General features: G+C 63.6%; 51 protein-coding genes, 1 tRNA gene and 1 riboswitch (1 of these 53 cut by a window edge). Of the genes, 34 read left to right on the forward strand and 18 right to left on the reverse strand.

Annotated elements, in window-relative coordinates:
- The 9 genes from ACSQ3E_RS28450 to ACSQ3E_RS28490 form a co-directional block, all read left to right on the forward strand.
- Positions 1 to 331 (forward strand): TIGR02186 family protein (locus ACSQ3E_RS28450; protein WP_436125237.1); only part of this gene is annotated, 331 nt, incomplete at its 5' end.
- A gap of 518 nt (positions 332 to 849) precedes the next feature.
- On the forward strand, positions 850 to 2646 hold the full coding sequence (locus ACSQ3E_RS28455; protein ID WP_436125238.1) for an acyl-CoA dehydrogenase: 1797 nt from the start codon (positions 850 to 852) through the stop codon (positions 2644 to 2646).
- 36 nt (positions 2647 to 2682) lie between these two features.
- Entirely contained in the window at positions 2683 to 3882 is a 1200-nt protein-coding gene (locus tag ACSQ3E_RS28460) for an acyl-CoA dehydrogenase family protein (protein ID WP_436125239.1), read from the forward strand.
- Positions 3883 to 3913: 31 nt separating this feature from the next.
- On the forward strand, positions 3914 to 5122 hold the full coding sequence (locus ACSQ3E_RS28465; RefSeq protein ID WP_436125240.1) for an acetyl-CoA C-acetyltransferase: 1209 nt from the start codon (positions 3914 to 3916) through the stop codon (positions 5120 to 5122).
- Positions 5123 to 5144: 22 nt separating this feature from the next.
- Positions 5145 to 7364, forward strand: a complete 2220-nt coding sequence (locus ACSQ3E_RS28470) for a 3-hydroxyacyl-CoA dehydrogenase NAD-binding domain-containing protein (protein WP_436125241.1) — start codon at positions 5145 to 5147, stop codon at positions 7362 to 7364.
- Positions 7365 to 7397: 33 nt separating this feature from the next.
- Positions 7398 to 7916: a thioesterase family protein gene (locus tag ACSQ3E_RS28475; protein WP_436125242.1), complete on the forward strand. Its 519-nt coding sequence runs from the start codon at positions 7398 to 7400 to the stop codon at positions 7914 to 7916.
- Between the two features lie 116 nt (positions 7917 to 8032).
- Complete coding sequence (locus tag ACSQ3E_RS28480) at positions 8033 to 8158, forward strand: hypothetical protein (RefSeq protein WP_436125243.1); 126 nt, start codon at positions 8033 to 8035, stop codon at positions 8156 to 8158.
- Between the two features lie 137 nt (positions 8159 to 8295).
- On the forward strand, positions 8296 to 8946 hold the full coding sequence (locus tag ACSQ3E_RS28485) for a S24 family peptidase (protein ID WP_436125244.1): 651 nt from the start codon (positions 8296 to 8298) through the stop codon (positions 8944 to 8946).
- A 1-nt stretch (position 8947) separates the two neighbouring features.
- On the forward strand, positions 8948 to 9751 hold the full coding sequence (locus tag ACSQ3E_RS28490; protein WP_436125245.1) for a thermonuclease family protein: 804 nt from the start codon (positions 8948 to 8950) through the stop codon (positions 9749 to 9751).
- A gap of 1 nt (position 9752) precedes the next feature.
- Here ACSQ3E_RS28490 and ACSQ3E_RS28495 read toward each other — a convergent pair whose 3' ends face one another.
- Both ACSQ3E_RS28495 and ACSQ3E_RS28500 read right to left on the reverse strand, forming a co-directional pair.
- Positions 9753 to 10220 (reverse strand): GNAT family N-acetyltransferase, encoded by a 468-nt coding sequence (locus tag ACSQ3E_RS28495; RefSeq protein ID WP_436125246.1) that lies wholly within the window; start codon positions 10218 to 10220, stop codon positions 9753 to 9755.
- A gap of 1 nt (position 10221) precedes the next feature.
- The gene (locus tag ACSQ3E_RS28500; protein ID WP_310329214.1) at positions 10222 to 11871 is read right to left on the reverse strand and encodes a lysine--tRNA ligase; all 1650 of its coding nucleotides are present in this window, start codon (positions 11869 to 11871) and stop codon (positions 10222 to 10224) included.
- 156 nt (positions 11872 to 12027) lie between these two features.
- Between ACSQ3E_RS28500 and ACSQ3E_RS28505 the strand changes: the two genes are divergently transcribed.
- Positions 12028 to 12441 carry a tellurite resistance TerB family protein gene (locus ACSQ3E_RS28505; protein ID WP_436125247.1) on the forward strand — a complete coding sequence of 138 codons (414 nt, stop codon included), beginning with the start codon at positions 12028 to 12030 and terminating at the stop codon, positions 12439 to 12441.
- A 14-nt stretch (positions 12442 to 12455) separates the two neighbouring features.
- On the opposite strand, the gene ACSQ3E_RS28510 is transcribed toward ACSQ3E_RS28505, so the two are convergent.
- Complete coding sequence (locus ACSQ3E_RS28510; protein WP_436125248.1) at positions 12456 to 13298, reverse strand: transporter substrate-binding domain-containing protein; 843 nt, start codon at positions 13296 to 13298, stop codon at positions 12456 to 12458.
- A 363-nt stretch (positions 13299 to 13661) separates the two neighbouring features.
- Between ACSQ3E_RS28510 and ACSQ3E_RS28515 the strand changes: the two genes are divergently transcribed.
- A complete protein-coding gene (locus ACSQ3E_RS28515) occupies positions 13662 to 15626 on the forward strand; it encodes a glycosyltransferase family 2 protein (RefSeq protein WP_436125249.1) in 1965 nt (654 codons plus the stop codon).
- 42 nt (positions 15627 to 15668) lie between these two features.
- Here the strand turns inward: ACSQ3E_RS28515 and ppk2 are convergent, their stop codons facing one another.
- On the reverse strand, positions 15669 to 16607 hold the full coding sequence (ppk2, locus tag ACSQ3E_RS28520; RefSeq protein ID WP_436125250.1) for a polyphosphate kinase 2: 939 nt from the start codon (positions 16605 to 16607) through the stop codon (positions 15669 to 15671).
- Between the two features lie 98 nt (positions 16608 to 16705).
- Here ppk2 and ACSQ3E_RS28525 point away from each other — a divergent pair, with 98 nt between their 5' ends.
- The 5 genes from ACSQ3E_RS28525 to ACSQ3E_RS28545 all read left to right on the forward strand — a co-directional run bounded on the left by ACSQ3E_RS28525 (position 16706) and on the right by ACSQ3E_RS28545 (position 21038).
- On the forward strand, positions 16706 to 17983 hold the full coding sequence (locus tag ACSQ3E_RS28525) for an ATP-binding protein (RefSeq protein ID WP_436125251.1): 1278 nt from the start codon (positions 16706 to 16708) through the stop codon (positions 17981 to 17983).
- 141 nt (positions 17984 to 18124) lie between these two features.
- On the forward strand, positions 18125 to 18394 hold the full coding sequence (locus tag ACSQ3E_RS28530) for an autorepressor SdpR family transcription factor (RefSeq protein WP_436125252.1): 270 nt from the start codon (positions 18125 to 18127) through the stop codon (positions 18392 to 18394).
- Positions 18391 to 19041, forward strand: a complete 651-nt coding sequence (locus tag ACSQ3E_RS28535) for an SdpI family protein (protein WP_436125253.1) — start codon at positions 18391 to 18393, stop codon at positions 19039 to 19041. The genes ACSQ3E_RS28530 and ACSQ3E_RS28535 overlap by 4 nt, the downstream gene beginning before the upstream one ends.
- 169 nt (positions 19042 to 19210) lie before the next feature.
- Positions 19211 to 19936, forward strand: a complete 726-nt coding sequence (gene phoU / locus ACSQ3E_RS28540) for a phosphate signaling complex protein PhoU (protein WP_436125254.1) — start codon at positions 19211 to 19213, stop codon at positions 19934 to 19936.
- Between the two features lie 88 nt (positions 19937 to 20024).
- Entirely contained in the window at positions 20025 to 21038 is a 1014-nt protein-coding gene (locus tag ACSQ3E_RS28545; RefSeq protein WP_310329235.1) for a magnesium and cobalt transport protein CorA, read from the forward strand.
- 97 nt (positions 21039 to 21135) lie between these two features.
- Here the strand turns inward: ACSQ3E_RS28545 and ACSQ3E_RS28550 are convergent, their stop codons facing one another.
- The gene (locus ACSQ3E_RS28550; protein WP_310329238.1) at positions 21136 to 21654 is read right to left on the reverse strand and encodes a GcrA family cell cycle regulator; all 519 of its coding nucleotides are present in this window, start codon (positions 21652 to 21654) and stop codon (positions 21136 to 21138) included.
- Positions 21655 to 22008: 354 nt separating this feature from the next.
- On the opposite strand from ACSQ3E_RS28550, the gene ACSQ3E_RS28555 reads away from it, so the two are divergent.
- The 3 genes from ACSQ3E_RS28555 (at position 22009) to ACSQ3E_RS28565 (ending at position 25244) form a co-directional block, all read left to right on the forward strand.
- Positions 22009 to 23202: an aspartate aminotransferase family protein gene (locus ACSQ3E_RS28555; protein ID WP_436125255.1), complete on the forward strand. Its 1194-nt coding sequence runs from the start codon at positions 22009 to 22011 to the stop codon at positions 23200 to 23202.
- 15 nt (positions 23203 to 23217) lie between these two features.
- Positions 23218 to 24135, forward strand: a complete 918-nt coding sequence (gene argF, locus ACSQ3E_RS28560) for an ornithine carbamoyltransferase (protein ID WP_310329243.1) — start codon at positions 23218 to 23220, stop codon at positions 24133 to 24135.
- Positions 24136 to 24251: 116 nt separating this feature from the next.
- Positions 24252 to 25244, forward strand: a complete 993-nt coding sequence (locus ACSQ3E_RS28565; protein ID WP_436125256.1) for an Hsp33 family molecular chaperone — start codon at positions 24252 to 24254, stop codon at positions 25242 to 25244.
- Positions 25245 to 25328: 84 nt separating this feature from the next.
- Here the strand turns inward: ACSQ3E_RS28565 and apaG are convergent, their stop codons facing one another.
- On the reverse strand, positions 25329 to 25721 hold the full coding sequence (gene apaG / locus ACSQ3E_RS28570) for a Co2+/Mg2+ efflux protein ApaG (RefSeq protein WP_184771871.1): 393 nt from the start codon (positions 25719 to 25721) through the stop codon (positions 25329 to 25331).
- A 190-nt stretch (positions 25722 to 25911) separates the two neighbouring features.
- On the opposite strand from apaG, the gene ACSQ3E_RS28575 reads away from it, so the two are divergent.
- Entirely contained in the window at positions 25912 to 26844 is a 933-nt protein-coding gene (locus tag ACSQ3E_RS28575) for a DUF6454 family protein (protein WP_436125257.1), read from the forward strand.
- Between the two features lie 57 nt (positions 26845 to 26901).
- Here the strand turns inward: ACSQ3E_RS28575 and ACSQ3E_RS28580 are convergent, their stop codons facing one another.
- Positions 26902 to 28095, reverse strand: coding sequence for an O-succinylhomoserine sulfhydrylase (locus tag ACSQ3E_RS28580; protein ID WP_436125258.1), 1194 nt, complete (start codon positions 28093 to 28095; stop codon positions 26902 to 26904).
- Between the two features lie 43 nt (positions 28096 to 28138).
- Positions 28139 to 28216: riboswitch (SAM riboswitch) on the reverse strand.
- 141 nt (positions 28217 to 28357) lie between these two features.
- Here ACSQ3E_RS28580 and ACSQ3E_RS28585 point away from each other — a divergent pair.
- Positions 28358 to 29446, forward strand: a complete 1089-nt coding sequence (locus ACSQ3E_RS28585) for a 2'-deoxycytidine 5'-triphosphate deaminase (protein WP_436125259.1) — start codon at positions 28358 to 28360, stop codon at positions 29444 to 29446.
- Between the two features lie 108 nt (positions 29447 to 29554).
- Entirely contained in the window at positions 29555 to 30331 is a 777-nt protein-coding gene (locus ACSQ3E_RS28590; protein WP_436125260.1) for an ABC transporter substrate-binding protein, read from the forward strand.
- A 140-nt stretch (positions 30332 to 30471) separates the two neighbouring features.
- Here ACSQ3E_RS28590 and ACSQ3E_RS28595 read toward each other — a convergent pair.
- A tRNA-Gly gene (locus ACSQ3E_RS28595) sits at positions 30472 to 30545 on the reverse strand.
- Between the two features lie 232 nt (positions 30546 to 30777).
- Between ACSQ3E_RS28595 and ACSQ3E_RS28600 the strand changes: the two genes are divergently transcribed.
- Entirely contained in the window at positions 30778 to 31602 is an 825-nt protein-coding gene (locus ACSQ3E_RS28600) for an FkbM family methyltransferase (protein ID WP_436125261.1), read from the forward strand.
- A 34-nt stretch (positions 31603 to 31636) separates the two neighbouring features.
- Here ACSQ3E_RS28600 and ACSQ3E_RS28605 read toward each other — a convergent pair whose 3' ends face one another.
- Positions 31637 to 33460, reverse strand: a complete 1824-nt coding sequence (locus tag ACSQ3E_RS28605) for a glycosyltransferase (protein WP_436125262.1) — start codon at positions 33458 to 33460, stop codon at positions 31637 to 31639.
- 104 nt (positions 33461 to 33564) lie between these two features.
- Here ACSQ3E_RS28605 and ACSQ3E_RS28610 point away from each other — a divergent pair, with 104 nt between their 5' ends.
- Positions 33565 to 34566: a UDP-glucuronic acid decarboxylase family protein gene (locus ACSQ3E_RS28610; RefSeq protein WP_436125263.1), complete on the forward strand. Its 1002-nt coding sequence runs from the start codon at positions 33565 to 33567 to the stop codon at positions 34564 to 34566.
- A gap of 18 nt (positions 34567 to 34584) precedes the next feature.
- On the opposite strand, the gene ACSQ3E_RS28615 is transcribed toward ACSQ3E_RS28610, so the two are convergent.
- Positions 34585 to 36573: a diguanylate cyclase domain-containing protein gene (locus ACSQ3E_RS28615; RefSeq protein ID WP_436125264.1), complete on the reverse strand. Its 1989-nt coding sequence runs from the start codon at positions 36571 to 36573 to the stop codon at positions 34585 to 34587.
- Positions 36574 to 36811: 238 nt separating this feature from the next.
- Here ACSQ3E_RS28615 and ACSQ3E_RS28620 point away from each other — a divergent pair, with 238 nt between their 5' ends.
- Positions 36812 to 37075, forward strand: coding sequence for a DUF6460 domain-containing protein (locus ACSQ3E_RS28620; protein ID WP_214388160.1), 264 nt, complete (start codon positions 36812 to 36814; stop codon positions 37073 to 37075).
- 24 nt (positions 37076 to 37099) lie between these two features.
- Here ACSQ3E_RS28620 and ACSQ3E_RS28625 read toward each other — a convergent pair whose 3' ends face one another.
- Entirely contained in the window at positions 37100 to 37996 is an 897-nt protein-coding gene (locus tag ACSQ3E_RS28625; RefSeq protein WP_436125265.1) for a histone deacetylase family protein, read from the reverse strand.
- A gap of 49 nt (positions 37997 to 38045) precedes the next feature.
- Here ACSQ3E_RS28625 and ACSQ3E_RS28630 point away from each other — a divergent pair, with 49 nt between their 5' ends.
- On the forward strand, positions 38046 to 39473 hold the full coding sequence (locus ACSQ3E_RS28630) for an MATE family efflux transporter (protein ID WP_436125266.1): 1428 nt from the start codon (positions 38046 to 38048) through the stop codon (positions 39471 to 39473).
- Here ACSQ3E_RS28630 and ACSQ3E_RS28635 read toward each other — a convergent pair.
- Positions 39449 to 40525, reverse strand: a complete 1077-nt coding sequence (locus ACSQ3E_RS28635; RefSeq protein ID WP_436125267.1) for a quinone-dependent dihydroorotate dehydrogenase — start codon at positions 40523 to 40525, stop codon at positions 39449 to 39451. The two genes, ACSQ3E_RS28630 and ACSQ3E_RS28635, sit on opposite strands and share 25 nt — an antisense overlap.
- Complete coding sequence (locus ACSQ3E_RS28640) at positions 40522 to 40869, reverse strand: DUF952 domain-containing protein (RefSeq protein WP_436125268.1); 348 nt, start codon at positions 40867 to 40869, stop codon at positions 40522 to 40524. The genes ACSQ3E_RS28635 and ACSQ3E_RS28640 overlap by 4 nt, the downstream gene beginning before the upstream one ends.
- Before the next feature lie 112 nt (positions 40870 to 40981).
- Between ACSQ3E_RS28640 and ACSQ3E_RS28645 the strand changes: the two genes are divergently transcribed.
- Both ACSQ3E_RS28645 and ACSQ3E_RS28650 read left to right on the forward strand, forming a co-directional pair.
- Positions 40982 to 41419 (forward strand): hypothetical protein, encoded by a 438-nt coding sequence (locus ACSQ3E_RS28645; protein WP_436125269.1) that lies wholly within the window; start codon positions 40982 to 40984, stop codon positions 41417 to 41419.
- A 153-nt stretch (positions 41420 to 41572) separates the two neighbouring features.
- A complete protein-coding gene (locus tag ACSQ3E_RS28650) occupies positions 41573 to 42229 on the forward strand; it encodes a response regulator transcription factor (RefSeq protein WP_310329279.1) in 657 nt (218 codons plus the stop codon).
- A gap of 15 nt (positions 42230 to 42244) precedes the next feature.
- Here ACSQ3E_RS28650 and ACSQ3E_RS28655 read toward each other — a convergent pair whose 3' ends face one another.
- The gene (locus ACSQ3E_RS28655) at positions 42245 to 45739 is read right to left on the reverse strand and encodes a PAS domain-containing hybrid sensor histidine kinase/response regulator (RefSeq protein ID WP_436125270.1); all 3495 of its coding nucleotides are present in this window, start codon (positions 45737 to 45739) and stop codon (positions 42245 to 42247) included.
- Between the two features lie 213 nt (positions 45740 to 45952).
- Here ACSQ3E_RS28655 and mscL point away from each other — a divergent pair, with 213 nt between their 5' ends.
- Entirely contained in the window at positions 45953 to 46372 is a 420-nt protein-coding gene (gene mscL, locus ACSQ3E_RS28660; protein WP_436125271.1) for a large conductance mechanosensitive channel protein MscL, read from the forward strand.
- A gap of 108 nt (positions 46373 to 46480) precedes the next feature.
- Positions 46481 to 47647: a pyridoxal phosphate-dependent aminotransferase gene (locus ACSQ3E_RS28665; protein ID WP_436125272.1), complete on the forward strand. Its 1167-nt coding sequence runs from the start codon at positions 46481 to 46483 to the stop codon at positions 47645 to 47647.
- 85 nt (positions 47648 to 47732) lie between these two features.
- Here the strand turns inward: ACSQ3E_RS28665 and hemA are convergent, their stop codons facing one another.
- Positions 47733 to 49010: a 5-aminolevulinate synthase gene (gene hemA / locus ACSQ3E_RS28670; RefSeq protein WP_436125273.1), complete on the reverse strand. Its 1278-nt coding sequence runs from the start codon at positions 49008 to 49010 to the stop codon at positions 47733 to 47735.
- A gap of 249 nt (positions 49011 to 49259) precedes the next feature.
- Between hemA and galE the strand changes: the two genes are divergently transcribed.
- The 3 genes from galE (at position 49260) to ACSQ3E_RS28685 (ending at position 53543) form a co-directional block, all read left to right on the forward strand.
- On the forward strand, positions 49260 to 50255 hold the full coding sequence (gene galE / locus ACSQ3E_RS28675) for a UDP-glucose 4-epimerase GalE (RefSeq protein ID WP_436125274.1): 996 nt from the start codon (positions 49260 to 49262) through the stop codon (positions 50253 to 50255).
- A gap of 207 nt (positions 50256 to 50462) precedes the next feature.
- The gene (locus tag ACSQ3E_RS28680) at positions 50463 to 51713 is read left to right on the forward strand and encodes a D-amino acid dehydrogenase (RefSeq protein WP_436125275.1); all 1251 of its coding nucleotides are present in this window, start codon (positions 50463 to 50465) and stop codon (positions 51711 to 51713) included.
- Positions 51714 to 51716: 3 nt separating this feature from the next.
- Positions 51717 to 53543: an alanine racemase gene (locus ACSQ3E_RS28685; RefSeq protein ID WP_436125276.1), complete on the forward strand. Its 1827-nt coding sequence runs from the start codon at positions 51717 to 51719 to the stop codon at positions 53541 to 53543.
- Here the strand turns inward: ACSQ3E_RS28685 and ACSQ3E_RS28690 are convergent, their stop codons facing one another.
- Genes ACSQ3E_RS28690 through ACSQ3E_RS28700 form a run of 3 tightly spaced genes read right to left on the reverse strand, consistent with a single transcriptional unit; the run spans position 53544 to position 55621 of the window.
- Positions 53544 to 54197 (reverse strand): amino acid ABC transporter permease, encoded by a 654-nt coding sequence (locus ACSQ3E_RS28690; RefSeq protein ID WP_436125277.1) that lies wholly within the window; start codon positions 54195 to 54197, stop codon positions 53544 to 53546.
- On the reverse strand, positions 54194 to 54838 hold the full coding sequence (locus ACSQ3E_RS28695) for an ABC transporter permease subunit (RefSeq protein ID WP_436125278.1): 645 nt from the start codon (positions 54836 to 54838) through the stop codon (positions 54194 to 54196). The genes ACSQ3E_RS28690 and ACSQ3E_RS28695 overlap by 4 nt, the downstream gene beginning before the upstream one ends.
- A gap of 27 nt (positions 54839 to 54865) precedes the next feature.
- Positions 54866 to 55621 carry a substrate-binding periplasmic protein gene (locus tag ACSQ3E_RS28700; RefSeq protein WP_436125279.1) on the reverse strand — a complete coding sequence of 252 codons (756 nt, stop codon included), beginning with the start codon at positions 55619 to 55621 and terminating at the stop codon, positions 54866 to 54868.
- A 202-nt stretch (positions 55622 to 55823) separates the two neighbouring features.
- Between ACSQ3E_RS28700 and ACSQ3E_RS28705 the strand changes: the two genes are divergently transcribed.
- Positions 55824 to 56161: the beginning of an ABC transporter substrate-binding protein gene (locus ACSQ3E_RS28705; protein ID WP_436125280.1), read on the forward strand. 577 nt of this gene lie beyond the right edge of the window; only the first 338 of its 915 coding nucleotides appear in the window; it begins with the start codon at positions 55824 to 55826; its stop codon lies off the right edge, out of view.

Here is a 56161-nt window from a genome sequence, read left to right on the forward strand (position 1 = left end):
ATTCACCGAGGCGCTGCGCGAGCGCAAGCTGGCGACCGGGCTCTACTCCGACAATATCGGCGGCGTGCAGTTTTTGTCGCAGAGCCTGTTCCGCGCCACGCTGCACCTTGCTCCCAACGTGCCGGTCGGCACCCACAAGGCGCGTGCCTTCCTGTTTCGCAACGGCATCTTCATCAAGGAAACCTCGGCCCAGCTCGCCATCGTCAAGTCGGGCTTCGAGCAGACAATCTACCGCTTCGCCACCGACCACGGCTTCGGCTACGGCCTCTTCGCCATCGGCCTCGCCATGCTCACAGGATGGCTCGGAAGGATCGTGTTCAGGAAGGATTGATCGGAAGGCTGCCCGGCACACCGATCAGCCTAGCCATTGCCTGCTGCCTCCAGTGCGGCAGGCGTATCCTGCACCGTTTCTGGTGTCCTCACTGTCAAGGCATGGATCCCCGGGTCTCCGCAGTTCGCTTCGCTTCTGCTCCGCCCGAGGATGACGACGGCATGGGGCTTCGCCACGAGTGCTCGGTTCTTCGCTGCCGTCTGCCCAGAGCGCAGACGTTGGCGACAACCTTTGCCTCTTCGTCATTCTCGGGCGGAGCAGGGAGCGCAGCGACTGCGGAGACCCGGGGATCCATGCCGTGACATCGAAGACGTCAGATCCCCCCCCAAAGCCACGCTCCTCGCAGCACCAACGACCTCCCAAGAACATCAAAACACACCGAAATTTGCTCCGAACTGCGGATTCACAAAAATTGACGTTTACGCAAACGTCAATTTTTGCTAATCGCGGTTCGACAAGCGGTTCCCCGTCGCATACCGTCTGGCCGGAACCGGCTCACATTTGCTGGAGGAAGAGCAATGCCGACATTTCGCGCGCCGGTCCAAGACACCCTTTTTGTGCTGAATGACGTGCTCGGCTACGAGCGCTACAGCAACCTTGCCGGTTTCTCCGACGCCAGCCCCGACGTGCTGGAAGCGATCCTCGCCGAGGGCGCCAAGCTCGCCGAAAACGTCATGCATCCGCTCAACCGCGTTGGCGACATGGAAGGCTGCGTCCGCAACGACGACGGCTCGGTCACCACGCCCAAGGGTTTCAAGGAAGCCTTCGACCAGTATCGCGAGGGCGGCTGGATGGGCCTGGCCGTGCCGGTCGAGCATGGCGGCCAGGGGCTGCCCTACACTGTTCACTCGGCGGTCGGCGAATACATGTCGGCGGCCAACATGGCGCTGATGATGTATCCCGGCCTGACCCAGGGTGCGATGGCCGCGATCCTCGTGCATGGTTCGGACGAGCAGAAGGCGACCTGGCTGCCGAAGATGGTCGAGGGTACCTGGACCGGCACCATGAACCTGACGGAGCCGCATTGCGGCACCGATCTTGGCCTGCTGCGTTCCAAGGCCGTGCCGAACGGCGACGGCTCCTACAAGATTTCCGGCCAGAAGATCTTCATCTCGGCCGGCGAACACGACATGTCGGAGAACATCATCCATCTGGTGCTGGCCCGCATCGAGGGCGCGCCCGAGGGCGTGAAGGGCATCTCGCTGTTTATCGTGCCGAAGTTCAAGCTCGACGCATCTGGCAATCCCGACATCCGCAATGCGGTGTCGTGCGGCTCGATCGAGGAGAAGATGGGCATCCACGGCAACTCGACCTGCGTCATGAACTATGACGAGGCCGAGGGCTTCCTGATCGGCGAGGCCAATGGCGGCCTGAAGGCGATGTTCACGATGATGAACGAGGCCCGCCTCGGCGTCGGCCTGCAGGGCCTGGCGGTTTCCGAGATCGCCTACCAGAACGCCGTCGCCTACGCCAAGGACCGCATCCAGGGCCGCTCGCTGACCGGGCCGAAGGCGCCTGACAAGAAGGCCGATCCGATCATCGTCCACCCCGACATCCGCCGTAAGCTGATGACCATGAAGGCCTTCAACGAGGCCGGCCGGGCACTGGTGCTGTGGACCGCCATCAATTCCGACGTCGCCCACCGTTCCGAGGACGGCGCCGAGCGCCAGGCTGCCGACGACCACATGGGCCTGATGACCCCGATCGTGAAGGGCGTGCTCACCGACAAGGGCTTCGAGCATGCCGTGATGGCGCAGCAGGTGTTTGGCGGCCACGGCTACATCGAAGAGCACGGCATGAGCCAGTTCGTGCGCGATGCCCGCATCGCCATGATCTATGAAGGCGCCAATGGCGTGCAGGCGCTCGACCTTGTCGGCCGCAAGCTCGGCCTCAATGGCGGCCGCGCCGTGCAGGCCTTCTTCAAGGAAGTCGGCGAGTTCTGCGAGGCCAATCGTGGCGACGAGCAGATGGCGCCCTACACCAAGGCGCTGAAGAAGGGTTTGAACGACCTGCAGGCGGCGACCATGTGGCTGGTGCAGAACGGCATGGCCAATCCGGACAATGCGGGTGCGGCCTCGACCGATTACATGCATCTCTTCGGCCTCGTGGCGCTTGGCTACATGTGGGGCCGGATGGTCAAGACCGCACAGGACAAGCTGGCGACCGGTGCCAACGGTTCGGCCGATTTCTATGAGACCAAGCTGGTGACCGGCCGCTACTTCATGGAGCGCGTCATGCCCGAGACCTCGGCGCATCTCGCGCGCCTGTCGACCGGCTCGGCGACGATGATGGCGCTCGCCGCGGAGGCGTTTTGATCGAAGACCTGGCGGCCGTTCGCGGCCGCCTCGCAAATGCGGCGTCGAAACGCGGAGGAGATCGTGGCGACAATTCCTGCAGATGTTCTGGGACTGCCCAAGCCCGCCTGGGCCGGGGAAGACGTGGCGATGCTCTACGACATGGCGCACCGCTTCATGTCGGAAGAGATCCTGCCGCATTACGACGGCTACGAGAAGAACGAGATCGTCGACCGCGCGGCCTGGCAAAAGGCCGGTGCGGCCGGCCTGCTCTGCGCCTCGATGCCCGAGGAATATGGCGGCTCGGGCGGCACATTCGCCCATGAGAGCGCGATCATCGAGGCGATCGGCCATGTCGGCGTCGACGGCTTCGGCATCGCCCTGCACAATGCCATCGTCGCACCCTATATCCTTCACTATGGCTCGGAAGAGCAGAAGAAGAAGTGGCTGCCCAAGATGGCGACCGGCGAGCTGATCGGCGCCATCGCCATGACCGAGCCGGGTGCCGGCTCCGACCTGCAGGGCGTCAAGACGCGCGCCGAGAAGGACGGCAACCAGTACCGGATCAACGGCTCGAAGACCTTCATCACCAACGGCCAGCTGGCGAACCTGGTCATCGTCGTGACCAAGACCGATCCGTCCAAGGGCGCCAAGGGCACCTCGCTGATCGTCGTCGAGACCGACGAGGTCGACGGTTTCGAGCGCGGCCGCAACCTCGACAAGATCGGGCTCAAGGCCAACGACACCTCCGAGCTGTTCTTCAACGACGTTCGCGTGCCGACCTCCAACCTGCTGGGGCAGGAAGAAGGCCAGGGTTTCGTCCAGCTGATGCAGCAACTGCCGCAGGAGCGGCTGGAGATCGGCACCGGCGCCATCGCCATGATCGAGCGCGCGCTGGCCGTGACCATCGACTACGTCAAGGACCGCAAGGCCTTCGGCAAGGCGATCCTCGACTTCCAGAACACCCAGTTCAAGCTGGCCGAACTCAAGACCGAGGCGACGATCGGCAGGGTTTTCTACAATGACTGCGTCACCCGTCACATTTCCGGCGGGCTCGATCCGGTAACTGCTTCGATGGCCAAGTATTGGCTGTCGGACCTGCAGTGCAAGATCGTCGACGAGTGCCTGCAATTGTTCGGCGGCTATGGTTATATGAACGAATACCCGATCGCCCGCATGTATCGCGACGCCCGCGTGCAGCGCATCTACGGCGGTACGAACGAGATCATGAAGTTGCTGATCGCGCGCTCGCTCTGAGCAGCCGATCCGGAAACCAAGGAGCAAGAAAATGGCTGACGCTTTTGTCTATGACGCCGTGCGCACGCCGCGCGGCAAGGGCAAGAAGGATGGATCGCTGCATGAGGTTCCGGCGGTTCGCCTCGGCGCCAAGGTGCTGGAAGCGCTGCGCGACCGCAACGGCTTCGACACCGGTGAGGTGGACGATATCATCTTCGGCTGCGTCGATCCCGTCGGCGAGGCCGGCTCGGTGATCCCACGCTCGGCCGCCTTCGAGGCCGGCTACGACAACAAGGCACCGGGCATGCAGATCTCGCGCTTCTGCGCGTCGGGCCTCGACGCCATCAATTTCGGCGCGGCCAAGATCGCCCAGGGCGCCGACGAGATCGTCATCGCGGGCGGCGTGGAATCGATGTCGCGCGTCGGCATGGGCATGTCGGGCGGCGCCTGGTTCATGGATCCCTCGGTCGGCATGCCGGCCTGGTTCATGCCGCAGGGCGTCTCCGCCGACCTGATCGCCACCAAATATGGCTTCTCGCGCGACGACGTCGACGGTTATGCCGTCGAGAGCCAGAAGCGCGCCGCCAAGGCCTGGGAGAAGGGCTACTTCAAGAAGTCGGTGGTGCCGGTCAAGGACCAGAACGGCCTCACCATCCTCGCCCATGACGAGCACATGCGCCCGACCACCGACATGCAGTCGCTCGGCCAGCTGCAGCCGTCCTTCGTCATTCCCGGCGAAATGGGCGGCTTCGACGCGGTCGCTGTGCAGCGCTATCCCGAACTCGAAGAGGTCAACCACGTCCACCATGCCGGCAATTCGTCCGGCATCGTAGACGGTGCGGCCGCCGTCCTGCTTGGCTCGAAGAAGGCCGGCAAGACCATGGGCCTCAAGCCGCGCGCCCGCATTCGCGCCTTCTCCAACATCGGCTCGGAGCCGGCGATGATGCTGACCGGTCCGGTCGACGTCACCGAGAAGCTGCTCAAGCGCGCCAAGATGAAGATCTCCGACATCGACCTGTTCGAGCTCAACGAGGCCTTCGCCTCGGTGGTGCTGCGCTACATGCAGGCCTTCGAGATCCCGCACGACAGGATCAACGTCAATGGCGGCGCCATCGCCATGGGTCACCCGCTGGGTGCCACCGGCGCGATGATCTTCGGCACCGTGCTCGACGAGTTGGAGCGCCGCAATCTCAACACTGCTCTGGTGACGCTGTGCATCGGCGCCGGCATGGGCACCGCAACGATCATCGAACGCGTTTGATTTCGGCCGGAAGGAGACAGACATGACCTACACGAACTTCACGGTCGAAACCGACGCCGATGGCATCGCGCTCGTCACCTGGAACATGCCCGACCGCTCGATGAACGTCTTCACCGAAGAGGTGATGGGCGAGCTCGACAAGATCATCGACCAGGTCGTCGCCGACGCCGGCATCAAGGGCGCCGTCATCACCTCGGGCAAGGAGACTTTCTCCGGCGGTGCCGACCTTACCATGCTGCAGAAGATGCTCGGCATCTATGCCAAGGAGAAATCCAAGGACCCGGAAAAGGCGGCCAAGCTTTTGTTCGACAACGCCGGGCGCATGGGCGCGCTGTGGCGCAAGCTCGAAACCTCAGGCAAGCCGTGGGTCTCGGCGATCAACGGCACCTGCATGGGCGGCGCATTTGAACTGTCGCTGGCTTGCCACGGCCGCGTCGCGGCTGACTCGGACAAGGTCAAGATGGCCCTGCCGGAAGTGAAGGTCGGCATCTTCCCGGGCGCCGGCGGCACCCAGCGCGTGCCGAGGCTTGCCGACCCGCAGTCGGCGCTGCAGATGCTGACCTCGGGCCAGACGCTGTCGCCGCAGAAGGCGAAGGGCATGAACCTGATCCACGAGATCGCCGAGCCGAAGAAGCTGATCGAGACCGCCAAGGCCATGATCAAGAACGGCCTGAAGCCGGTCCAGCCCTGGGACGAAAAGGGCTTCAAGCTGCCGGGCGGTCCGGTCTATTCGGGCGCGGGCGCCAATCTCTGGCCGCCGGCAATCGCCATCCTGCGCCGCGAGACCTATGGCAACTACCCGGCCGCGACCGCGATCCTGAAATGCGTCTATGAAGGCCTGCTGGTGCCGTTCGACACCGGCCTGCGCATCGAGCAGCGCTACTTCACCGAGATCATGCAGACCAAGGAAGCGGCGGCGATGATCCGCTCGCTGTTCGTGTCGCTACAGGAGCTGAACAAGGGCGCGCGCCGTCCCGAAGGCATCGCAGACACCAAGTTCAAGAAGATCGGCATCATCGGCGCCGGCTTCATGGGTGCGGGCATTGCCTATGTCACGGCCAAGGCCGGCATCCCGGTGGTGCTGGTCGATCGCGACCAGGAATCGGCCGACAAGGGCAAGGCGCACTCCGACAGCCTGATCTCCGATCAGGTCAAGAAGGGCCGCGCCAAGCCGGAAGAACGCGAGAAGCTGCTGTCGCTGATCACGCCGAGCGCCGACTATGCCGATCTCGCCGGCTGCGACCTCGTGGTCGAGGCGGTGTTCGAGGACTCGGAAGTCAAGAAGGTCACGACCGAGAGGGCGGAAGCCGTGCTCAAGTCGTCGGCAGTGTTTGCCTCCAACACCTCGACAATCCCGATCACCTCGCTTGGCAAGAATTCGGTGCGGCCGAAGAACTTCATCGGCATCCACTTCTTCTCGCCGGTCGACAAGATGATGCTGGTCGAGATCATCATGGGAAAGAAGACCGGCGACAAGGCGCTCGCGGTGGCGATGGACTTCGTCCGCGCCATCAAGAAGACGCCGATCGTCGTCAACGACACGCGCGGCTTCTACGTCAACCGTTGCGTGCTGCGCTATATGTCGGAAGCCTTCAAGATGCTGATCGAAGGCGTGCCGGCGGCGATGATCGAAAACGCCGCCAAGGCTGCCGGCATGCCGGTAGGCCCGCTGGCGCTGACCGACGAGACCGCCGTCGACCTCGCCCAGAAGATCATGAAGCAGACCATCCGGGATCTCGGCGAAAAGGCCGTTGACCCGCGCCAGATGGCGCTGATCAACACTATGGTCGACACCCATGGCCGCCTCGGCCGCAAGAACGCCAAGGGCTTCTACGATTATCCGGCCAAGCCGGCGAAGAAGAAGCTGTGGCCCGGCCTGAAGGACCTCTATCCGCAGCTTGCTCCGGAGAAGGTCGACGTCGAGGAGATCAAGCAGCGCCTGCTGTCGGTCATCGCACTCGAAGCGGTGCGCGTGATGGAAGAGGGCATCGTCACTGACCCGCGCGAGGCGGATGTCGGCTCGATCCTCGCCTTCGGCTTCGCGCCCTACACCGGCGGTGCGCTGTCCTACATAGACGGCATCGGCGCCAAGAAGTTCGTCAAGATCGCCAAGGACCTGCAGAAGAAGTACGGCGCCGAGTTCAAGGCACCCAAGCTGCTGATCGACATGGCTGACAAGGGCGAGACCTTCTACCAGCGCTTCGATCCTTACGCGAAGGCAGAGGAAAAGAAGGCGGCCTGACGCACAGTGTACGTCTGGGCAAGACTGGCACGCATGGCCGCGACGAAAGCTCGTCGCGGCCCTTACCGTTTTGGCGATGAGGGCCGGCTGTCGTTCCGCTGCCTGCCGACCGACATCGACTTCAACATGCATCTCAACAATGCGCGCTACATGATGCTGGCCGATGTCGGCCGCATCGACATCTTCATGCGCTCGGGCCTGATCGAGCTTGCCCGAAAGCGTGGCTGGGCGCCGATGCTGGGTGGCCTGCAGACGGTGTTCGTGCGCGAGATCAGGCTGTGGAAGCGCTTCGAGGTGGTGTCCTCGATCGAGACCTGGAGTGGCTCCGAGGTGATCGGCAAGCACCGCTTCGTACTTGAAAATGGCGAGACGGCGGCCCTGATCATGACCAGCGCCGGCGTCTACGACCGGGCCAACCGCCGCTTTGTGCAGATCGACGACCTGGTGCGCGAACTCGGCGCCGACATCACCCCGCGCGGCGCCAGCGAGGAAGAGAGCATCTTCATCGCCTCGCACAAGGGCCTGCGCACGCTGGCCAAGTCGAAGGACTGATGACGCTTCTGGCTTGAATCAAGACGGCTCGCTGCCCCAGGCCATTGAACGCGTCATGGCCGAGCTCAAGCCGGAGGCCGCCTATTTCACCGCCGAGGGCGGGCGGCGCACCGCACATGCCGATGGTCGCCGAGCGCTTCTTCTTCTTCGGCTTCAACGCCAATGTCGACATGATCCCCGTCATGAATGCCGACGATTTGAGGAAGGGCCTGCCGGCGGCGATGGCCGCACTGGCGGGCTGATTTTTTCATCGGCTTGCATGTCATTGCTGCGTGGCGCATCGGCGTCTGCGTGCTGTCCGTCCGCATTGGCGGTGGACAATGGCGACAGTCGTGGTTAAATGCCGAAAGGTATTTTTTCCTGTCCGAAGGGGAGCGCCATGCTCTCGCATGAACGTGTCTGGGCCGCGATAGATGCTCTCGCCGAGCGTTATTCGCTTTCGGCGTCGGGCCTCGCCAAGAAGGCCGGGCTCGACTCGACGGCGTTCAACAAATCCAAGCGCCAGTCGGTCGATGGACGGCCACGCTGGCCTTCGACAGAGTCGCTGGCCAAGATCATCGAGGCGACCAATTCCTCGCTCGAGGAGTTCCTGGGTTTCGTCGAGCCGGTGCGAACGGTCAACAAGGCCAAGGTGCGGGAACGAGCGGCCGGCGTGCCGCTGCTCGGCTTCGCGCAGGCAGGCGCCGGCGGCTTCTTCGACGATGCCGGTTTTCCCGCAGGCCAGGGCTGGGACCTGATCGAGCTTCCGGCGCGCGCCACCGAGAGTTCCTACGCGCTCGAAGTGCAGGGCGACTCGATGCTGCCGCTCTACCGCAACGGCGACGTGCTGATCGTCGAGCCGGGTGCTATCGTGCGCAAGGGCGACCGCGTGGTGGTCAAGACGATCTCGGGCGAGGTCATGGCCAAGGTGCTGGAGCGCCAGACGCAAGGCATCATCGAACTGGTGTCGCTCAACCCCGAGCATCCGATCCGGCGTTTCCAGACCCACGAGGTCGAATGGGTGGCGCGCATCGTCTGGGCGAGCCAGTAAGGTGCGTCCGGCAGCCATAGCAGTCGCCGCCGCGGGGTTCGGCATCGCGGCCTTGCTCGTCACCACGGGCGGACAGAGGCTCGCCGCGATCGAGGCGCCAGAGATCGACGTCATCGACGAAAGCGATCTTCCTGAGATGCCGCCGCCGGAAGAAGGCAGCACATCGGCGGTCGAGCCTGAGACGCTTGATGCCGACGTGGCGTCGCGCCCGGTCGCACCGGAGGATATTGTGCCGCCGCCGCTCGAGCAGGGCGATCTCGTGCGCGAGGCGCCGCGCCCACCATTGAGCGAGCTCAGCCTGGCGCTGCCGCCCAAGCCCAAGATGCCGGACGATTGGGACGGCACGACGCTGTTCCAGCCGGTGGCATCGGCCGCGGGCCTGATCGAGGCCAAGGGCTTCAGTGTGGCGATAGCGGGGGTGACCCCGGTCGATGCCGGCGAAAACTGCACCTTTGAGGGCAAGGAATGGAACTGCGGCACGCGTGCGCGGACGGCGTTTCGCGGCTTCCTGCGCTCGCGCGCCGTGGTCTGTGACGTGCCGCCCCAATCCGAGCGCGGCGTGATCGTTGCCCGCTGCCGCATAGGCAAGCAGGATGTCGGCGAATGGCTGGTGGCCAATGGCTGGGCAAAGGCCGAGGGCGGTGGCCCCTATGCCGAGGCGGGGCAGAAGGCCGAGGCCGACAAGAAAGGCATCTACGGACCGGTGCCGACCCGCATCGAGATGACGCTGACGCCGGTGGGATCGAGCCTGCCCGCAGTCGAGCCGCCGCCGTCCGAGCCGGCGGCTGAAGCGCCGGCGCAATAGCTCAGGCGCGCTCGGGCAACCGCTCCAGATAGATGTCGAACTCGTCGCGATGGGTTTCGACGAAGCCATGGCGCTCGTAGAAGCGCTTGGCGTCGCTGCCGCGCAACACGTCGAGGCGGATCGCTTTGGCTGACGCATCGGCCTCGCTCATCAGGCATCGTAACACGGCGCTGCCGACACCACGCCCCTGCGCTTCCGGCGCGAGATAGAAATGTTCGAGCAAGAGCGCGCCGTCATGCGGGCCGAAGGCGACGCAGCCGGTCAGCCGTTCGGCCAGGTCGAGGATCAGGCGCGTATGCTTGGGGCGGAACGTGTCGCGAAAGCGGGCGCGCGCCCGCTCGGGATCGAAGCGGCCGATGCGTTCCAGGCTCGGCCGCATCGCAAGAAGCCTGATCTCGAACAGGCGCTCGAAATCAGGTTCCTGGGTCGGCGCGAAGCTGAATGCCGCGGTCGCGCCGGCTGATGTCACGTCAGGCCGCCAGCTTGCCTTCCAGCGCCTTGGTGATCAGCGCCCGGGTTTCGGCGATGCCGTAGAGCGCTGCGAACGAGCCGAAGCGGGGACCGCGTTCCTGGCCGATCAGCACCTGGTAGATCATCTGGAAGAAGGCGCCCGAAACGCCTGGGCCGCCTTCCGGGCTCTTCTTGGTGTGATCCTGGTAGCGCTCGATCTGGCGCGCGACGTTGAGCGAGGCGTTCTGGATCGCTTCGCCATCGGCGCCTGCCGGCAGGGCGCCGAGCGTCTTTTCGAGTGTCGCCAGCGCTTCGCGTTCGACCTCGTCGGCCGCGCGAAAAGTCTTGGTCGGCTTCACGAAATCGTCGAAGTAGCGGACGGCATAGCCGGTCAGCTTGTCGAGCTCGGGATGCGTCTCGGGCGTCACGCCAGGCGCATGGCGCGAGATGAAGCCCCACAGCACCGCCTTGTCGTGCGCGTTGGAGGCGCTGACCAGGTTGAGCAGCATCGAGAACGGCACCGGCATGTCGACGATGGGCGGGTTGCCATCATGCATGTGCCAGACCGGATTGCCCAGCCGCTCCTTCCACTCCTGCCGCGGATAGGCGGAGAGGAAAGTGTAGTACTCGTCGACGGCACGCGGAATGACGTCGAAATAGAGCTTCTTGGCCTGGCGCGGGCGCTGGTACATATAGAGCCCGAGGCTCTCGGTCGGCGCGTAGGTCAGCCATTCGTCGATGGTCAGGCCGTTGCCCTTCGATTTCGAGATCTTCTGGCCGTTCTCGTCGAGGAACAGCTCGTAGACGAAATGCTCCGGCGCATGGCCACCAAGCAGGTTGCAGATGCGGTCGTAGATGACGGCGTTGGTCTGGTGATCCTTGCCGAACATTTCGAAATCGACGCCGAGCGCTGCCCAGCGCATGCCGAAATCAGGCTTCCACTGCAGCTTGACCTTGCCGCCGGTGACCTCAAGCGTGGTTTCGGTGCCTTCGTCGTCGAAGGTGATGGTGCCGGCCTTGGCGTCGACATGCTTCATCGGCACGTAGAGCACGCGGCCGCTCTTGGGCGAGATCGGCAGGAACGGGCTGTAGGTCGCCTGGCGTTCCTCGCCCAGCGTCGGCAGCATCACCGCCATGATCTGGTCGTAGCGCTCGGCGGCGCGCAGCAGCATCGCGTCGAACTTGCCGGCCTTGTAGTACTCGGTCGCGCTGGCGAACTCGTACTCGAAGCCGAAGGTATCGAGGAAGCGGCAGAGCATCGCATTGTTGTGGTCGCCGAAGCTGGCGTAGTCGCCACCGAAGGGATTGGGCACTGCCGTCAGCGGCTTGTGCAGATGCGGCTCGAGGAACGCACGGTCCGGCACGTTGTCGGGGATCTTGCGCATGCCGTCCATGTCGTCGGAGAAGCACAGGAGCTTCGTCTTGACCTTGCCTTCGGTCAGCACGTGGAAGGCGTGGCGCACCATGGTGGTGCGCGCCACTTCGCCGAAGGTGCCGATATGCGGCAGGCCGGACGGGCCGTAGCCGGTCTCGAACAGGACGGTTTCGGGGAATTCCTTGCCTTTGTAGCGCTCGACGATCTTTTTGGCCTCCTCGAACGGCCAGGCTTTGCTTTCAGCCGCTGCCGCGAGAAGTTCGGGGTTGAGATCGATGATGTTTGATCTCGTCATGTCGAGGGCCCTTTGATTGTTGGGCGGAGTTTCCGCCGAAGACGGCCATGCTCTATGCGCGCATGCCGCGGGCGTCAACGATTCCGGCCATTTTTCGTTGCAGTGGCGGGACAGCGTTCCTAAGTTCGGGCGACATTCAACGCTTTGGAGACCTCCATGCCCTTGCCGACCGCCCACGAGGCGCTGATCTATCTGATGGTCATCACCTCAGCTTCCGACCGCGACATGACCGATGTCGAGCTGGCGCGGATCGGCGAGGTGGTCAAGTCATGGCCTGTCTTCATGGATTTTGACCACAAGCGGTTGATCGCGGTCGCCCAGGACTGCCAGGAACTGCTGCATGAGGAGCCGGGGCTGGAAGGCGCGCTCGAACTGGCGCGCAGGGCAATTCCGGAGCGGCTGCACGACACCGCCTACGCGGCGGCCTTCGAGGTGGCGACTGTCGATCTCGAAATGCGGATGGAGGAGGTGCGCATCCTGCAGCGCCTGCGCCATCACCTGAGCGTCGACGCGCTGACTGTCGCTGCGATCGAGCGCGCCACCAAGGCCCGCCACCGCACGCTGACCTGATCCGGCCGGATCGCTTAAAAGAAGCTGACCGGGAAATACCTGAGATAAAGCTCGGCGAAGGTGCCCTTGGCCGAGATTTCGTGCAGCGCGTAGTCGAAGGCTGTGGCCAGGGCGGCATTGTCCGGCCTTGTCGCGATCGCGAGTCCGGTGCCGAGATACTCCGGCGCAAGGTATGGCCCGCCGGCAAAGCGGCAGCAGCCGGCGGCATCGGTCCCGCTCAGCCAGAAAGACAAGCGCATGCCGTCGCCGAAGACCGCGTCGAGCTTGCCGTCCTTGAGGTCGGTGTTGAGCCAGTCCGGCTTGGCGTAGGTGACGACCTTCACATTGCCAAAATAATCCCTGAGCACGCGCTCATGGGCCGAGCCGGCAAGCACGCCGACGCGCTTGTCGCGCAGCTTGTCGACCAGCGGCTCGGTGACGGCTTGCGCCTTTTTCATGATGAAACGGGCTGGGAATTGGAGATAAGGCCGCGAGAAGGCGTATTTTTCGCGCGTCTCGGCCGTCGCCGGCACGCCCGCGATGAGCGCTTCGCCTTCGCCTGAGTTCAGCGCGCCGCCGAGTTCGTTCCAGGGCAGGGCCTGGATCTGGCATTTTTCGGCAATGCCCAATTCGGCGCAGATGGCGCGGGCGAGGTCGACATGGAAGCCCGACAGACGGCCGGCCTTGTCGATGAAGTTGAAGGGCGGGAAATCGGTGGTGGTCAGGAAGCGCAGGCGCGGCAGCGTCGACAAATCCGGCTTCGGCAGCCGCTCCTTGCTGTCCCACAGCACCGGCACCTGCGGTTCGGCCGATCGGGCCGGACCAAGCAGTGCTGCAAGCGATATGACGATCGCAAGCATCAGCGATACGGGGTTCATGGCTGCTCCGGGCCTTCAGTTGCCGCGTGTCGCGGTGATCTCTGCAGAAGCTTTTACGTCGTCATCGCGCGCAAGCAAAGCGATTGTGAAACAATGCACGACAAGGGACGCAAGCCCCGAGTCGAAAACAACAATTTATATTAATTAGTCGGCGTCTCACCCGTTCGGGGCATGGCCTCAAAAGGGCTAATATGCATATATCGGCCTCGGGGAATTGCAGCATGGGGGTGTTGCAATGGAACTGGACCGGTCGCCTTGGGGAGGACGCACTTACGCGTGCGGGCTGTCTGATACAGCTGGCGTGGCTTGGTTCGATTACTGTCGTAGTATCCAAATTTACGGCTCGCAGGCCGTGGGTGCGTGATGGTTGCGGTTGACTCCAGTCACGCGACCATCCGCCCCGCTTTTTCTGCACCCATCCCGTATCACGCGCCCATCGGAGCCCAGGCTTTTGTCGAAGCTAACGACAACGGCGCCGATGCCTATGACGCAGCGTTGGCATCCCTGCCGGAGTTGCAGGCTGTGCTCGACCGGCTCAGCGTTTCCGATTCCCAACGTCTGGCCATCGCATCACGCGCCGCCTTCCATGGTACCACTTTCCAGGCAGAGCTTCTGGTCTCGGGTTTTGTATCCGAGCGGGCCTATTTTGCCGCGATGGCACAGGAGACCGGCGCTAGCTATCTGAAATCGGTCGACCCGCGCCGCCTGATCATGGACGACAGGGCGTGCTGGGCGCAGTTCGACCCCGGCGGCCGCGTCATGGTTGCCAAGCTGTATGAGGCACCGGGGCGATACAGCCTGCTCGTCGCGCCCGATCAGGATGGCTGGAGCAGGCTGAAGAAGCGCATCGCCAGCGCCGATTTCAATCGCCGCATCAAGGTTGTCGCGCCTTCGGTGCTGCGTGCGGCCTTGCTGGTGCACGCGCGACCGATGCTGACGCGGTTCGCGCTGGCCAATCTGTACGACCGGTGGCCGGACTGCTCGGCCCGCAACGTCTTCTGGCCATGGCAGAGCTACAGTCTCGGCATGCTGACCGTGCTCTTGCCGGCGGCTTTTGCCACGATGCCGATGCTGGCTCTGTTTGTCCTGCACCTGTTGCTGGTCAGCGTCTTCATCGCTTGCGCGGCGTTGCGCGCCATCGCAGCCGTCTGGCGGCCATTGGCAAGGCCCTCGCCGATCTCGTTGCCGCTTTCACCGCGCTTGCCGGTCTATTCGGTGCTGGTGGCGCTCTACAACGAGGCGGAGGTGGTGCCCGAACTTTTGGTCGGGCTCAGCAAGCTGCAATGGCCGCGCAGCAAGCTTGAGATCAAGCTGATCTGCGAGGCTGATGATGCCGAAACTATCGCAGCCATTACTGCGCATCCGCTGCGCGGCAATGTCGAGGTCGTGCTGGTGCCGCCATCATTGCCGCGCACGAAGCCCAAGGCGCTGGCCTATGCCTTGCCGCTGGCGCGCGGCGAGGTCATCGTGCTCTATGATGCCGAAGACCGGCCGCATCCGATGCAGCTTGCCGAGGCATGGCAGCGTTTCGCCGCCGCCGGTCCGGACCTCGCTTGCCTGCAGGCGCCGCTCGAGATCTCCAATCGCGGCGCGAACATGATCGCCAACATGTTCGGCTTCGAATATGCGGCGCTGTTTCGCGGTCTTCTGCCCTGGCTTGCGCACAACCAGATCATGTTGCCGCTTGGCGGCACCTCCAACCATTTCCGCCGCGACGTGCTGGAAGAGATCGGCGGTTGGGACCCCTACAACGTTACCGAGGATGCCGATCTGGGGCTGCGGCTCGCCCGCTACGGCTATCGCTGCGAGACGCTGTCATGCCCCACCCGGGAAGACGCGCCCGAAGACATCGCCACGTGGCACCGGCAACGGGTGCGCTGGTTCAAGGGCTGGATGCAGACCTGGCTGGTGCATATGCGCGAACCCCGCACGCTTGCGGCTGAGCTGCCCGGGGTGTCCTTTGTTGTCACCCAGATCCTGTTTGCCGGAATGGTGCTGTCATCATTGCTGCACCTGGTTCTGATCGCGCTGCTTGTCGGCTTGGCGGTGCAGATCCTGTTCGATGTTCCGATGGGGCTGTGGGAATCCTATCTCGTCGTCTTCGACGTGATCAGCATCCTGCTCGGCTATGGCGCTTTCCTCGTTCTGGGCTGGCTTTCGCTGAAGCCAAAAGACCGCCGCGGCTTCTGGAGGTTGTGCCTGTACACGCCGGTCTACTGGACGATGCTGTCATGGGCGGCATGGTGCGCGCTCTATGAGCTTTGGCGGCGGCCGCACCATTGGGCGAAGACACCGCATCGGCGGCGTCGCGCAAGGGCCTTTGCCTGACAGGTCATAGGGGCCTTCAGGAGCCTTGGCCTGTCAGGCGCTTCAGTCCTTCAGGAACTTCATGCCTTCGGCAATGATCTTGCCGTCGGGCCGGCCGATGGCGTCGAGGTCGCGGCCGTCATAGGTCAGCGCACGCAGGATGTGGCGGATGACGGCGATGCGGCTGCGACGCTTGTCGTTGGCCTGGACGACGATCCAAGGCGCATGCTGGGTGTGGGTCTTTTCGACCATCAGGTTCAGCGCCTTGGTGTAGTCATCCCACTTGCTGATGCCGGCGATGTCCATCGGCGAGAACTTCCAGCTCTTGAGCAGGCTGTGGCGCCGGTCGTGGAAACGCTTGAGCTGCATCTCCTGGCTGATGTCGAGCCAGAACTTGAAGAAATGGATGCCCTCGTTGACGATCATCTTCTCGAAGTTCGGCGTCTCGTCGAGGAATTGGCGGTGCTGTTCGGGCGTGCAGAAGCCCATGACCGGCTCGACGCCGGCGCGGTTGTACCAGGAGCGGTCGAAGGTGACGAACTCGCCCGAGGTCGGGAACTGCTGGACATAGCGCTGGAAGTACCATTGGCCGCGCTCGGTCTCAGTCGGCTTGGTCAGCGCCACGTTGCGCGCGGTACGTGGGTTCATGTATTCGCGCACGGCGGCGATGGTGCCGCCCTTGCCGGCGGCGTCGCGGCCTTCGAACAGGATGAGCACGCGCTTGCCGCTGGCCTGCATCCAGGCCTGGAGCTTGACCAGTTCGATCTGCAACTGCTCGATCGTCTGCTCGTATTCCTTCTGCGGCAGCTTGTCGTCATAGGGGTAGTGGCCCGACGTCAGCGCCTTCTTGTCAATCCAGTCCGGCAGAGTGGGGTCGTTGATGTCGAAGCTGCGCTCGTCCTTCCCGATCTTGATCTCGACCGGGCCGGCGACGGGCGCCGCATCGACCTTGACCGCCGCGCCGGCGGCGTTGTCCTTCTTGCTTTCCTTGTCTTTTTTCATGACCTCGGCACCTTTCCAGCTCGGCAAGTCATGCTATTGGGTGGCTTGGAAGCGGTCCAGAGGCTTCTTGCAGGTGCTGCGGCGCCGGAAACATTCGTATGGCAGAGACCACCACGCAGACGAAGGCAAGGCGCACGGCGCGGATCGGGGTCGGCCGGCTGTACCAGAACCGCTGGATGCTGGCCGCGGCGATCCTTGCTGTTCTTGCCGTTCATTTCTTCGGCGGCGTCTCCATGCCCTTCACGGTTGGTACGATCGCAGCTCTGGCGTTGTTCGCGCTCGTTGCGCCGCGCACACCAGCAGCCCGTCGGCTGGCCGAGGCCAGCGCAGGCATCGACCGCTCGCCGCTCGACAGGCTGTCGGGTGAAAAGCTGGCGGCAGCAGTCGCCGATCCGCTGATCATCTTCGATCGCGACGGCACGGTGGTGCACGCCAATGCGGCGGCCGAGACCGCCTTCGGCGCGATCCGGCCTGAGCTGCCGCTGCTGCTGAAGTTCCGTGCGCCCGAGATGCAAGTGCTGATCGAGGCGGTGCTGGCCGGCGAAGGCAACGGGCAGACCACCGACTATGTCGAGCGTGTGCCGTTCGAGCGGGTCTACCGCGTCACCGCCTCGGCGGTCGGGCGCGGCACCGGGCTGTTCGTGCTGGCGTTCAAGGACCAGAGCGAGGCGCGCCGCATTGACCGCATGCGCGCCGACTTCATCGCCAATGCCAGCCATGAATTGCGCACGCCGCTCGCCTCGATTGCCGGCTTCGTCGAGACGCTGCGCGGTCCGGCCCGCAACGACCCCAATGCGCGCGACCAGTTCCTGCAGATCATGCAGAATCAGACCGGACGCATGGCGCGCCTGATCGACGACCTGCTGTCGCTGTCGCGGCTGGAGATGAAGCCCTATCTCAAGCCCGGCGTCCGGGTCGACTTGCGCCAGACGGTGGAAGCCGTCATCGCTTCGCTCGGTCCATTGGCCGGCGAGACCGGCGTGGTTGTCGAACGCGATTTCGGCGACGGGCCGTTCGAGGTTCACGGTGATCGCGACGAGCTGTTCCAGGTGTTCCAGAACCTGCTCGAAAACGCCTGCAAATACGGCCAGTCGGGCGGGCGCGTGCAGGTGATGATGCGGCGTGTCGGGCAGGGCAGCGAAGCCGAGCTCGAGGTCACCGTCCGCGATTTCGGCCCGGGCATCCCGGAAGAGCATATCCCGCGCGTCACCGAACGCTTCTACCGCGTCGATGTCGAGACCAGCCGTGCCCAGAAGGGCACCGGCCTCGGCCTGTCGATCGTCAAGCACATCCTGACGCGGCACGGCGCAAGGCTGTCGATCCGCTCGAAGCTGGGCGAGGGTTCGGCCTTCACGGTGCATTTCCCCGTCGCCTGAACGGCAAGCAAGCTCGCCTGGCGTTGGCCGCATCGACCGCCCGATACGAGCGGACGGTTGTCGCAACGCGTCTCAATAATTCGTGTTGACTCTAATTAGAAGAATTTCTAAATAAAGGCAGGCACAATCAGCGGCGGCCAGATGGGCATCAATGCGATCTTCGAGGCTCTTTCACATCCAGTCCGGCGGCGGATCCTGGCGCTGCTCAAGAACGGGCCGCTGAGCGCGGGTGACCTTGCCGGGCATTTCGACCTGACCAAGCCGACGCTGTCGGTGCATTTCAACAAGCTCAAGGAGGCCGAGCTGGTCGCCGTCGAACGGCGTGGCACGAGCCTGATCTACCACCTCAACACATCGATCCTCGAAGAGGCCCTGGCCGGGCTTCTCAGCCTGAAGGACCCGGAAACATGAAACAGGCCCTGTTTTCGCGCATCAACCTGGCACTTGCCGCGGCACTCGTTGCCGTCACGCTTGCCGGCTACCTGCTGGTGCCGGCGGGCATGATGTTGCCGATCCATTGGGGGCCGAGCGGCGAGGCCGATGCATTCTGGCCGCGCGACAGCGCCCTGCTGATGGCACCGGTGGCGGCTGTCGTGCTGTCTGCGCTTATGGCTTTCATCGGCAACCGCGCCGGGCCGGAGCAGATCGCGTCGAGCAAGCATGCCTTTGCGACTGTCATACCGGTCATGACGGGGCTGATGCTGGCGATCCAGAGCTCGATCGTGCTGATCGGCCTTGGCTACCCGGACCAGATGGTGCGTGTCATCACGCTTTGCCTCGGCGTCATGCTGGTACTGCTGGGCAACGTCATGCCCAAGACGCAGCCCAATGCCATCGCCGGCGTGCGCTTGCCGTGGATCATGAACGATCCCGCCCTTTGGCGCGCGACGCAGCGGCTGACCGGCATGCTGTTCGTTGCCGGCGGGATCGTGCTGGTGGTCTGCGCCTTGCTGGTGCAGCACCCGACCTGGTTGATCGTTGCACTGCTGGCGGCGTTCCTGGTGCCGCTGCTTGTGGGTGGCATCTACAGTTACCGGTTGGCCAATCACACGCGATGATTGCGCTGAAGCCGGCAAAACGATCTTTCCGCTGTGCCGTAGCGGAAGATTTTTGTCGCGCCTTCGCTAAATCCTTCGCCGGTTTCTTTTTTCCGTCATGCGGCTAGCTTAAAGCCCTAGATTCAGGAACACGATTCCCGGGCAGGGAACGACGAAAGATCATTCGGCCATGCAGTCACAACACATAGTCAGTGCCTACGACGACGAGCTGAAATTTCTGGCGCGGAAGATCGCTGCGATGGGTGGCCAGGCCGAGCGCATGGTCGACCAGGCGATTGCCGCCCTGGTCAATGCCGACCCGGCACTTGGCCAGAGGGTGATCCAGGACGATATCGTGCTCGACGAGGCCCAGCGCGAGATCGACGACAAGGCGATCCTGATCATCGCCCGGCGCCAGCCAATGGCGACCGACCTGCGCGAGATCGTCGGCGCGATCCGCATTTCGGCCGATCTCGAGCGTGTCGGCGACCTCGGCAAGAACATCGCCAAGCGCGTCACCGCCGTTGCCGAGGGCCGGCAGCCCAACAGCCTGTTCCGCGGTCTCGAAGCGCTGGCGGAGCTTGCGCTGACCCAGCTCAAGGAAGTGCTCGACGTCTACGCCTCGCGTTCGGTCGAGCGCATCGGCTTCGTGCGTGATCGCGACGAGCAGATCGACGCCATGTACACCTCGCTGTTTCGCGAGCTTTTGACCTACATGATGGAAGATCCGCGCAACATCACGCCGTGCACGCATCTGCTGTTCGTGGCCAAAAACATCGAGCGCATCGGCGACCACGCCACCAACATTGCCGAGACGATCTATTACATCGTCACCGGCGAGCAGATGCCGCCCGAGCGTCCCAAGGAAGACAAGAGCCATCGCGTGACGCTGGAAGGCGAAGGAAAGACCAACTGAACCACGTGGCGACAGGCTCTTCTGCGCTGCGTGGTGAAGGTTTAGAATAGTCTCCGATCGGCGGGGCTGATCCCCGCAGGGGTGCAGCATGACCGAACTTGCCAGGAAGTTCGACAAGGACCCCGAGCTGGAAGGCGGCGTTGTCGCGTCCAGCGTCTATTTCGGTGGCCGCCGCATCGCCGATATCCCCATCGAAGAAGCCGGCCTCTGGGCGGCCAAGGAAGGCCACGTCGTGTGGATCGGCCTGCTGGAGCCGGACCGCGAGCTGCTGCTCAGGGTGCAGCGGCAGTTTAGCCTGCATGACCTCGCCATCGAGGATGCCGAGCATCCGCACCAGCGCCCCAAGATCGAGCAATATGGCGATGCCTTGTTCATCGTCGCGCGCACGGCGCAGCTGGTGCAGGGCCGGGTGAATTTCGGCGAGACGCATATGTTCGTCGGCAAGGGCTACATCGTCAGCGTGCGCCACGGCGTGTCGACATCCTATGCCGCCGTCCGCCAGCATTGGGAAAGCTGTCCGAGTGCGCTGGCCAAGGGCGAGGATTTCATCCTCTATGCGATCCTCGATTTCATCGTCGACAACTACATGCCGGTGCTCGAGCAGATCGAGGAAGAGGTCGACGTCATCGAGGACGGCGTGCTTGCGCGGCCGATGACGTCAAAGGACATCGAGCGGCTCTACATGCTGCGGCGCGACCTGTTGCGCCTGCGCAATGCCGCCGGCCCGCTGGTCGAGGTCTGCCGCCGCCTGACCAGCGCCGACCTGCCGCAACTACGCCCGGCGATGCACCCGCTGTTTCGCGACGTCACCGACCATATCCGCACGGTGCTGGAAAAGGTCGACAATTTGCGCGAAGTGCTGGCCTTCGCCTTCGAGGCGAGCCTGCTGGTCGGCCAGAGCCAGGAAACGGCGATCGCCAAGAAACTGGCCTCCTGGGCCGCCATCCTGGCAGTGCCCACGGCACTGGCCGGCATCTACGGCATGAATTTCAACGACATGCCGGAGCTGCATTTCGCATACGGCTATCCGACCGTGCTGGTCGCCATCGTGACGATCTGCTCGATCCTCTACTGGCGCTTCAGGAAGAACGGGTGGCTGTGAGAAGAGCGAATAGGGAATAGTGAGTAGCGAATAGAGAAAGGGCCCCGGAACACTTGGCGATCCGGGGCCCTTTCAAATTGTACTTTTCGCTATTCGCTCAGCGCGAGCGGCGACGCTCCGAGGCTGGCTGGAAGGCGATCTTCGAGTGGTAGCCGCAGTAAGGGCCGCTCTCGCCGGCTTCGTTGCCGCAGAAGCTGAAGTCTTCGCTCAGCGGATCGCCGTTCGGCCACTTGCAGGTGCGCTCGCTGAGCTGGACCAACTGCAGTCGACGCGAGATCGGCACGACGACATTCTCGACCGGGCGGATGTACTGGCGAGCAACCGGCTCGACCTCGAACTGCGCCTGCAGTGCCGTGGCGCCGATGCTGGCGGTCACGGTGCGCGTGGTCGTGACGGTGCGCTGCACCGACTTGGTTGCGGTCGTTGCCTGCGTCGTCTTCTTCTGGCGTGCCGGCGCAGCCGTTGCGCGGCCGCGGCTCGACAATTTCAGGCGGTGAACCTTGCCGATGACGGCATTGCGGCTGACGCCGCCCAATTGTGCCGCGATCTGGCTTGCGCTCAGACCTTCCGACCACAATTTCCTGAGAAGTTCGACCCGCTCGTCAGTCCAATTCATGAGACCGTGCTCCTGATTTAACGCGCAGTACTCGGAATCCTTTTCCGTCCGGGCAAAGCCGGTTGGACACCACATCTATTCGGTGATTATGTCCGCCGCACGAAATCTAGTTATTTCTCAATTACAATTACCGATGCACTGACTCCGTGACAAGAGTCCGAGGGGGCAGCACGATTCGGTTTTTGTGGTTTTCCCCAACTTGCCGAGATTGCGTGGCTACGCGGCAACGGGTGGTTCGGATAGCGCTGGCATAAGTGACGTTTTCGTTGACTTCATGGCAGAAAAACCTGATATAGCCGCAGGCCGCCGCTCTGAGGCGGCTTTTTAATTTTTCCGGGTTCGGAGAGACATATAATGAGCGGTTCGGCGCTTTTCGAGACGTTTGCTCGTGCACCTCTGGCTTTCGAGCGAGGTGAAGGTTCCTGGCTGATCACCGAAACCGGCGAGCGATATCTCGATTTTGCTGGTGGCATCGCGGTGAATTCGTTGGGCCACAGCCATCCGCATCTCGTTCAGGCGCTGACCGAGCAGGCTGCCAAGCTCTGGCACGTCTCCAACCTGTACCAGATCCCCGGCCAGAGCCGGCTGGGCGAACGCCTTGCCGAGAACTCTTTCGCCGACCGCGTGTTCTTCACCAATTCGGGTGCGGAAGCGCTGGAGTGCGCGATCAAGACGGCGCGCCGCTACCAGTATGTGAACGGCCATCCCGAGCGCTACCGCGTCATCACCTTTGAAGGTGCCTTCCATGGCCGTACGCTGGCGACCATCGCCGCCGGCGGCCAGGCCAAATACCTGGAAGGGTTCGGCCCGAAGGTTGAAGGCTTCGACCAGGTCGCCTTCGACGACATCGATGCTGCAGAGGAGCTGATCGGCCCCGAGACGGCCGCGATCCTGCTTGAGCCGGTACAGGGCGAGGGCGGCATCCGCCCGTTCCCCACGGCATCCCTGAAGCGTTTGCGCCAGCTGTGCGACAAGCACGGCCTGCTTTTGATCTTCGACGAGGTCCAGTGCGGCATCGGCCGTACCGGCAAGCTGTTTGCCCATGAATGGGCCGGCATCAACCCCGACCTGATGGCGATCGCCAAGGGCATCGGCGGCGGCTTCCCGATGGGCGCATGCCTTGCCACCGAAGAGGCGGCCAGTGCGATGACCGCCGGCGTGCACGGCACCACCTTTGGCGGCAATCCGCTCGCCATGGCTGTCGGCAATGCCGTCCTTGACGTCGTGCTTGAGGAAGGTTTCCTCGACGAGGTCAGCCGCAAGGCGCTGCTGATCAAGCAAGGCCTCGCCGCCGTCGCCGACGAGTTCCCAGACGTGATCGAGGGCATCCGCGGTTCCGGCCTGATGCTCGGTCTCAAATGCACCATGCCCAACACCAAGGTGAACATGGCGCTGCGCGACCACAAGCTGCTTGCGGTGCCGGCTGGTGATAATGTGATCCGCCTGCTGCCGCCGCTGACCACCAGCGACGCGGACATCCAAGAGGCGCTCGCGCGCGTTCGCGCCGGAGCTGCCAGCCTCTCCAAGGCCGCCGCCAGCGGCGGCTGAACCCAAGGAAGTTACATGACCAGCGGGATTCGCCATTTCACCGACCTCTCGGCACTTTCCGGGAGCGACCTTCGCGGGATTCTCGATGACGCTGCGGTGCGCAAGGCGCGCCTGAAAGCCGGCGAGCGATCGAAGCCGCTGGAGGGCAAGGTGCTGGCGATGATCTTCGACAAGCCGTCGACCCGCACGCGCATCTCTTTTGACGTTGGCATGCGCCAGCTCGGCGGCGAGACCATCATGCTGACCGGCACCGAGATGCAGCTCGGCCGCTCGGAGTCGATCGCCGACACCGCCAAGGTACTGTCGCGCTACGTCGATGCGATCATGATCCGCACCACGGCCCATGACCGCCTGCTCGAGCTGACCGAGAATGCGACAATTCCCGTCATCAACGGCCTGACCGACGACACCCATCCGTGCCAGCTTATGGCCGATATCCTGACCTTCGAGGAGCATCGCGGCCCGGTGCGCGGCAAGACCTTTGCCTGGACCGGCGACGGTAACAACGTGCTGCACTCGTTGCTCGAGGCTTCGGCCCGCTTCAGCTTCAACGTCAACATAGCGGTGCCGGAAGGCAGCGAGCCGGAGCAGAAGTACATCGACTGGGCCCGCGCCAATGGTGGCAAGGTGATGATCACCCGCTCGCCCGAAGACGCGGTTCGCGACGTCGACACCATCGTCACCGACTGCTGGGTGTCGATGGGCCAGGAGCATCGTGCCCGCGGCCACAACGTGTTCCTGCCTTATCAGGTCAACTCCGACCTGATGAAGCATGCCAAGCCCGATGCCCTGTTCATGCACTGCCTGCCGGCGCATCGCGGCGAGGAGGTGACCGACGAGGTCATCGACGGCCCGAACTCGGTGGTCTTCGACGAGGCTGAAAACCGCCTGCACGCGCAGAAGGCCGTGCTCGCCTGGTGCCTGGGCGCTTGAATGCGTGATCCCGCGACCCTATCTGGGGCGGGATCATTCAATTATCATCAAAGCCATGTTCTGCGACCGTCGGCGGACCGACCGGGCGCGGAACTCTATAGATGGGATAAGTTCCAGTGACTGAGACCGAACGCAAGCTCGGCGAATTCGGGTTCGCCGGCGACGACCATGTTGTTCCATTCGCGGTGGAGCCGCTCGACGTGCGCGGCCGCACCGTCCAGCTCGGCCCGCTGCTCGACCAGATCCTCGGTCGGCACGACTATCCGGAGCCGGTGGCAAGGCTTCTCGCCGAGGCCTGCGTGGTCACCGTGCTGCTCGGCACATCGCTGAAATTCGAAGGCAAGTTCATCTTCCAGACCCGCACCGACGGGCCGGTGGACATGCTTGTCGCCGACTTCACCACGCCGCACTCGCTGCGCGCCTATGCACGTTTCGACGCCGACCGTGTCGATGCGGCGATCGAGGCCGGCATGACCTCGCCCGAGGATCTGCTCGGCAGCGGTGTTCTTGCACTGACCATCGACCAGGGCGAGCACACGACGCGCTACCAGGGCATCGTCGAGCTCAACGGCATCACGCTGGAAGAGGCGGCGCGCGCCTATTTCCGCCAGTCGGAACAGATTCCGACCGACGTAAAGCTGTCTGTGGCGAAGCTCGTGCTGCCGGCTGAAGGCGGCCCGCGCGAGCATTGGCGCGCCGGTGGCCTGTTGGCGCAGTTCCTGCCCGACTCGCCCGAACGTCGGCGCGTGGCCGACATCCATGGCGGCGACGGCGACGAGCGCGATATCGCGGTCCACCCCGACGACAACTCCTGGCAGGAGCTGCTGGCGCTGGTCGGCACCATCGAGCCAACGGAACTGATCGACCCGACCGTCGGCACCGAACGGCTGCTCTACCGCCTGTTTCACGAGCACGGCGCGGTCGTCTATGAGGGCGTGCGCGTGGTCGACGAGTGCTCGTGCTCGGGCCAGAAGATCAAGGGCATCCTGCAGGGCTTCACCGCCGAGGAAATCACCGACAGCGTCGAAGACGGCGTCATCCGCGTCGCCTGCGAGTTCTGCTCCAAGGCCTACGAATTCGACCCTGCGGAGTTCGCCCCGGTCCAATAGTTGCTTCAAGCCCGACACGATTTGACCGACCCTCGGTCCAATCGTGTTCTGGGCATGAACGCGGAAGCCGGCCGCCTGTTCGCGCTAGTTCAGCCTGTGGCGGGCGTCGGGCAGGTCGAGCGAAAAGGCGGGAATGGCGATGTCGAACATCTCGCCCGCCTCATTACGCATGGTATAGCGCCCGACCATGATGCCTGACGGCGTCGAGAGCGGGCAGCCGGACGCATATTGATAGGTGTCGCCGGGGTTCAGTTCGGGCTGGTCGCCGACCACGCCCGGGCCCCTGACTTCCTCGACCTTGCCGCTCGCGTCGGTAATGTGCCAGTAGCGCGACAACAGCTGGACGAATTCGTCCGAGTTGTTCTCGATGGTGACGCGGTAACCCCAGACGTAGCGGTTTTCCGATGGCTCGGACTGGTCCACCAGATAGAAGGGCTCGACCTCGACCGCGATGTTGCGGGTGATTGCGCGATACATATGCTGCGCTCCTTGGCCTGCACATTGACAGAGTCCGCCGCACGAGGCGGCGGGTCAACTGCTCTTAGACAAAATCACGCCGATTGTGATGACTGTGCAGTGAATTTCACCTCGCCGACGCATCGGCGTCACCCCGCTGTCACGCCGCAAGGCCAGTTTCCACGTCGTCCAACGACAAGGAAATTCCGCCATGAAACGTCTCTTAGCCGTTCTTTTCGCCTCGGCCTGCCTTGCCGGCACAGCCGCCCATGCGGACGATCTGGCAAGTGGTATTGAGAAGCTGACCAGGGGGGCCGAGTGGCAGCTGGTCAAATCCCCGAGGCTTGAGTTCGACACCTTCCACCCCCAGGGCTTCGCGCGCGTCGGCGATGCGCTGTTCATGTCGTCGGTCGAGATCATCGAGCGGACCAAGAAGTTCGAGGCACCGCAGAACGGGCTCGACCGCGACGAGGGCAAGGGCGCCGGCCACCTGTTCAAGCTCGATGCGAACGGCAAGCTCGTCGGCCAGGTGAAGCTCGGCGAAGGCGCGATCTATCATCCCGGCGGCATCGACTATGACGGCCGCTGGCTGTGGGTGCCGGTTGCCGAATACCGGCCGAACAGCAAGTCGATCATCTACCGTGTCGATCCGGAAACCCTGGAGGCGACCGAGGTGTTCCGTTTCCCCGATCATGTCGGCGGTATCGTCTCCGATCCCGAAAACGGCACACTGCATGCCGTCAGCTGGGGCTCGCGCCGCTTCTACGCATGGAAGGTCACCGAGGATCTGACGGTGCCGGATGCGGCGCTCGCGCCGGAAAAGACGCGCACGCTCAATCCTGCGCACTACATCGATTATCAGGATTGCGCGTTGGCGAAGCCCGGCCAGGCCGTCTGCACCGGCCTTACCGAATATCGTCCGGGTCCCGACGGGCAGGTCTTCCGCCTCGGCGGCATCGAAACGGTCGACCTCAAAACCGGACGCCCGCTGTTCCAGGTGCCGGTCCAGATCTGGACGGAAAAGGGCAAGTCGATCGCTGGCAATCCCGTGCTCATCGAAAAGACCGAGACGGGCCTGCGCCTGACCGCAGCGCCGGAAGACAACGAGACAAAGCTCTACGTCTACGAAACCAAGCTGCCGTAAGACAGTTCGAGGGAGACGGACGGCGCTCCTGGTTGCGGAGCGCCGTTACCTTGGTGGTTAGCGAGCCGCCTTCAGCGCATCGCCGATGTCGTTGAGCAGGTCGTCGGCGTCTTCGAGGCCGACCGACAGGCGCAGCGTGCCGTCATCGATGCCGAGCTCGGCTCGGGCCTCGTCGGTGAGGTTCTTGTGCGTGGTCGTCGCCGGATGGGTGATCAGGCTCTTGGCGTCGCCGAGATTGTTCGAAATCAGCACGATCCTGAGCGCGTTCTCGAAGGCGAAGGCTGCCTTCTTGCCGCCCTTGACGTCGAAGCAGATCAGCGTCGAGCCGCCCGACATCTGCTTCTTGACGATGTTGGCCTGCGGGTGGTCGGCCCGGCCCGGATAGATCAGGCGTGACACTTCCGGCTGGTCGGCGAGGAAGTCGGCGATCTTGCCGGCGGTCTCGGTCTGCTGGCGCACGCGCAGCGGCAGGGTCTCCAGGCCCTTGAGCAGCGTCCATGCGTTGAACGGTGACAGGCTCGGACCGGTGTGGCGGAAGTAGTCGTGCAGGTTCTCGTCGATCCACTTCTTGTCCGACAGGATCACGCCGCCGAGGCAGCGGCCCTGGCCGTCAATGTGCTTGGTGGCCGAATAGACGACCACATGGGCGCCGAGCTCGAGCGGCTTCTGCTGCATCGGGGTGGCGAAGACGTTGTCGACGACGAGGCGCGCGCCGATCGAATTGGCAAGCGCCGCGACCGCCGCGATGTCGACGACTTCGAGCGTCGGATTGGTCGGGCTTTCCAGGAAGAACAGCTTGGTGTTGGGCTGGACCGCCTTTTCCCAATTCTCGATCAGCGTGCCGTCGACCAGCGTCGCCTCGATGCCGTATTTCGGCGCCAGCGTCTCGACGACCCAGCGGCACGAGCCGAACAGGGCGCGGGCTGCAACGATGTGGTCGCCGGCCTTGAGGCCGCACAGGATGGCGGCGGTGACGGCGGCCATGCCGGAAGCCGTGGCGCGCGCGTCCTCGGCACCTTCGAGCGCGCACATGCGCTTCTCGAACATGTCGACGGTCGGATTGGCATAGCGCGAATAGATGAAGCCGGGGGTCTCGCCCTTGAAGCGGGCTTCGGCGCTTTCGGCGCTTTCATAGACATAGCCCTGGGTCAGGAAGATCGATTCCGAGGTCTCGCCGAAGCCGGAGCGAAGGCTGCCGCCATGGACGAGGGTGGTCTGGGGTTTCCAGTTACGCTGTTTTTCGGAGCTCATAGCCAAATCCAAATACAAAAAAACCGGCCGCGAAAAGTCGCAACCGGTCCACAACGCGGCCCTTTAGCGACTTGTTTAACGTGGCTGCAAGCCGACCGGCCAAATCACCACGGGATAAATGTCCTTTAGACCCGCAGCCTGCTTGCGTCAATTGCGTGGACGACTAAACGTTTTGGGCCACGCACATGACCCCGGAAACGGCCGGGATCCAGCGGCCACGGCTCTGCATTCGGGCTGGTGGCGCTGTAGAGGAGTGAGGCAATTGCGTCAGTCGGGCATTCTTCCGGACCAGGACATCGCGGCGCTGTTTGCGTCGGGCGCGCTCAAGGCGCCGCCGCTGGATGCCGACCAGATCCAGCCGGCGAGCCTCGACCTCAGGCTTGGAGCAACCGCGTTTCGGACCCGCGCCAGCTTCCTGCCGGGCCCCAATTCGCTGGTGTCGGAAAAACTCGACCGGCTCAAACTGCACGAGATCGACCTGACCAACGGTGCGGTGCTGGAAACGGGCTGCGTCTACATCGTGCCGCTGCTGGAGAGCCTGGAGTTGCCGGCCGAGATATCGGCATCGGCCAACCCGAAGAGTTCGACCGGCCGCCTCGACATCTTCACCCGCGTCATGACCGACCGCGGCCAGGAGTTCGACAAGATCCCCGCCGGCTACACCGGCCCGCTCTATCTCGAGGTCAGTCCGCGCACCTTCCCGATCGTCGCCCGCAAGGGCTCGCGCCTGTCGCAGATCCGCTTCCGCAAAGGAAATGCGCTGCTGTCGGAGACCGAACTCAACGCATTGCACCTGTCTGACCGGCTGGTCGCCATCGATCCGCCGAACATCTCGGGCGGCGGCATCGCGCTGTCCATCGATCTGGCTGGTGAAGTGGGCAGCATCGTCGGCTACCGCGGCAAGCACCATACTGGCCTCGTCGACGTCGACAAGCGCGCCGCCCAGAAGGTCGTCGATTTCTGGGAGCCGATCTACAATCACGGCGCCGAGGAACTGGTGCTCGACCCGGACGAGTTCTACATCCTGGTATCGCGCGAAGCGGTGCATGTACCACCGCTCTACGCCGCCGAAATGACGCCGTTCGATCCGCTGGTCGGCGAGTTCCGCGTCCATTATGCCGGCTTCTTCGATCCGGGTTTCGGCCATTCCAGCGCCGGCGGAACCGGCAGCCGGGCGGTGCTCGAAGTGCGCAGCCACGAAGTGCCCTTCATCCTGGAGCACGGCCAGGTCGTCGGCCGCCTCGTCTACGAGCATATGCTGGCGCGGCCGAAGGCGCTTTATGGCACCGACCTCGGCTCCAACTACCAGGCCCAGGGGCTGAAGCTCTCCAAGCATTTCCGCATGGACTGACCTTACGTCAGGGTGCGCAAACCTTAGTCTGCTTGTCCATTTCAAGCCGCTGTGCTTGGCTGAGGCAGGGACGCCCAACATAAGGGCGCCTGGCAAATGGAGAGGATTATGCAGATTTCGTGGAAGTTCGCTTGCGCTGCTTCGCTGGCAGCGCTGTTGTCCGCGGCGGGTGGCGCCTCGGCGCAGGAAAAGCTCAAGATCGCCACCGAGGGCGCCTATCCGCCCTTCAACAATCTGAGCGCCGACGGCAAGCTGGTCGGCTTCGACGTCGACATCGCCAATGCGCTGTGCGCGCAGATGAAGGTCGAATGCGAGATCGTCGCCCAGGATTGGGACGGCATCATTCCGGCACTTCAGGGCAAGAAATTCGACGCCATCGTCGCTTCGATGACCATCACCGAGGAACGCAAGAAGCAGGTCGCCTTCACCAACAAGTACTACACCACGCCGCTGGCGCTGATCGCGCTCAAGACTTCCGACCTCGCTTCGCCGGAGCCCAACGCGCTCAAGGGCAAGTCGGTTGGCGCACAAGCATCGACGACGCAGAGCATCTATGCCGAGGATCACTATGCCAAGGCGGGCGCTGACGTGAAGCTCTATCCGACGCAGGACGAAGCGGTGGCCGACCTGACCAATGGCCGTCTCGACGCGGTCGTCGCCGACAAGTTCGTGCTCGTCGACTGGATGAAGACCACCGGCCAGGATTGCTGCAAGATGATCGGCGATCTCAACGGCACCGAATCCGAAACCGGCATCGCCGTGCGCCTGGATGACACTGCCCTGCGCGACAAGCTCAACGCCGCCATCGACGCCATCTACAAGGACGGCACCTACGCCAAGATCAACGCCAAGTATTTCGACTTCGATATTTACGGCGCGGATTGAGGGCTAAGCCTGACAGAAGGCCGGGCGCTTGCGTCCGGCCTTTTTGCTGTCTGGAGGGGAATTTCAGTTGGAGAACGGCGTGTCGGCACCCCCGGCGAAAGCGTGGGTCGAACGACATGCTGAATGCTTCGGGAAAAAGCTGGAGCGGGTAGCGGGAATCGAACCCGCGCGTTCAGCTTGGGAAGCTGACAGGCTACCATTACATCATACCCGCGCGGGCACTTGGTTAGCATCCGCCTTGCAGGCAGGCAATCGGGAAACGAGGTGTCTTGTTCTGCTATCGGCTGTTGCCCTGCAATGGTGCGAGCCGATTGCGGGCCGGGTTCCCCAGAGGCGGGAATTACGCGATATTTTTTGCTCGTTCTAAATTTGTATTAGATATTTGAACGAGAAGACGACAATGAAAGCTCTCCTGGAAACACATTTCCGTTGGAGCGATAATAATTATGGGCGGATTTGACGTGGGGTGGTCTCTGAAAGCGTTGGTGCTACGGTCATTGCGGTACCGACTGGAGAAAGTACGGAGTGGTCAGCTTTCCGAAGTTGACGAATTTCTTAAGCTAGTCCGTCCAGTCTCGACGGATCGTCCGCTCATTCGCATTGGCGGTAACGGCGACGGAGGCTATCTGATCCCCGATGATCTCGATGGCGTGAAGTATTGCTTTTCACCTGGCGTATCAACGACTGCCTCCTTCGAGGAGAACTTGATCGCTAGGGGTGTCAAATGCTTCTTGGCTGACTATTCGGTCGTCGATGCGCCGATCGAGAACGAAGCAATTGTATTCACTAAAAAATTCATTGGCCCGAAATGCGACGATATGTTCATGACGTTGAAGGACTGGGTCGATTCCAGCGTTGATCCCGCCGAGAACGATCTGATCTTGCAGATGGATATCGAAGGTGCGGAATATGAGAGCTTTATTGTATCTGACGAATCACTGCTTGCTAGATTCAGAATAATTGTTGTCGAATTTCATCGGCTGGATGCGTTATTTAACAAGATGGGCTTCAAGGTAATCAATGGCGTTTTCCAAAAAATATTGAGGAATTTCGATGTTGTTCATATCCACCCGAACAACGGATCGAAAGTATTAAGGTGTGGCCGGATTGATGTCCCCCCGACAATGGAGTTTACCTTTCTGCGAAAGGATCGGATTGGCGAGAGACGACCGACCACAACATTTCCTAACCAACTCGACCGGACGAACGTACCCGACATGCCCGACTTTCCTCTGCCCGGATGCTGGTACGAAAATGGACGCGGCAGTTAGCTGTCGGATTGCCACGGACCTCTCCGACGCGAGCTTATTTTCGTTTCCGGAGTAACGACAGTGCCTTCCGCATCTCGGACAGCGCTATCTCGCCATAGGCCCGTTGCTTAAGCCTTCCGCCGTGCCCGGCCCGCAGGATTTTCCGTGCCTGGCTGCCGGAGAAGCGGGCCAGGATTTCACGGCAAAAGACGCGCGAGCGAAACTCGGCCGCGAGTTTCGGCGCGTTTGCCAGGAATATGTCGAACACCTTTGGGTCGCTGTAGAACCTGCGCAGCCGCTTGGGCGTTTCGCGGGTTATGAGGTCCAGCACCGACCAGAAGCCGCCGTCGAGCATCCAGACATATCTGCCTGCATTGGCCAGCAGAAAGTCGATGTCGGTCAGCGTCGCCTTCTGGGAGAGCCGGTAGTATTCCGGTGAACCTGACCGAAGCCACGGCGAGCTTTCATGGTTGGAGAAGGCGTTTTCGCCATGCAGCCTGTAACCTGACAGGACCATGTCGATGAGCGCGCTGCCACCAAATCCGTGGCACATGAAGTTGAAATAGCCGTCCGCCGACCGCATATACCTGGCTTCGCCGCCGCGCTGGACCAGCCGCAGGTGAGATGCACGGTACATGTTTGCCGTGCCGGGGCTCCATTGCCAGCCGCTTGCCGACTTCGGAACGAGGAGGGTCCGCGAGGACAACTGCTGGAAATCCTGCTGTGAGACTGTCGGCAGCCGCAAGACGGACGCCTCGGCATGCAAGTTTCGCGTCTGGCTCTGGCTGTCGATGGCGCCGCCACCGGCGGCGGCCAGGATGTTGCCAACGGCGTCCGTTTCCGCGACGCTGGAGGATGTGAAGGCAACGCTTTGCCGCAGTGCCAAGTGAGCCTGGACGTGCATCGACGCGTAGGTCGACAGCAGCACATCGTCGGAATCGACAAAGGTGACGAAGCCCCCCTTGATCTTGTTCAGAGACCAGAATGCAGCGCCAAGCTGGCCGAGATTTTCCGGCAGCGTTGCGATGCGGAACCGGCTGTCGTCGCCGACGTGCCTGGCGATCACCTCGGCGCTGTCGTCGGTCGAGCCGTTGTCGATGACCAGGCATTCGAAATTCGGGTAGTCCTGGGCCTTGATGGAGTCGATCGTGGCGCCGACGTAGCGGCCATAGTTCCAGGCGATAACGACGAAGCTGACCAGCGGTGGCTTGATCGACCCGCCGGAGACCTCCTCGATGCTCCGCCCGCCGATGGTGAAATCGGACGCTGTGCGGTGGGGATGGCTCCACGTCTTGCGGATGATGACCTGATAGTCGTTGTGCAGGACCTCGTACTCTCCTGATCTGGCCTGGAGAAAAGCATCGATGCCGGGCTGTGGGCGTTCGGCGGCTGGCTTGGCCGGCTGCCATAGATAGTCGTCGAGGATCATGATGCCGCCTGGGGCGAGCAGGTCCCAGCTTTGCTGGGCGTCGGTGAAGGCGGAGGCGGCGTGGTGGTCGCCGTCGACATAGACGATGTCGAAGCGGCGGGCCGCGCGCTGCAGATCCGACAGCGCCTCGATCGAGAAGGCCTTCAGCTTTTCGAGTCGGTCGGCAAAGGGCCGCGTGTTGGCATCGAAGCGCGCCTCGACCTCGCTCATGTCGGTGTGATGGCGCGAGCCGGGTGTCCTGTGTTCGACGCTGCCCTCGAAGGTGTCTATGCAGGTCAGCTGGCAGCTTGGCAGGAACTGCAGGAAAAACAGCGCCGAGCGTCCTTCGAAGGAGCCGATTTCCAGAACCCGCAGCGGCTCGTGAGTGCGCTCGTGCAGCAGCTGTTCCCAGACCGGAATATGGTGGGATGTCCAGTCCTTGCTGAAAGCCTTGCCGTCGAAATAGTTCATTCAAACGCGCCTATTGGCCTGGAAATGCTGAGCTTGTAGAAACATCGGGGACATTGCATGAGCCTGCCTGCCAGGCAACGTCTATAGCGAAAGCAGAGGCCGACGTGCATCCAGAAAAGCGTGTACTGGTAACAGGTGGAGCAGGGTTTCTTGGCTCGCATCTCTGCGAGCGGCTTCTGGAAGCAGGGGCGCACGTCGTGTGCGTCGACAACTTCTACACCGGCGCGCGCGCCAATGTCGCGCATCTTGCCGGACATCCCCGCTTCGAGCTGGTCGAGCACGACGTCTGCCAGCCGCTCTTTGTCGAGGTCGACGAGATCTACAACCTGGCCTGTCCGGCGTCGCCGATCCATTATCAGCGCGATCCGGTGCAGACCACCAAGACCAGCGTGCTCGGGGCCATCAACATGCTCGGCCTCGCCAAGCGTCTCGGCGCCAGGATACTCCAGGCGTCGACCTCGGAAGTCTACGGCGACCCGTCTGTCCACCCGCAGGACGAGACCTACTGGGGCAACGTCAATCCGATCGGTCCACGCTCGTGCTACGACGAGGGCAAGCGCTGCGCCGAGACGCTGTTTTTCGACTACCGGCGCCAGCATGATCTCGAGATCAAGGTTGCTCGCATCTTCAATACCTATGGGCCGAGGATGCAGCCCAATGACGGGCGCGTCGTCTCCAACTTCATCATGCAGGCATTGCGCGGCGACAGCATCTCGATCTTTGGCGGCGGCACCCAGACGCGGTCGTTCTGTTATGTCGACGACCTCGTCGACGGCCTGATCAGGCTGATGGCCTCGCCGAGGGAATTCACCGGGCCGGTCAACCTCGGCAACCCCGAGGAGTTCTCGATGATCGAGCTCGCCCGCGCGGTTTTGGCGGAGACGAACAGTAGGTCGCGGCTCGAATTCTTCCCACTGCCCGAGGACGACCCGAAACAGCGGCGGCCCGACATCACATTGGCCGGCACTCTCGGTTGGCGGCCGAAGACGCCGCTGGAGGAAGGCTTGCGGCGGACGGTCGCCTATTTCCAGGAGCTGATGGCCGCTCAACCGCAGCTCAGGGACGGCTGTGTTGATGCCGCCAGCATCACGGCGGCCGCTTCCTGAGCTCGACCGGCACCGGGACTAGGCGCGTCCGTTGTTACGCTCGGTCGCGTCCTTCGCTTGCGCCGCATCACCCTTGGCCAGCTCGACCATATCAGCGAGGAGCTCGACCTGGTCGAAGAAGCAGACGCGGCCGCGGCCGTCCTGCTTGGCGCGGTAGAGGGCCGCGTCGGCGCGCTTGAAGTATGTGCCGATGTCACTGCTGTCATTACCGATCAGGGTGACGCCGACGCTGGCGCCGATAGAAATCTGTTGGCCGCCGATCTCGTAGGGTGCGCAGAGCGTTTCGACGATGCGGCAGCCGAGCGATACCGAAGCGTCCGGCTGCTGGCTGTCGTTCTGGATGACGGCGAACTCGTCGCCGCCGAGGCGCACGAGGCAATCCGCCTCGCCGACGCAGCCGCGCAGCCTGTCGGCGACCACGCACAGCAGGGCATCGCCGACAGGATGGCCGAGCGTGTCGTTGACCTGCTTGAACAGGTCGAGATCGAGGCAGAGCAGGGCGCCGTCGCGGCCATCCCGGACATTGGCGACCGCCAGTTCGAGCTGCTGGCGAAACAGGGTGCGGTTGCCGAGCCCAGTCAGCGTGTCGTGGTGCGCCAGATAGGCGATGTCGGCCTGCGCGCGCTTGCGCTCGTCGATGTCCTCAAGCAGCCCGACCCATTCGATGATGCGCCCGTCACCGTCGAACACCGGGGCGCCCTGGGAGCGAACCCAGAGCCAGCGTCCGTCACTGATCTTCAGACGGAACTCGACGTCGAGCGGCATGTTTCGCGCAAGCGCCTCGGCCCAGGCAGCCGAGGTGACCGGGCGGTCATCGGGATGGATCGCGTTGGTCCATTCCTGGCCCTCGACTTCGCTTTCCGGCCTGCCGGTGAGCTGCTCCCAGCCGGTCGCGAGTCCGGCGCCGCCATCGCCGTCGCGGCGCCACAGCACGATGGCGCCTGTCTCGGCGATGGTGCGATAGCGCCGTTCTTCGTTGCGCAGCGAGCGTTCGGCTCGTGCGAAGCTCTGGCGCAGCGTCTCGAACTCGCGGATGGACGACGGCGTCACGGACGCCGCATCCGTCTCTTTGCCGTCGGCTATGGCGTTGCTGTAGCGCGCAAGGGCCTGAACCGGCTGCAGGATACGCCCGCCGAGCCATATCGCGGCACCGACGGCCAGCAACACGCTTGCTCCCGCGCCCAGCAACAGGTTCATCATCGGCTCGCGCCAGCGCGCGTCGAAGACGCTGGTCGACTCGGCGACGATGATCACCCAGCCGGGCGTTCCCGCAAGCCTCTGGAAAGACAGTACGATCGGCAGCCCCTCGATGGTCTTGGCCGCGAACAGTCCCGCATCGGTGCCTAGCGCCTCCAGCTTGGGCCAGTCCGGGGCAACCTGGCCAACGAACCGGTCGGCGTCGCGCGAGCGCGCCAGGATGCGGCCGTTGCCGTCGGTCACCGCCACCAGGATGTCGGTGAGCGAGCGTTTGCCGCGCTGAAGGGTCTGGATCAGTTGCTGCGGCGATGTCGACATGACGAAGGCAGCAGTCCCGCGCTCGCCCGCCGGGGCGGGCACGGCCAGCACCAGGCGTGGCTGGTTGCCCGTGGTGAGCACGTTGGAGACGACGTTTGTCTGCTTGCTCATGGCAAGGAGCGCGGCGTCGGCCGCGGCATTCGACCTGGCGCGTAGGACAGGCACGCTATCGCTGGTGATCAACGCAACATTGTTGTCGGCGCCCAGCATCCACAGTTCCGGTTCGGGAAGCGGTTCGGAATCAGGAGTTTCGCGATGTTGCGCCAGCACCGACATGTTGGCGAAGCGGCCTGCGATTTCGCCCTCGATGGCGTTGGCGAGTGTACGGGCGGTGTCGTTCAGACGCGCGACGGCAGCATCCCTATAGGCGGTACCGGCAGACCAGACGGCAATGCCCGATACTGCAACCACGGGAAGCAGGCAGGCGAGTGCCAGCGCGATGAGATAGCTGTTGAGACTGCGCTGCCTTTGCCACTGTTTCTCGACCCCCACCGCGAACGATACTCCCAACCAAGGTACATTGGCGCAGCGGCCGACAATCCATCAGAAGTTGCTAATCGCCCGAGAATGTTTTCCAAAAGGTCAACGCGGATGTATCGTCATGCGTGAAATATCTGCGCGTCATGTGAATCGCAGGTTGTGCGCCGGGACGGTGCGGCGATGTCCGCACCTTGAAGCGCGTGGCGCAATCACGATATGCCTGAGCGGCTAGAATCGCAGGAGATCGAACTTGTCCGGATTGGCGCGTTTTCTCGGGGACACCCCGCTCAGGGTATTCATCAAGCTCCTGGTCATCTCCTTCCTCGTCGGCATCGTCATGTCAGCCTTCGGCTGGTCGCCCTTCGACGTGCTCTACGGCATTCGCGATTTCTTCGTCGACATCTGGCGCATGGGCTTCCGCGCCATCGACCGCTTCCTTGGCTACTTCCTGCTGGGTGCCGCGATCGTCGTGCCGGCCTTCATCATCCTCAGGCTGTTCAGCTACCGCAAATAGCTGCCGCTTCGTGTCGGGACCACGCTAGGCGAAGGCGGCTGCTGTTTCGAACAGGATGGCGTGGCGTGCGGCAAGGGCTGCGACGTCGGTCGAATAGCCGCCGCCGATCACTCCGCACAATGGTACGCCGGTTTCGCGATAGTGCTCGATGACAAAGCGCTCGCGCCGAAGCAGGCCTTCGTCGCTGAGGGCAAGGCGGCCAAGCCGGTCGTCGCGATGTGGATCGACGCCGGCATTGTAGAAGACGATGTCCCAGCCGCCGTGGCGTGACAGGCCAGCAAGGGCGTTAGCGAGAACTTCCATGTAAGCGTCGTCGCCGGTCTTGTCGGGCAGGCCGATGTCGAGGCTGGAGGCGACCTTGCGCACGGGATAATTCTTCTCGGCATGCATCGAGAAGGTGAAGACCGAGGCGTTGCCGGCCAGGATCTCGGCGGTGCCGTCGCCCTGATGCACGTCGAGATCGACAACCAAGATGTTTTCGGCAAGCCCGTCTTCGAGCAGCGCCAGTGCCGCGACCGCGACGTCGTTGAAGGTGCAGAAGCCGGCGCCCTGGGCGCGGCGGGCATGGTGGCTGCCGCCGGCGGCGTTGCAGGCGATGCCGTGGCGGAGTGCCAGCCGGGCCGAAGCCAGCGTGCCGCCGGCGGCGAACTGGGCACGGCGCGACACGCGTTCGCCAACGGGAAAGCCGATCTCGCGTTCGATATGGGGAGGCACCGTGCAGGTCAGCACCTGTTCGACATAGGTCGCGTCGTGGGCCAGGCGAAGGTAGAGCGGTGCGATGAGCTCGGCCCGGTTGAGCCCGCCTGTCAGGCCAAGCGCTTCGAGCCTCGCCATCAGCGCGGTGTACTTGCCCATCGGGAAGCGATGATCGGCGGCAAAGCCGGCGTCGTAGTCGGGATGGCTGACGATCTGAAGCGGCATGGAGGGGTGCTGAACCAGGAGAGCAAAATCGATTGGTGCCGTAACTTAAATGGTTGCGGGCGTTGGGGAAACCGGGGCATGTGCCCAACGGGAGATTCGGCAACAGGGAGGACTTTCGTTGGAGTACGCATCGCCAGAGGGCCGCGTGACGCCTTTTTCCGTCACCAACCGCTCGGTGCTGGCGATTGCCGTGCCAATGACCCTTGCCTACCTGACCACGCCCTTCATCGGCCTCGTCGGCACCGGCGTCGTCGGCCAGTTCGGCGATGCCGCCCTGCTTGGCGGTCTGGCCGCCGGTGCTGTTGCCTTCGACGTGGTCTTCACCAGTTTCAACTTCCTGCGCGCCGGCACGACCGCGCTGGTGGCGCAGGCTTTCGGCCGTGGTGATGCCTCCGAAGAGCAGGCGGTGTTCTGGCGCGCCGTGGTCATCGCCCTGATTGCCGGCATCGTGCTGGCGCTGACCGCGCCGTTGACCTCGATCGCCGGCCAATGGTTCATGCAGGCCGAGCCGCGCGTCAACGAAACGCTCGACGCCTATGTCCGCATCCGTATGCTGGGCGCGCCCTTCGCCCTGATCAACTACGCCATCCTCGGCTACATACTCGGGCGGGGCGAGGGTGGTTTCGCGCTGTTCCTGCAAGCGACCCTCAACGGCGTCAACATCATCGTCTCCATCCTGCTCGGGCTGCATTTCGGCTGGGGCGTCGAGGGCGTTGCCTGGGCCGCCGTTGCGGGTGAGCTTGCCGGCATGGTCATCGGCCTGGCGGTGTTGCTGCGGCGCTTCGGGGGCGAGCCCAGACTGGCACGCCGGCGCATCTTCGACGCGGCTGCATTCAAGCGGCTGTTCGTGCTCAACCGCGACATCATGATCCGCTCGCTGTCGCTGCTCATCGCCTTTGCGCTGTTCACCCGCCAGGGCGCCCAGTTCGGCACGGTGACGCTGGCTGCCAATGCGGTGCTGATGAACTTCTTCATCGCCGCCGGCTTCTTCCTCGATGGCTTTGCCGCCGCCGCCGAACAGCTTGCTGGCCGCGCCGTCGGTGCGCGCTACGAGCCGGCTTTTCGCAAGGCTGTCTATCTCTGCTCGATCTGGGGCTTTGCGCTGGCCGGCAGCATGACGGCGGCCCTCATGATCTTCGGCGCCGACCTGATCGTGCTGATCTCGACGGCGGAGGATGTGCGTGCGGCAGCGATCGCCTTCCTGCCCTGGGCAGCATTCACCGCGCTGAGCGGCGTGCTCGCTTTCCAGATGGATGGCATCTTCATTGGTGCCGCCTGGTCGCGCGACATGCGCAACATGATGGTGATTTCGCTGCTGGTCTTCATCGCGGCACTGCTGGTACTGCCCCAGACCTATGGCAATGCCGGCCTATGGGCGGCACTGCACCTGCTTTTGATCGTGCGCGGCGTCTGCCTTTTGGCGATCCTGAAGCCCAGGGCGCGGGCGACGTTTCAGAGCGGTGCCGCAGCCCACTGATCGAGCTTGCTGTCGCGCAACTCGGAGATGCTCTTGAGCCCCTCGCGGGTGGCAAAGTCAGACATGCCGCGCACGATACGCGCGGGCAGCGACGGACCGGCATAGACCATGCCGGTGTAGAGCTGGACGAGGTCAGCGCCGGCGCGAATCTTTTCCAGTGCCGTTTCGGTTGAATCGACACCGCCGACGCCGATGATGGCGCGTTGCGGGCCGAGCAGCTTGCGCATGCGCGCGAGCACTGCCGTCGAGCGGGCGAAGACCGGCTTGCCCGACAAGCCGCCGGTCTCGCCGGTATGGGTCGGGCTGCGCAGCGCCGGCCTTGTGATAGTGGTGTTGGAGACGATGACGCCGTCGATCGCCTTTTCTGTGACTTCGGCGGCGATGTCCTCGAGCTCAGCCTCGTGCAGGTCGGGTGCGATCTTGAGGAAGATCGGAACAGCATGACCAGCTTCGGCGCGGGCGATCATGACGCTGGCCAAAAGCTCGGCCAGTTGCTCGCGCGCCTGCATGTTACGCAGGCCCGGCGTGTTGGGCGAGGAGATGTTGACGGTCAGATACGAGGCATGGCGGGCGAAGCGCTTCACGCCGAGCACGTAGTCACTGATGCGGTTTGTGCTGTCCTTGTTGGCGCCGATGTTGACGCCGACGATGCCGGGCCGGCCGGCGCGGGCGACGAGGCGCTTTTCGCAGGCGTCGTGGCCCTCATTGTTGAAGCCGAGCCGGTTGATGACGGCGTCGTCCTCGACGAGACGGAAGATGCGCGGCTTGGGATTGCCGGCCTGCGGCAGGGGCGTGACCGTTCCGATCTCGGCGAAGCCAAAGCCGAGGCCGAGCAATGCATCCGGCACCTCGCCGTTCTTGTCGTAACCGGCGGCCATGCCGAGCGGATTGGGAACGTCGAGCCCGGCGATCTTCACCCGCAGGCGGGCATCGCGCGGGGCGCGGCCGCCGACCGGCAGGCCGCAGCGCAGCGCCTTGATCGACATGCCGTGAGCGGTCTCGGCATCGAAGCTGAACAGCAGATGCCGGCCAAGACGGTCGAATGCGCTCATGCTTCAAGCTCCGGAAAATCGTGGGCGCCATCGGCCTTGAGCGGCAGAGGGCGGACCCATTTGGCAGCGCTGGTCTCAAGTTGCGCGTAGAGATGCGGAAACAGTGCGCCGCCACGCGATACTTCGTACTTTAGCGCCGGGCCGAGGCGTTCGGCGTCGATAGCGATGAGCAACAGGTCTTCTTGCCCGGTGAAGTGCTTGGCGGCGGTTTCCACCACCTGTTCGGCGGTCGAGAAATGGATGAAGCCGTCGGCGAGATCGATCGGCGCGCCGGTGAAGATGCCGCTGCGTTCGGCCTCGCGCCACATCGCTTCGGGGCAGATCTTGTAGATGGTCTTCGTCATACGGGCGCTATAGGCTGAAAGCATGATGCGGGAAAGGGCAGCTTTCATTGCCCACCGCAATTTGGGCCCAATGCCCTCAGACAATGCGCACCGTCCGCGAATGGAGACAGCTATGCGCCGCGCCTTTTTGATGCTCGTTCCCCTCATTGCCGGCCTCAGCGCCGTACCGGCACTGGCCGCTGAAACGCAGCGCTACCAGATGGAAAAGACCGACAAGGGTTATGTCCGCATGGACACCCAGACCGGCGAGATGTCGATCTGCGAGGAGCGCGACAGCCAGCTGGTGTGCAAGCTGGCCGCCGACGAGCGGTCGGCCCTGCAGGACGAACTCGGCCGCGTGCAGACGGAACTGAAGGCGCTCGACGAGCGCCTGGTGAAGCTCGAGAGCTCGCTGACGGCCCAATTGGAATCGAAGCTGCCGACCGAAGAAGAGTTCCAGAAGAGCATGGGCTACATGGAGCGCTTCTTCCGCAGCTTCATGGGCATCGTCAAGGACATGGAAAAGGAAGAGCAGGCGCCGCAGACGGCACCCGTTCCGAACAAGACCTGAGCGGAATTTGCGGCTATCGGCCTGAAAGTTGAGCATGAATGGCCAACTCGCGGGGCGATTTGACTTTAGCTGCTTGAAAAGACGCCAGTGGGCCGCATAATCGCGCCCGACGGTCCAAGGCGCACAGAACGGTCGGGGCCTCGGGAGGGATATTTGCCAGCAGGCCACAAGTTCGTCATCGCGGACGACCATCCGCTTTTCCGCGGCGCTCTCAAGCAGGCCATTGCTGGGCTCGCCGACGTGTCGAGCGTGCTGGAGGCCGGCGACTTCGAGAGCGTCAAGGCGATCGTGGCGGCGAATGAAGACATCGACATCGTCCTGCTCGACCTGTCCATGCCCGGCGCCTCGGGGCTTTCCGGCCTGATCTCGCTGCGCGGCATCCACGCGACTGTGCCGGTCGTCATCGTCTCGGCCCATGACGACCCCGAAACCATCCGCCGCGCGCTTGAACTGGGCGCCTCGGGCTTCATCTCCAAGTCGGCGAGCATGGATGACATCCGCAGCGCCATAGAGGCGGTGCTGTCGGGCGAGATCTCGGCCCCCGGCGACATCGATCTCGGCGTCGAGCGCGATCCTGAGATCTCCGACCTGATCAAGCGCCTGCAGTCGCTGACGCCGCAGCAGACACGCGTGCTCGGCATGCTGGCGGAAGGCCTGCTCAACAAGCAGATCGCCTATGAGCTAGGCGTCTCGGAAGCGACCATCAAGGCGCATGTCTCGGCGATCCTGCAGAAGCTCGGCGTCGACAGCCGCACCCAGGCGGTCATCCTGCTGTCCAAGATCGGCGGCGAGCCGCGTCCGGCGGCGTGAGCATTTAGCAGACGATCACTCGGCGGCGTGGGCCATGCGCCGCATCCGGTTCATCATCGAACGCAGTACGGCCGGCTTGAGCGGCTTGTTGAGCACGGCGACGTCGATCTGGTCGGCGGCGGCGCGCACCTCGTTGGAGCGGTCGGCGGTGATCAGCACTGCGGGTGTCGTCTCACCATAGACCGTGCGCAGCGAGCGGATGACGTCGAGGCCGTTCTCGCCGTCGAGATGATAGTCGGCGAGGATGATCTCGGGCGCAGGCCCGTCCGGTTCGCCGGCAATGAATGCCGCCGTCCCCGAATAGGTCCTGACCTCGCAGCCCCAGCCTTCGAGCAAAAGCCGCATGCCTTCGAGGATGCGGGCATCGTTGTCGATGCAGACGACGGTCAGGCCGTTCAGCGCAGCCGCTGCCTGGATGCGGGGACGGGCGGTCGTTGCCGCCGGCAGCTCTTCGGCGGTGGTGACGGGCAGGATGACCGAGAAGCGGGTACCCTTGCTCTTGTGCGACTCGATCTGGATCTCGAGCTTCAGCACGCGCGCGATGCGGTCGACGATGGACAGGCCGAGCCCGAGGCCCTGGGCCTCGCGAATACCGTCGTCAAGGCGGGTGAATTCATGGAACACTGTGCCGAGCTTGTCGGCGGCGATGCCGATGCCGCTGTCGATGACCTGGATTTCGGCCAACTCGCCGCGCCGCCGCACGCCGACGACGACGCGCCCGCTGCGGGTGTATTTGATGGCGTTGGAAACGAGGTTCTGGATCAGCCGGCGCAACAGGTTGCGGTCGGTGTTGACCGCAAGCGTCGACGGCACGATCACCAACTCGAGGTCCTTGGCGCGCGCCATGGGCAGGAAATCGGTGCCGATCTGGCGCAGCAGGCCGTCGAGGCGGAAGACGGTCTCAGCCGGTTTCATCGCACCCGCATCGAGGCGCGAAATGTCGAGTACGGCGCCGAGGATGGTCTCGACCGATTCCAGCGAGGATTCGATATTGCGCGCGGCGATGCCGGCATTGCCCTTGCCGGCCTTCTCGATCAGCGACGAGCAGTAGAGGCGGGCGGCATTCAGCGGCTGCAGGATGTCGTGGCCGGCAGCGGCGAGGAAGCGCGTCTTGCCGAGATTGGCCTCCTCGGCCAGCATCTGGGCCTGCGCCAGCTCCTCGTTGACGCGGGTCAGTTCGGCGGTGCGGCTCTTTACCCGCTGCTCCAGTGACTCGTTGGCGCGCTTGAGAGCGAGGTCGGCGGCGACACGCGCCGAGATGTCGGTGTAGGTCGCGACGATGCCGCCGTCGGGCATCGGGTTGGAACTCATCTCGATGATCCTGCCGCTAGTCTTGAGCTCGATCTGCCAGGGGCCGCCGAAGCTGGTCAGCCGGTCGAGTGTCCGCAGCCGCGAGTTGGGCGGGATGTCGCCGCGAGCGACGAGATAAGCGAGGATGCGGTCGATCGAGACGCCGACCTGGCCCATCTCGTCGGGCAGGTCGAACAGCGAACGGTACTGGCGGTTCCAGCAGATGAGGCGGAAATCCTGGTCGAAGACGGTGATGCCCTGTTCCATCTGGTCGAGCGCGATCTGCAACAGGTCGCGGTTGTGCTGCAGCGCTTCAGTGGCGTCATCGAGCAGGCGGAAGGTATCCTTGGAGGAATTGTCGCCGCGCTTGAACAGCAAGGACAGGATCAGCCGCGCCGACGAAGAGCCGACGGCACTTGCCATCAGCTGCTCGGAAAAGCGGATGACATCCATGCCGGCGGGGTCGTTGCCGTTAAGCTTGCTGCCGCTCTCGTTCTGGAAGGTCTGGAACGAGCGCTCGGTGCGCTCGACGCCGAGATATCTGGCAATGGTGTCCTTGAGGTCGTTGACGGTGATGGTGGTGCGGAAGCGGCGCAGCGACGGCATTGGGCTCGAGTCGCGCGGCACGAAGATCGAGGCCTGGATGCGTTCGAGCGGCACGGATGCGCGCGACAGCGAGCCGAAGACCAAGAACAGCGTGTTGATGGCCAGGCTCCACAACACGCCGTGATTGAGCGGCTCGGCCGAGGTGCCAAACAGCGCCTGGGGCCGCAGTGCTTCGATGCCGAATAGCCCGTCGGTGATGATCGAGGTGTCAGGCGCGGCGAGTGTCGGCAGCATCAGCGTATAGCACCAGACCGCGATGCCAGCGGCCATGCCGAGTGCGGCGCCCCTGGCGTTGGCGCGGCGCCAGATCAGGCCGCCGATGAAAGAAGGCGCGAACTGCGCGATCGCGGCGAACGACATCAGGCCGATCGAGGCGAGCCGCGTGTTGGTGGTGCTCTCGCGATAGTAGAGGAAGGCGACGAACAGGATGATGAAGATCGAGGCGCGGCGGATGTTGAGGATGATCGCCGACCAGTCCTCGGTGTCGCCCGACTTGAAGGTGATCAGGCGGCGCACGAAGATCGGGATGACCAGGTCGTTGGAGATCATGATCGACAAAGCGACGCTGGCAACGATCACCATGGCGGTAGCCGCCGACAGGCCGCCGATGAAGGCGATCATGGCGAGCAGGTCCTGGCCCTTGAGCAGTGGCAGCGACAGGACGTAGAGGTCGCTGGTGGTGGCGGTGCCGACCGTCGACAGGCCGGCGAAGGCGATCGGCAGCACGAACAGGTTGATCGCCACCAGATAGGCCGGGAAGACCCAGGTTGCCGTGCGCAGCTCGCTCTCGCTGCGGTTCTCGACGATCATGACGTAGAACTGGCGCGGCAGCATGATGATGGCGAAGCCTGAGATGACGGTGACCACCAGCCAGGTACCGAGCGAGGTGCCGTAGCCCATGGCATCGCCGACCTGCTCGGTGGCGCCGAAGCTGCTCAGCATGTCGCCGGGGCCGTCGAACAGCGCAAAGGTGACGAACAGGCCGACGGCGAGGAAGGCGATCAGCTTGACGATCGACTCGACGGCGACAGCCAGCACCAGCCCGTTCTGGTGTTCGGTGGCGTCGGCGTGGCGGGTGCCGAACAGGGTCGCAAACAGCGCAAGCAACAACGCCACGATCAGCGAGATGTCGCTGACGAAAGGATCGAAGGACGGCGGCGACCCCGTGTAGTGCTCGACCATCAGGCTGACCGAGCCGGAGATCGCCTTGAGCTGGAGCGCGATGTAGGGGATGGCGCCGACGGTGGCGATCAGGGTGGCGATGGAGGCGACGGCGAAGCTCTTGCCATAGCGCGCGCCGAGGAAGTCGGCGATCGAGGTGATCTTCTCGGCCTTGGCGAGCTTGATGATACGGCTGAGCAGCGGGAAGCCGAACATGAACACCAGCACCGGGCCGATATAGATGGCGAGGAATTCGAGCCCGCGCTCGGAGGCCAGCCCGACCGAGCCGAAGAAGGTCCAGGACGTGCAGTAGATGGCGAGGCTGAGTGCGTAGATGAACGGGCGCGGCCGCCCTGGTCCCCCGTTCGCAGCCCGGCGATCGCCGATGCTCGCTATGGCGAACAGCAGCGTGACATAGGCGACTGCGATGAGGACGACGGCCAGTCCCTGCACTGCGTTCTCACTCCCTCGGAAATGTCTGTTTCCGTTGCAGTGAGGCAATCACAGCTGAGCCGGCAAGTCCATTATCCTTGTCTCCTATGCCGGCCGCGCCGGCGCTTGCATGGGCGGGGTTTTGCAACCGGCGGTTTTTGCTATGGTGGCAACGTGCGGCGACGGTTGGTGGGGAACGATTCGCCTTTCTGCAGATCGTGAACGGAGGGTTCAATGCTAAAGGAATTCCAGGAGTTTATCTCCAAGGGCAATGTGATGGACTTGGCCGTCGGTGTCATCATCGGCGGCGCATTCGGCCTCATCGTGTCATCGTTGGTCGGCGACATCATCATGCCGATCATCGGCATGGCTGGGAGCGCGGATTTCTCGAACTACTTCCTCCCGCTTTCGGATGCGGTGACCGCGACGTCGCTGGAAGAGGCGAAAAAGCAGGGGCCGGTCTTCGCGTACGGCAACTTCCTCACCGTTGTCATCAACTTCGTGATCCTTGCCTGGATCATCTTCCTGATGGTCAAGGCTGTGAACACCATGCGCAAGAAGCTCGAGAAGGAGAAGGCGGCAGAGCCGGCTCCGCCTCCTGCGGCCGACGTGGTGCTCCTCACCGAAATCCGCGATCTTCTGGCCAAGAAGTAATCGCGCTGGCATCCAGAAAAACCCCCGCGTGGCTTGGCCACCGGGGGTTTTTTCATGGCCTCGGGCACGCTAGGAGTTGATGACAGCAACTCTTCGCCTGGGGTGACCATGAGCCTTCTCGACGCCGTTCGCATTGAGGCCCGCAGCGCTCCGATGAGCGGCATCGAGGCGGTGGCCAATTATGGTCGAGACCGCGCCGGGTTGATCCCGATGTGGTCGGGTGAGGGCGACATGCCGACGCCGGCCTTTATCAGCGATGCGGCGGCGCGCGGACTTGCCAATGGCGAGACATTCTACACCTGGCAGGCCGGCATTCCGGAGCTGCGCCAGGCGATCGCGCGCTATTACCAGCGCCACTTCGGCAAGGACTTCGGCGCCAACGAATTCATTGTCACCGTCGGCGGCATGCAGGCGATCACCATGGCCCTGCAGGTGACGGCGGGCGCCGGCGACGAGGCCGTCTATCTGGCGCCGGCCTGGCCGAACTTCGCAGGTGCTGCCGGCGTTGCCGGCGTCAGGCCGGTCCCGGTGCTGCTCGACATGACCGACAATGGCTGGAGCTGCGACGTCGAGAAGATCGCCGCCGCCATCACACCGCGCACCAGAGCGATCTTCGTCAACTCGCCATCCAACCCGACCGGCTGGACCGCCGACCGCGAGACGCTGCAGGCGATCCTCGACCTGGCGCGCCGGAAGAACCTCTGGATCATCGCCGACGAGATTTACGCGCTGTTCCACTATGACGGCCGCCGCTCGGCGTCCTTCATGGACATCATGGACCCTGAGGACAGAATCCTGTTCGTCAACACCTTCTCCAAGAACTGGGCGATGACCGGCTGGCGCGTCGGCTGGCTGAAGACGCATCCGTCGCTGAGCCGCACCTTCGAGAACCTGGTGCAATATTCGAGCTCGGGCGTGGCACAGTTCATGCAGCGTGGCGGCATTGCCGCCCTCGACGAGGGCGATGCCTTCATCGCCGAGCAGGTCGAACGTGCCCACAAGGCGCGCGACATCGTCTGCAGTATCCTGGGCGAGACGGGTAGGGTGCGTTTCAACGTGCCGCCGGGCGCCTTCTACCTGTTTTTTGCGGTCGACGGCATGAAGGATGCGGAGGCCGCCGCCTCCGACATCGTCGACAAGGTTGCCGTTGGCGTCGCCCCGGGCACGGCTTTCTCGGCCGGTGGCGAAGGGTTCCTGCGCCTTTGCTTCCACCGCCGCCTCGACCAGGTCGAGGAGGCGTCGCACCGGCTGGCCAGGTGGATCAAGGATCAATAGCCCGATGGACGAATCCAAGGCTCCAGATGCAGAAAGGCCCGAAACCTGACCGGTTCCGGGCCTTTCGAATGAGATGAGGCTGAAATCAGCCGCCCGACTGCGGCACCAGCAGCGAAACGATGCGTTCGCTCTTGGGAACTTCGGTGTGGCCCTCGGTGCGATAGGGAATGCCCAATGCGTTCCAGGTCTCGACCAGTGCCTCTTTGAGCTCAGCAACCAAGGCATCACTGTGGAACGGCGTCGGCGTGATGCGCAGGCGTTCGGTGCCGCGCGGCACGGTCGGGTAGTTAATCGGCTGGATGTAGATGCCGTGGACGCCAAGTAGGCGGTCGCTGGCCATCTTGCACAGCTCGGGATCGCCGACCAGGATCGGCACGATATGGGTTGCCGACTCCATGACAGGCAGGCCGGCATCCGCCAGCACCTGCTTGGTGTGCGTCACCTGGCACTGCTGGGCGTCGCGCTCGGCCTGCGAATTTTTGAGGTGCCGGATCGACGCGGTGGTCGCTGCGGCGATCGCCGGCGGCAATGCCGTGGTGAAGATGAAGCCCGGTGCATAGGAACGGACGGCGTCGACGACCGAGCGGGTCCCGGTGATGTAGCCGCCGAGCGTGCCGAAGGCCTTGGCCAGCGTGCCTTCGATGATGTCGATGCGATGGGCAAGGCCTTCGCGCTCGGTGATGCCGCCGCCGCGCGGACCGTACATGCCGACCGCATGGACCTCGTCGATATAGGTCATGGCGTTGTACTTCTCGGCGAGGTCGGCGATCTCGGCGATGGGGGCAATGTCGCCGTCCATCGAGTAGACGCTCTCGAACACGATCAGCTTGGCGCGCTCGCGGCCGGCGGCCTGCAGCAGGCTTTCGAGGTGGGCGACGTCGTTGTGGCGGAACACCTTCTTTTCGGCGCCAGAGCGGCGCACGCCCTCGATCATCGAGGCGTGGTTGAGCTCGTCGGAGAGGATCAGGCAGTTCGGCAGAAGCTTGGCAATTGTCGAGATCGCAGCTTCATTGGAGACGAAGCCGGAGGTGAAGACGAGGCCTGCTTCCTTGCCGTGCAGGTCGGCGAGTTCATGCTCGAGTTCGACGAGCGGATGGTTGTTGCCGGAGATGTTGCGCGTGCCGCCGGCGCCGGTGCCCATGTTGCCGGCTGCCTTCTGCATCGCCGCCACCACGTCGGGGTGCTGGCCCATGCCGAGATAGTCGTTCGAGCACCAGACGGTGATTTCCTCGGCTTTGCCGTTGGCGCGCCAGATGGCGCGCGGGAACTTGCCGACGATGCGCTCGAGATCGGCGAACACGCGATAACGGCGCTCGGCGTGAATCTGGTCGATCGCTTCTTCGAAAAACCGCTGGTAGTTCATCTGGACGTCCCAATTTTTCAACCGTGAGCATAATCAACGGCCGGTTCGGCGTCCATCGACCGTTTTTGGTCAAAATGCCACGCCCTCGACGTCCCAAACGACCATGGAACGCCCAAAAGTCCCTTGATGTGGATCAAATTCCACTGCGGCCAAATGGTCAACGTGATCGGGTCGCGAAAGTCCTATCTCGCATTCGCCGGTATTGTCAGGCTACACAGGGCCCGACGTAATTCGATGCGGAGTGTTGCTATGGCGGTATTGGTAACGGGCGGGGCGGGCTACATCGGCAGCCACATGGTCTGGGAACTGCTCGATGCGGGCGAAAAGGTCGTCGTGCTCGATCGGCTGTCGACAGGTTTCGATTGGGCCGTCGCGCCCGAGGCCACGCTGGTCAAAGGCGACGTCGCCGACAAGGAGCTGGTCGGGCAACTGATCCGCGAGCATGGCGTCGACGCGATCATCCATTTCGCCGGCTCCATCGTGGTGCCGGAATCGGTTTCCGACCCGCTCGGCTATTACGAAAACAACACCTGCAAGACGCGCAGCCTGATCGAGACGGCGGTGCGCGAAAAGGTGAAGCACTTCATCTTCTCTTCGACCGCTGCCGTTTATGGCGCGGCCGGCATGGAGCCGGTGGTTGAGGACGCTCGGCTTGCGCCGGAATCGCCCTATGGCCTGTCCAAGCTGATGAGCGAATGGATGCTGCGCGATGCGTCGGCAGCCCATCCGCTGACCTACACCGCGCTGCGCTATTTCAACGTCGCCGGCGCCGATCCCAAGGGGCGCACCGGCCAGTCGACCAAGGGTGCAACGCATCTGATCAAGGTCGCCTGCGAGACCGCGCTCGGCAAGCGCGGCTCGATGCAGGTGTTCGGGGAGGATTATGCGACGCCCGACGGCACCTGCGTGCGCGACTACATCCACGTTTCCGACCTCGCCGCCGCGCATCGGCTGGCGCTCGCGCGCCTGCGCGCCGGCGGCGGCAACCTCGTCGCCAATTGCGGCTACGGCCACGGCTATTCGGTGCTCGAAGTGATCGACAGCGTGCGCCGTGTCCATGGCGCCGACTTCACCGTAAATATGTCCGCCCGCCGGCCGGGCGACGCGGCCTCCGTGGTCGCCAATGCGGATCTGGCGCGCGGCGAGCTCGGTTGGGCGCCCAAGCACGACGATCTCGACGCGATCGTTGGCGACGCGCTCAACTGGGAAAGGCTGCTCAGCCGCAAGAACTCTTCCGTTATATAAGCTGCAGGTGGTGGATATCCGCCGCCCTGTCTCGATAATTGCAGCGCCAGGCGTTATGGGTGGCAAAGGGGCCTGACCCCGCACGGTGAAAGGTTCCCGCCAGAGCCTGGTGCATCGGCCATCTTCGGCATCGCCGATGCGCAAGAAAGAGTTGGAGCGTCCTTTCCGCGTGCTGGGGCACTGCGCGACGCTCCAAGGGGTGGCAGCATGAAGATACTGGTTCTCGGCGCGGGTGTGGTCGGAACGGCGGCAGCCTATTACCTAGCGCGCGACGGCCATGAGGTCACGGTCGTCGAACGCCACCCGGCGGCCGCACGTGGCACGAGCTATTCCAATGCCGGGCTGGTCTCGCCGGGCGATGCCACGGCCTGGGCCTCGCCGGCGGCGCTGAAGACCTTCATCCGCTCGCTCTACACCTCCGATCTCGGCATCAAGGTCAGGCTCAGGCTCGACCCCTATTTCTACGCCTGGAGCCTGCGCTTCCTGCGCCAGTGCACGACGGCACGGCTGCGCGCCAACAGCGAGGTCAAGCTCAGGCTCGCGCTCTATTCGCGCCAGTGCATCAACGAGATCTCCGACGAAGCCGGCATCGGCTATGACGACCGGCGCAAGGGCATCCTCTATTTCTTCCGATCGCAGAAGAGCCTAGACGAGGGCAGCGAGAACTATCGTTTCCTCGCAAAACACGGCCTGCCGATCGAGATCGTCGACCGCAACCGCATGGTCGAGCTGGAACCCGGCCTGGCTGCCGCCAAGGATGGCATTGCCGGCGGCGTCTATTCGCCGATGGATCAGACCGGCGATTCCCGCATGTTCGTCGAGAAACTCGCCACTTATGCCAGGGAGCGCCTGGGCGTGACGTTCATGTTCGACACCACGGTCGAAGGGCTGGTCGTCGAGGGTGACCGGGTCAGCGGGGTGATGACGCAAGGCGGCGTGCTGGCCGCCGATGCGGTGGTCATCGCCATGGGGCCGGAGAGCGGGCTGCTCGGTCGACGCCACGGCATCGACCTGCCGGTCTATCCGGTGAAGGGCTACACCGCGACCGTGCCGCTCGAGGTTCCCGAAAAGGGGCCGACGATGGGCGGCGCCGACGAGGACAATCTGATCGCCTATTCCAGGCTTGGCGACCGCCTGCGCCTCGCCGCGACCGCCGAATTCGCCGGTTTCGACCGCAGCTACAAGCCGAGCGACTTCGCCCGCCTGTTCAAGGCCGGGCAGGAGCTTTTCCCCGGAGCCTTCAATCCGCGCAAGGCCGTGGTCTGGGCTGGTCTCAGGCCGATGATGCCGGGTTCGGTCCCGGTCATCGGCCAGGCCCGCTACAAGGGGCTCTACCTCGACACCGGCCACGGCCATGTCGGCTGGACCATGGCCTGCGGCTCCGGCAAATTCCTTGCCGACCTGGTGGCGGGGCGCAAGCCCGACATCGATCCACAGGGGCTGGTCTACGGGGGCTAGGGCATGTCTGGACCGCAAGTCGCCATCGATCTTGGTCGCATCGAGCGCAATGCGCGGGCAGTCGTCGAACGCGCGGCCCTTTCCGGCATCAAGGTGTTCGGCGTCACAAAGGGCAGCTGCGGCATGCCGCAAGTGGCACGCGCCATGTTGCGCGGCGGCGTGTCGGGGCTCGCCGAGTCGCGCTTCGAAAACATCCGCCGGCTGCGTGAAAGTGGCATCGGCTGCCCCATCATGCTGTTGCGCAGCCCGCCGATTTCGCGCGTCGAGGAGGTGGTGCGCACCGTCGACATCAGCCTGCAGTCGGAGCTCGAGATCATCCGCGAGATATCGCGCATCGCCCAGCGCATCGGCCGCGTCCACGACATCATGCTGATGGTCGATCTCGGCGACCTGCGCGAGGGCATCTGGCCGAATGACCTGTTGCCGACTGTCGAGCGCGTGCTCGAACTGCCCGGCGTGCGCATCGCAGGTCTCGGCACCAACCTGACCTGCTTCGGCGCTATCATGCCGACGGAGGACAACCTCAACCAGCTCGTCGCTTATGCCTACAAGATCGAGCGGCTTGCCGGCATCAGCCTCGACTGGGTGTCGGGAGGCAATTCGTCGTCGCTGCCGCTGCTGTTGGAAAACAAGCTGCCGGCCGGCATCAACAATCTGCGCATCGGCGAGGCGATCCTGCAGGGCGGCTACGAGACCTTCAGGGAGGAGCCGTGGCGGGAGCTGGAGTTCAACGCCTTCCGGCTCACCGGCGACCTGATCGAGGTCAAGGTCAAGCCGTCGCTGCCGATCGGCGAATCCGGCTATGACGCCTTTGGCAACCAGCCGGTGTTCGTCGACGAGGGCGACCGGCTGCGCGGCATCGCCAATATCGGCCGCGAGGACACAATGATCGAGGGGCTGGTGCCGATCAACCCGGGCGTGAGGGTGCTGGGCGCGTCGAGTGACCATCTCGTGCTCGACATCACCGAGGCCGAGCCGCCGCTTGTCGTCGGCGACCGTGTCAGCTTCCACATGAACTACGGCGCGCTGCTGACGGCGATGACCTCGGAATATGTCGAGAAGGCGCCGATGCACGACATCGCCGATTTCACCGGCCGGCGCATGGTCTCAATCGTTGCCGACGGTGCCGCCGGGTCGCTGCTTGCGCGGCAGTCGGCCGGCACGCGGCTCGAACAGATGCAGTTCGATGTCATCGAGATCGCCGATGCCGAGCATCCACCGGTAGGCCTCGTCAGGCTGCATGCCGGCGCGGACAGGCATACGGCGTCGAAAGCGCTGGAGGCCACCGCCGAGGCAGCGCACTCCTTCGGACTGATCTGGATCGATTCCATTGCCGCGCTGATGCCGGAAGGCGAGGAGGGTGACGAGGCGCCGGAGCGTTCGGTGCTGGCGCGCGTGCTCGGCCTTGACCACAAGCCCGGCGCGCTGCAGCCGCAGCTTTCGCCCGAAAATGTCGTGCTCGTCGGGCTGCGCGAGGCCGATCCGGCGGAGGTGCGCATCCTCAAGGATTCGCGTGTCACCGCTTTTACCATGGCCGAGGTCGACGGCTCCGGCATGCGCGAGGTGATGCGCGAGGCGATCCGCATCGCCTCGTCGGGCACAGTCGGTTTTCATGTCAGCTATTCGCCATCGGCCACCGAAATCCCAGGCTGGGCAACCGGTTCCGGCGGCATGACGGTGCGCGAGACCCACCAGGCGATGGAGGCGATAGCGCTTTCGGGCGGCATGCTGTCGATGGACGTATCGGGATTGGACGCGGATACGGAGCCGCGCGTCGCCACCGAAGCGATCAACTTCGTCATGTCCGCCTTCGGCAAGAGGATCCTCTGATCAGCGCCGGCGCGCGCTCTGCCTGGTTTCGTAGATATACTGCAGGGCGATGATCACGGCTGCGATGACGAGATAAAAGACCGACACCACCAGCAGCACCTCGATGGCCTTGTAGGTCTCGGAGATGATGACGGTTGAGGCCGCCGTCAGCTCGTCGATGGCGACGAGGCTGGCAAGCGAACTGCCCTTGACCATCTGGATGGCATTGGAAAACAGCGACGGTGCAGCCAGCCTGTAGGCCTGCGGGATCATCACTTTCCAATAGGTGGCAAAAGGTCTGAGGCCTAGCGCCTTGGCGGCGTCGAGCTGCCCTAGGGGAATACTCTCGAAGCCGGAGCGCAGGAATTCGAGATTGTAGGCGGTCGAGGCGAAGATCAGGCCGATCAGCGCCGACGGTACGGGTTCGAGATAGATGCCGAGCCGGGGAAGGCCGTAATAGAGCGCAAACAGCAGCGCCAGAACCGGTGCCGCGCGGGCAAAGAAGCTGTAGCCGATGATGGCGCGGCGAAACGCACCCTTGGGCCGCTGCATGTAGATGGCCAGCGGCAGCGCCAAGATGTTCGACACGATGATGACGACCACCGAGATGAGCAGCGTCATCACCAGCCCGTCGAGCAGCATCTGCTGGTAGGTAGGGTCGAGCAGGATGTTCATCGCGCCACCGCCTGTTTCGGTTTGCGCTCGTTGAAGACGAGCAGCGGCGTGACGATCAGGATGTAGAGACCGACGGCGAGCGTCAGGAAAATGAAGGGCGCGTTGGTGGCGGCGATGCCCTGTTTGGTGACGTAGAGGATCTCGCTGACCGACACGGCGGAGGCGATCGACATGCGCTTGACCGTGCCGATGGCGTAGGTGATCCAGCCCTTGCGCGCCAAGGGCAGAACCTGCGGGATCAGCACGCGCAGGAACGCGATCCGCTTCGGCAGGCCGAGCGCGAGGCCCGCCTCATACTGGCCGAACGGCACGGCCTTTAGCGCGCCCTTGAACACTTGGTAGTCGAAGGCGATGCCGACCAGCGTGAAGGCGATGATTGTCGAGCCGATGGGGCCGAAGTCGACACCGATCTGCGGCCCGCCGAAGAAGAACAGGAACAGCACCACGAGCTCCGGCACCGAGCGGAAGAAGGCGCTGAACGCCTCGATGCCGTTTCGGAGCCAGGATTTTTCGCGGCCGTAGTGGACGAGGGACAACAGCAGGCCAAAGACCGCCGACAGGGTGAAGACCACTGCCGACAGCCCAATGGTGAGGGCCGCCGCAACCAACAGCCGCGGCAGCCACGCAAGTGCTATTTCCATGTCCCGCCGTCCCTCGCGGAGGCCCTTTTACTGAGCCTTCGACCAGTCGATGGAGGCGCCGAACCATTTATCGGCCAGGCCCTGCAGGGTACCGTCCTTGCGCCAGGTCTCGAACTGGGCGTCGATGGCATCGGCCAGCGGCTTGTTCTTGTTGCTGACGGCAACGCTCTGGGTGATGGTCGTCAGCAGGTCGTCCAGCGTGACAGCACCGGTCAGCTTGCCCGACTTGGCCAGGTATTTCGGGCCGAGGAAGTCGTGGGCGGCGAAATCGATGCGGCGGTTCTCGAGGTCGAGGAACAGCTCGGTCGCGCCGGGATACTCACGGCTCTTCGTGACACAGTCGGCCGGAAGCTTTTCCTTGGTGACCTTCTGGAAGGCGCCGCCGCGCACCGCGCCCATGGTCTTGCCGCAGACATCCTTCCAGCTGGCGATGCCGGTATCGGCTTCGCGGCGGGTGATGGCCGCGCCATTGACGATATAGGGCGACAGCAGGAAGAAGTCTTTCGAAGCCAGGCGCTCCGGCGTGCGTGTCACGCCAGAGGCGATCAGGTCGAAGCGGCCGGCGCTCAGGCCAGGCAGCAGCCCAGCGAAGTCGAGCTTCTCGAACTTGGCTGTGAGGCCGAGCTGCTTGGCGACGAGATTGACGACGTCGATGTCGAAGCCTTCAAGCTCGCCCGCGGCATTGGTCATGCTGAAGGGCGGGGCAGAGCCCGAAGTTCCGACGGTGATGGTGTCTGGTGCAACCAGGGCGGCCTTGTAGTCCTGTGCACTTGCTGCGCTCACGCCGAAAATCGCAATGAGGGCCAGCAGGGCTGTCCGCGCAATTCCCATGATCACTCCTTTAACGGGCTGCTTGAAAACAGAATGTTTGCGTTATATCGCAAATTGCTAAAGCCACCAAGGACGGCGGCCAATTTGGATACAATAGTTTCTGGAGAATCTGTTTCTCAAGAACGGCCGTTCCGAAAGTTCGAGGGTTTGTGGAATGGAACTGCGTTTCAAGCTCAACTACCTGTATCAAGGGCAGAATTCGCCGTTTCTGCACGCCGTCGACGCCGGCTATTTCGGCGACCACGGCCTGTCCTGCAGTTTCGTCGAGGGCTTCAGCTCGTCGCTGGTGACACGCGCACTGGTGGGAGGTGAGGCTGACATCGGATACGGCGATGTATCCTCTGTTTTCGAACGGGCGCTGCGAACGGGCGAAACCGAGATCTCCTGTCTCGTGCAGATCTATGAGCATACGCCCTGCTGCCTCGGTTATATCTCGGACGGCAAGCAGCTGAAGCTCGCCGATGTTCCCGGCAGCACGCTGTGCGGCCCGAA

This window comes from Aminobacter sp. LjRoot7, assembly GCF_964252895.1.
GTDB lineage: Bacteria > Pseudomonadota > Alphaproteobacteria > Rhizobiales > Rhizobiaceae > Aminobacter > Aminobacter aminovorans_B.

What these genes read in the sequence shown, in the direction of transcription:
- ACSQ3E_RS28455 (WP_436125238.1), top strand. Translation starts at nt 850, where the DNA reads ATGCCGACATTTCGCGCGCCGGTCCAAGACACCCTTTTTGTGCTGAAT.
- ACSQ3E_RS28460 (WP_436125239.1), top strand. Translation starts at nt 2,683, where the DNA reads ATGCGGCGTCGAAACGCGGAGGAGATCGTGGCGACAATTCCTGCAGAT.
- ACSQ3E_RS28465 (WP_436125240.1), top strand. Translation starts at nt 3,914, where the DNA reads ATGGCTGACGCTTTTGTCTATGACGCCGTGCGCACGCCGCGCGGCAAG.
- ACSQ3E_RS28470 (WP_436125241.1), top strand. Translation starts at nt 5,145, where the DNA reads ATGACCTACACGAACTTCACGGTCGAAACCGACGCCGATGGCATCGCG.
- ACSQ3E_RS28475 (WP_436125242.1), top strand. Translation starts at nt 7,398, where the DNA reads ATGGCCGCGACGAAAGCTCGTCGCGGCCCTTACCGTTTTGGCGATGAG.
- ACSQ3E_RS28480 (WP_436125243.1), top strand. Translation starts at nt 8,033, where the DNA reads ATGCCGATGGTCGCCGAGCGCTTCTTCTTCTTCGGCTTCAACGCCAAT.
- ACSQ3E_RS28485 (WP_436125244.1), top strand. Translation starts at nt 8,296, where the DNA reads ATGCTCTCGCATGAACGTGTCTGGGCCGCGATAGATGCTCTCGCCGAG.
- ACSQ3E_RS28500 (WP_310329214.1), bottom strand. Translation starts at nt 11,871, where the DNA reads ATGACGAGATCAAACATCATCGATCTCAACCCCGAACTTCTCGCGGCA.
- ACSQ3E_RS28505 (WP_436125247.1), top strand. Translation starts at nt 12,028, where the DNA reads ATGCCCTTGCCGACCGCCCACGAGGCGCTGATCTATCTGATGGTCATC.
- ACSQ3E_RS28510 (WP_436125248.1), bottom strand. Translation starts at nt 13,298, where the DNA reads ATGAACCCCGTATCGCTGATGCTTGCGATCGTCATATCGCTTGCAGCA.
- ACSQ3E_RS28515 (WP_436125249.1), top strand. Translation starts at nt 13,662, where the DNA reads ATGGTTGCGGTTGACTCCAGTCACGCGACCATCCGCCCCGCTTTTTCT.
- ppk2 (WP_436125250.1), bottom strand. Translation starts at nt 16,607, where the DNA reads ATGAAAAAAGACAAGGAAAGCAAGAAGGACAACGCCGCCGGCGCGGCG.
- ACSQ3E_RS28525 (WP_436125251.1), top strand. Translation starts at nt 16,706, where the DNA reads ATGGCAGAGACCACCACGCAGACGAAGGCAAGGCGCACGGCGCGGATC.
- ACSQ3E_RS28530 (WP_436125252.1), top strand. Translation starts at nt 18,125, where the DNA reads ATGGGCATCAATGCGATCTTCGAGGCTCTTTCACATCCAGTCCGGCGG.
- ACSQ3E_RS28535 (WP_436125253.1), top strand. Translation starts at nt 18,391, where the DNA reads ATGAAACAGGCCCTGTTTTCGCGCATCAACCTGGCACTTGCCGCGGCA.
- phoU (WP_436125254.1), top strand. Translation starts at nt 19,211, where the DNA reads ATGCAGTCACAACACATAGTCAGTGCCTACGACGACGAGCTGAAATTT.
- ACSQ3E_RS28545 (WP_310329235.1), top strand. Translation starts at nt 20,025, where the DNA reads ATGACCGAACTTGCCAGGAAGTTCGACAAGGACCCCGAGCTGGAAGGC.
- ACSQ3E_RS28550 (WP_310329238.1), bottom strand. Translation starts at nt 21,654, where the DNA reads ATGAATTGGACTGACGAGCGGGTCGAACTTCTCAGGAAATTGTGGTCG.
- ACSQ3E_RS28555 (WP_436125255.1), top strand. Translation starts at nt 22,009, where the DNA reads ATGAGCGGTTCGGCGCTTTTCGAGACGTTTGCTCGTGCACCTCTGGCT.
- argF (WP_310329243.1), top strand. Translation starts at nt 23,218, where the DNA reads ATGACCAGCGGGATTCGCCATTTCACCGACCTCTCGGCACTTTCCGGG.
- apaG (WP_184771871.1), bottom strand. Translation starts at nt 25,721, where the DNA reads ATGTATCGCGCAATCACCCGCAACATCGCGGTCGAGGTCGAGCCCTTC.
- ACSQ3E_RS28575 (WP_436125257.1), top strand. Translation starts at nt 25,912, where the DNA reads ATGAAACGTCTCTTAGCCGTTCTTTTCGCCTCGGCCTGCCTTGCCGGC.
- ACSQ3E_RS28580 (WP_436125258.1), bottom strand. Translation starts at nt 28,095, where the DNA reads ATGAGCTCCGAAAAACAGCGTAACTGGAAACCCCAGACCACCCTCGTC.
- ACSQ3E_RS28590 (WP_436125260.1), top strand. Translation starts at nt 29,555, where the DNA reads ATGCAGATTTCGTGGAAGTTCGCTTGCGCTGCTTCGCTGGCAGCGCTG.
- ACSQ3E_RS28600 (WP_436125261.1), top strand. Translation starts at nt 30,778, where the DNA reads ATGGGCGGATTTGACGTGGGGTGGTCTCTGAAAGCGTTGGTGCTACGG.
- ACSQ3E_RS28605 (WP_436125262.1), bottom strand. Translation starts at nt 33,460, where the DNA reads ATGAACTATTTCGACGGCAAGGCTTTCAGCAAGGACTGGACATCCCAC.
- ACSQ3E_RS28625 (WP_436125265.1), bottom strand. Translation starts at nt 37,996, where the DNA reads ATGCCGCTTCAGATCGTCAGCCATCCCGACTACGACGCCGGCTTTGCC.
- ACSQ3E_RS28630 (WP_436125266.1), top strand. Translation starts at nt 38,046, where the DNA reads ATGGTTGCGGGCGTTGGGGAAACCGGGGCATGTGCCCAACGGGAGATT.
- ACSQ3E_RS28635 (WP_436125267.1), bottom strand. Translation starts at nt 40,525, where the DNA reads ATGAGCGCATTCGACCGTCTTGGCCGGCATCTGCTGTTCAGCTTCGAT.
- ACSQ3E_RS28640 (WP_436125268.1), bottom strand. Translation starts at nt 40,869, where the DNA reads ATGACGAAGACCATCTACAAGATCTGCCCCGAAGCGATGTGGCGCGAG.
- ACSQ3E_RS28645 (WP_436125269.1), top strand. Translation starts at nt 40,982, where the DNA reads ATGCGCCGCGCCTTTTTGATGCTCGTTCCCCTCATTGCCGGCCTCAGC.
- mscL (WP_436125271.1), top strand. Translation starts at nt 45,953, where the DNA reads ATGCTAAAGGAATTCCAGGAGTTTATCTCCAAGGGCAATGTGATGGAC.
- ACSQ3E_RS28665 (WP_436125272.1), top strand. Translation starts at nt 46,481, where the DNA reads ATGAGCCTTCTCGACGCCGTTCGCATTGAGGCCCGCAGCGCTCCGATG.
- hemA (WP_436125273.1), bottom strand. Translation starts at nt 49,010, where the DNA reads ATGAACTACCAGCGGTTTTTCGAAGAAGCGATCGACCAGATTCACGCC.
- galE (WP_436125274.1), top strand. Translation starts at nt 49,260, where the DNA reads ATGGCGGTATTGGTAACGGGCGGGGCGGGCTACATCGGCAGCCACATG.
- ACSQ3E_RS28680 (WP_436125275.1), top strand. Translation starts at nt 50,463, where the DNA reads ATGAAGATACTGGTTCTCGGCGCGGGTGTGGTCGGAACGGCGGCAGCC.
- ACSQ3E_RS28685 (WP_436125276.1), top strand. Translation starts at nt 51,717, where the DNA reads ATGTCTGGACCGCAAGTCGCCATCGATCTTGGTCGCATCGAGCGCAAT.
- ACSQ3E_RS28690 (WP_436125277.1), bottom strand. Translation starts at nt 54,197, where the DNA reads ATGAACATCCTGCTCGACCCTACCTACCAGCAGATGCTGCTCGACGGG.
- ACSQ3E_RS28695 (WP_436125278.1), bottom strand. Translation starts at nt 54,838, where the DNA reads ATGGAAATAGCACTTGCGTGGCTGCCGCGGCTGTTGGTTGCGGCGGCC.